We start from the raw sequence: 57,671 nt of genomic DNA, 5'->3' as shown, positions 1-57,671 counted from the left end.
AAGTTGCAGTTGTTTCTTTGACACCATTTCTAGTTACTTCAATTGTGTGATTTGTAGTACCTAAATCATCTGAAGTAAAATCACGCATACCAGAACTGTGCATTGCTTGGTTTAGAATTTCCAAATAAACTGCACCAGAAGTATTTTGAGAGAATGTATAAGTAAGCTCAATACCACCATCTTCTAGCTTCTTTTCACTTGAAAGTGAAATTGCAGGTGGTAAGGCTGCACGATCTGTTTGGATTTCTGTACCAACCGCTCTATGGGCAGTAATGACAACCTTGTCTCCCTGCTTACCTGTCATAGTAACTTTGACAAAAACATCGTTATGAGAATTATTTTTAAATTCTTGTGAACCTGCAGTGTTCTTACCAATAGAAGTATCAAGCAAAACAGGACCAGACATAACCTGGGTACCCTTATCATCGTTAGTGAATTCAACAGATGAAGTTTGAATACCTTGATCATTAGTGGTAGTTGCACTTTCAGTAGCAGTTAAAGCGTTTGAGCCGTTTTGAGCTTGTTGCTGATTTTGATCAGTACCAGTAGCTTGATTACTATCTGTATTTGCATCGGTAGCTGTCAAACTTACAAATGGATTAATCTTGCCAGATCTATCACCATTATTAGCCACTTCTAATTTGGTTACTTCAGCACCAGAATTGTCAACGACCTTCATTTCACCAGTTGTTGAAACTAAGGTAGTTGGCTTTGCAACTTTAGTGCCAGTATCAGCAACTGAGATGCTAGTAGTTTGAGCTTGAGTTGCTTGCTTAGCACTATTTTCAGTGTTAGTAGCTCCTGCTTCACTAGCCTTAGTTGCTTGTTCTTGCTTCTTTGCATTATCGCTCAAAGCCTTGACATAAGCTTGCTTTAAGTTAGCTAAAGCAGTATCAACTTCCGCTTGTGAAGCGCTATCATTTTCAAGAATAGATTTTACCGAAGTTAATTGTGAAGCCAATTGATCTTTTACTTCACTCTTAATGATTTCATCATAAAGCTTTTGTAAATCTGTCTTGTCAGCTTTTTCATTAATAATTTTCTTGCTCAGTTCGGCTCGAGCCGAATCTGTGCTAGAACTTGATGTTACTTCAGAAGATTGCTCCCCTTCAGTTACACCATTTTGGGTTGTAGTAGCTTGAGCAGCTCCTGAACCCATACCAAAATATAAGGAAGTAGACAAAACAACAGAGGTCAACCCAATTGAGAACTTACGGAACCCAAAGTGTTGAACCTGTCGTGATGACTGTTCCATTTTATTTCTAAAATTATTTTTGGATACCCCCATATTTAAACCTCCTAAGATCAAAACCTATATAAGGATAATGATATCCATACAATATTATTGTAATACTTTTAATATGAATATGTTTAATAAAAACTATAAATAACAAAATATATTCAAAAAAATTTTTTTAATTTTATGGGCAAATTACTAATTCAAGAAAATGTTATTTTATTCATAATTGCACAAAAAAATATGTAACATTTTCTGACCATCCAAAAGTGTTGAGATAACAAGGTTTAATATTTTAACTTGTATTCTTTTTTATCTAATCGCGCTTGCTTTTTCGAACATTTTATGAATTTTCGAGTTTTATTAAATAACACCTTCTAAAAAATTATCTAATTTAATCATCCAAATATTTTTTTATTTTTTTGAAAAATATCCAAGAAAAAAAGGCTCGAATTTCTTCGAGTCTTTTTCATTTGAATATTTAATTAGTCATCCTTACGCTTCTTAGCACCAAACATTAACAAGCCAGCTAATGCTAAACCAGCTAGCCCTAAACCGGTAAGTGCTTCGGCCTTATTACCTGTTTGAGGTAATTTATCTTGGTTAGCTAACTTTCTACTTCCGCTATTTGCGTTAGTCTTCTTAGTAACCTTTACGTCTGACTTACCAGAGTTGTTAGGAACAACTTGTTTGTTATTTGTCTGATGTTTATTTGACTTGTCCTTATCAGTTGGCTTATTTGGCTTAACTGGGTTAACCGGCTTAACTGGGTTAACTGGACTAGCATTCTTAGTGTAAGTGATGGTAATAGTTTCATCCTTGTCATCAACAGCTGGAGTCTTTTCATCAACCTTACTTTGGCTAGGTGTGTAGCCAGGAATAGTTGGTGTGGTGAAACTACTCCACTTATCAGTTGTTGACCAGTTAGTTGTAGTTGATTGACCAGTTACATTATCAGTAGTTACTGTTCTGGTATAAGTTACAGTTTGTTTTGTTTCTGTAGTCTTGCCATCTGGAGTAACAACCTTAATGGTTCTAGTGACAGTCTTACTTTCAGTTGAAGATGAGTAAGTGTGATCCACGCTAATGTTAATTACTTGAGGGTGATCGTCAGTCTTTGAGTCCTTGTTTTGACTGTGGTCAAAAGTAGATGGAATATCAATCTTGTCTGGGACTGAGTAACCCTTCTTTTTCAAGTAATCCTTAATCTTTTCAACACCGTCAGTAACATCTTTACCAGTCTTGCTATCACTTGTGCCGTCGAAAGTAGTTGGTACATCAACAGTAACTTCCTTACCAGTAGTCTTGTCAGTTACAACTACCTTGATAGTTTGAACGTTGCCAGTGTATGTTACGTCAACAGTTGAATCATTGTCAGAAGCTTTTGGTGTTACCTTTTCAACTGTAGTTTGACTTGGAGTGTAGCCGTCAACAGCCGGTACAGTGTATTCTGGGTAATCTGGGTTAGTTGAAGTCCAGTCGGTAGTCTTAACAACCTTGCCAGTTACTTCATCAACAGTCACAGTTCTAGTGAAAGTTACTGTTTGTTTAGTAGTTTCAGTAGTGCCGTCTGGCTTGTGAACGTTGATTGTTCTAGTAACTGTCTTAGTAGTTTCAACACCATCTGGGTATGTCTTATCTGGGTTATCAGGTAACTTGTCACCAGGTTTGGCAGGCTTGTCTGGTGTTACATCCACAGTCTTGTGTTGAAGTGGAATTGGCAACTTATAAGTACCATCTGAAGTCTTTTCTAGACTAGCCGGATCAGTTGGAATTGTCTTGCCAGGAATAAGTTCATAACCCTTTGGAATCATGGTCTTAATCTTGTCAGTATCAATTACAACCTTACCATCAACAACCTTAACTGGAATCTTACCGCTGATGATTGGCTTTTCACTAGAATCTCCACCATCGTAGAAGAAGAAGTTAAAGCTTGGATCACCATCTGGGTTCAAGGTGTAAGTGATAGTTACAGTAGTATCTGTACCAGTTACTGGAACTTCTTGACTAGATACCTTTTCTTGAGACGGAGTGAAGAAAGTCTTCTTACTTGCAGTGTATTCTGGCCAAGTGTTGTCAGTTGTAGCCCAGTCAGTGTAAATTACCTTGCCGTTTACTTCATCAACTGTTGCAGTTCTAGTGTACTTAACAGTTTGAGTTGCTACAGTCTTATGTTCACCAGTTAATGGATCAACCTCGACAATTGTTCTAGTGATTGTCTTGTTAAGGTCTGTTTCAGATACACCTGATGGATACTTCTTGTCAGGGTTGTCTGGTAAGGTGTCGTTGGTAGTCTTAGGACTGTCTGGAGTTACTGTTGTAGTCTTGTGCTTCAAGTGAACAGTCGTACTTGGTGTTTGACTACCATCATTATTGAACTTAATTTCAGTTGGTACGGTGTTACCTGGAACTAATTCATAACCATCTGGAATCTTTTGTTCATCATCTGAAAGTGGTGTAGTTCCACCAGTTGTACCGTTAACTGTAACTGTCTTAACAGTCTTACCACCATCATTATCATCAACGAAGACAACAGTAGTATTGGTTGGGTTTGCACTGTAAGTAATAGTTACGGTTTGGTCTGAATCATCAACTGATGGTGTTGATTCGTCAACCTTGTCTTGACTTGGTGTGTAACCAGGCTTGTTAGTTGGAGTGTATGCATCCCACTTATCAGTTGTAGCCCAGTCAGTGTAAATTACCTTGCCAGTTACTTCGTCAACTGTTGCAGTTCTAGTGTAGTGTACTGGTTGAGTGGCAACTGTCTTCTTTTCACCAGTTACAGGATCTACTTCGACAATAGTTCTAGTGATTGTCTTGTTAAGGTCAGTTTCAGTTACGCCTGATGGGTACTTAGTATCAGGGTTATCTGGCAAGTTATCAGTAGTTGTCTTTGGCTTGTCAGGTGTTACATCCACAGTCTTGTGCTTTACAGTGATTGAGATATTTTGTGGAGTTTGATCACTATCTTTACCAGTGTTATCAGTATCATCAAAGTTCTTTGGTGTTTCTGATTGCTTAGTTACTTCATAACCGTGCTGAGTTAAGTAAGTAGTGATGTTAGTTACACCATCAGTTACATCAGTACCAACCTCACTGTTAGTAGTTCCGTTAAAGATTGTTGGAATATCAGTTGGAATTACAACAGGATTTCCATCTTGATCAGTTACAGTAACAGTAATAGTTTGCTTTTCAGGAACGAAGTATACATCAACGGTTCCACCTTCAACTGGAGTGGTCTTACCATCAGTTGTAATGCTTGCGTCGGCCTTAGCAACAGTACCATTACCAGCTTGAGCCTTGTCTTCAGTAGTGTTGTAAGCAACCTTGCTAGTGTAACCAGATGGAGTTGTGTAGTTGTATGCTTCAAATTCTGAAGGCTTGCTATCACTAGTATCAACAGTCCAATCGCTGTAGTTAGTTACTTCACCTGTTACTTCATCAACTGTTGCAGTTCTAGTGAACTTAACTTGTTGAGGTTCAGTAGTTACAGAGCCATCAGTGTTGTGAACGTTGATTGTTCTAGTAACTGTCTTAGTTAAAACTTCAGTAGTTGGATAATTCTTCTTTGGATTATCTGGCAAAGTCTTAGTGGTATCAGTATCTGGTGTAACTGTTGTTGTCTTGTGCTTGAGGTAAACAACTGTATCTGGAGTTGTTTCATTTCCACCAGCAAAAGTAATAGTAGGTGGAACAGTATTGCCAGGAACTAATTCGTAACCATCAGGAATAGTGGTCTTAGTTCCATCAACATTAACAGTTTCTGAAGTATGACCATCTACTGGAACAGTCTTAACCACTTCATTGTTATTGTCTTGATCCTTGAAGACAATGTTAGTGGTCTTAGGATTTGCAGTGTAAGTTACCTTAGTATCTTCACCTGGGTTAGTGATTTCACTACCAGGAACAGTAGTCTTACTTGCTGTGTAACCTGGAACTGTCGGTGTAGTTGTATCACCAGCCTTTGTTGGATCATCACTGTTGTTGCTATAAGTTGGAGTATCTGCTCCTGGGATTGGGTTACCCTTTTCGTCAACTGGAATGATCTTACCAAGCTTTTTGTAAACTACGTTTACATTTACATTGTCGGAATCAAAACTTACAGTTGAATCACTAGTTGCTCCTTCTTGAACTGTTGCTGCAAAGTAACCTGCCTTTGAAGGTAAGCTTTGTGAACCTAAAGTAGTAGTACCATTTTCAAGAGTCTTGCCATCGACTGAGTAAGTTGAAGTGCCAGTTGCATCATCAGTGTCCTTATGAATAGTTACTGATTGAGTGTAGTTATCTGCAACACTATCACCTTCATCAGTCTTGTAAGTAATGGTCTTAGTGATAGTCTTGTCAGTTGCTGTGTGGTTATGACCAACAGTGATGTTAATTACTTGAGGGTTATTGTCAGAATCTGCACTTTCATTTTGACTGTGGTCAAAACTAGTTGGAGTTTCACCTTGATTAGTGATTGTGTAACCAAGCTTCTTCAAAGTATTAACAACATTTTGGACACCATCAGTAACATCTGTACCGACCTTTTCGTCACTCTTGCCGTTAAAGCTAGTTGGAACATCGACAGTAATTGTCTTGCCAGTAGTTGAATCAGTTACAACCACCTTAATAGTTTGAGTATTTGGTGTGTAAGTTACCGGTGTATTGTCACCAGGGTTAGTGATATCACTACTTGGAACAGTTGTCTTACTTGCGGTGTAACCCGGTACTGTTGGTGTGGTAGTATCACCAGGCTTAGTTGGATCATCACTGTTGTTGTAAGTTGGAGTGTCTGCTCCTGGGATTGGGTTGCCACTTTCGTCAACTGGGATAATCTTACCAAGCTTTTTGTAAACTACGTTTACATTCACATTGTCGGAATCAAAACTTACAGTTGAGTCACTAGTTGCGCCTTCTGGAACATTTGCAGCGTAGTAGCCATCTTTGGAAGGCAAGCTTTGTGAACCTAAAGTAGTTTGACCATTTTCAAGAGTCTTACCATCGACAGTGTAAGTTGGCTTGCCAGTTACGTCATCAGTGTCCTTATGAATAGTTACTGATTGAGTGTAATCTGGTGCAACACTATCACCTTCATCTGTCTTGTAAGTGATGGTCTTAGTGATTTTCTTGTCAGCTGTAGTGTGATGGTGCTTCAAGTGAACGGTAATAACAGTATTATCGTCAGCAGTCATAGTGTGACTATCAACTTTACCAGATACGTAATCGTAGCCTTCTGGAATAGTGTAAGTTGGAGTTACTGTTTCACCAGTCTTACCAGGTACTGATTGGTCAGTGCCTACTTGCGCGCCCTTGTTGTCATCATCAACGTACTTGATAGTGATAGTTTGAGGATTTGCAGTATAAGTTACCTTAGTATCTTCACCCGGGTTAGTGATTTCACTACCAGGAACAGTAGTCTTACTTGCTGTGTAACCTGGAACTGTCGGTGTAGTTGTATCACCAGCCTTTGTTGGATCATCACTGTTGTTGCTATAAGTTGGAGTATCTGCTCCTGGGATTGGGTTACCCTTTTCGTCAACTGGAATGATCTTACCAAGCTTTTTGTAAACTACGTTTACATTTACATTGTCGGAATCAAAACTTACAGTTGAATCACTAGTTGCTCCTTCTGGAACTGTTGAAGCGTAGTAACCAGGTTTTGAAGGCAAGCTTTGTGAACCTAAAGTAGTTTTACCATTTTCAAGAGTCTTGCCATCAACAGTGTAAGTTGAATTACCAGTTACATCATCAGTGTCCTTATGAATAGTTACTGATTGAGTGTAGTTATCTGCAACACTATCACCTTCATCAGTCTTGTAAGTAATGGTCTTAGTGATAGTCTTGTCAGTTGCTGTGTGGTTATGACCAACTTCGATAGTAATTGTTTGCGGGTTAGCATCAGTCTCTGAAGTGCCATTTGGAGTACTGTCAAAGGTAGTAGGAATTGTGATAGTTTCAGGAACTGTGTAGCCCTTAGACTTCAAGTATTCCTTAACCTTGTCAACATTAGTAGTTACGTTAGATGGAACATCACTATTAGAGTCACCAGTAAATGTGGTAGTTGCAACGTCAGTTGGAATTGACACATTAACCTTTTCACCAGTTGAACTGTCAGTAACAACAATGGTGATTTGTTGCTTATCTGGAGCGTAAGTATAAACAACGTCATCGTTAGTAGTGGTGAAAGTTCCAGTGGCATTTGATGGAGTATTAGTTAAGTGGTAACCGTCAATAGTCTTCGCACTGGTAGTGTAAGTGGTACCGTAGTCACCGCTCTTACTGTCTGATAATGCTATTTCCTTGCCGTTTGCATCTACGTACTTAACATTTACTGTTTCAGTATCTGGTGCGTAAATGTAAACAACATCATCATTCTTTGTGCTGTAAGTGCCAGTAGCATTAGCTGGAGTTGTCTTTAAAGTATAACCTTTAACTGGCTTTGCACTGGTGGTGTAGTTAGTTCCGTAATCACCAGTTAAGGTATCTGAGTCAGCTAATGTCTTACCATCAGCAGTTTCATATCTAACATTTACACTTTCCTTATTTGGTGTAAAAGTGACATCAACAGTTTCATCAGTTGGCACTTTGTTAACCAAAGCTGATTCACTCTTAACTGCAGTAACACCATCTTCAGTTGACTTCAAGTTGGTGTAGGTAACGTGACTTGTGTAACCTGCTGGTGTATCAAAGCTTTGTTCACTATATTGACCATTGTTGTCATCAAAGCTTGAGTAGTCACTGTAGCCAGTAATCTTACCAGTTACGGCATCAATGTGGGCAGTTCTCTTGAACTTAACATCTTGCTTAATGGTATTAACAATAGTCTTGCCATCTTTATCGTAGATATTAATCGTACGAGTAACAGTCTTAGTTAAGTCCTGGTTAGTAACACCATCAGGATAGTTCTTTTCTGAATTTGGAATCTTGTCAGTTGAAGATTTACCATCGTTTGGTGTTACATCAACTGTATTGTGTTCTAATTTGTAAACTACAGTATCACCATCGAAGTAGTACTTAACTTGACTACCCCAAGCTGCACTGCCATCTGGATTATTAGTCGAATCAGATTGCCAAGTTTTACCACCGTTATCCAAGATAGTGTTATTAGTATCACTTAATGGAACAAACTTGTAGCCCTTAGCAATTAAAGCATTGATAGTAGCTTGGTCTTCACTACTGAAACCAGAAATTGCACTTGGGAAATCGCTATAACTCATAGTTGATGAATTATCTTGGTATTGCTTAGTGTAGTTCAAGTTTACAGTATGAGTTTGACCATCAGCATCAGTATATTTAAGTGCAGTCTTGATAGTTGAAGTGCCTGAAATAGTAATTGCAGGAGCAAATGAATCTGCGCCCTTTTGAACAACAGATGGTACATCATCATTTCCGTGATAACTTTCAAATTCAAGGTATGCGGTCTTACCTGCATCAGCAGCTAAGTTAGAATCAATACCAGTAACTTTATACAAACCACTGTTACTATTAGCACTAATCTTAGGAATCTTGATTGCAAAAGCTTTAATTGTTGACCAATCAGTCACTTGATCAGCTGTTAGCCAATTACTTGTATCTGGCTGAGTAGAAGTTCCCAAAGTAACTGCAGTAGTACTGTAGAGAATAGTTTCACCATTGTTGTTACTACTAATAGGACCAGTTAACTTAAAGTTGACTTCGGTTGGCAAGTTGACATAAAGGTTGACATCTGTTGCTGTTGCAGATTGGGCATCCTTAGTACCATTGACTACTTCAACTTCGTAATTTAATTCAGTACTTCCCTTATCATCAGAAGTACCAGTACTTGAATAGTTAGTATCCTTATTTCCTTTAGCAAGACCAGCAGGATAAATTTCACTAGCTAAGTTAATTGTCCAAGTTTGCTTACCAATTTGGTAAGTATTGTCAACATTACCTTCAGTAAAGGCACTATTGAAGCCTTGGATAGTAGATACAGCTGGATTACTTGTTGAATTCATCCCTGTGCTGGTAGTCATATATGCAACAATTGGATAAGTACCACTAGTTACAGTAGGTAAGATTGAAAGGTAAGCCCAGTTAGTGGTCTGAGTAGTATCGTACTTAAAGTTAGTTCCAGTATAGTCAAATTTAATGACTTGCTGGTTTCCTACCCAAAAAGTAGAGAATTTTGGATTACCCTGAACATTCTTAAGAGTCCCATTAAATATGGTCCCTTCTGGCAAGACATAATAAATAATAGGGTTTTTGGCATAGTTAACAGTCTTGGAAGCACCAGAATTATAAGTTGCTACAAAACCAGCATTTGATGAAGCTTTTTGGTTATTCTGATATAAATAGAAGTTGTTACTTGTAGTTAAACCAGATTGATCAATTAAAACGTTAGTAGCAGCACTTGTATTAAAAACTTGGGCATTATCTTTATTCTTGATTTCTGGACTAGTAACAGTAATAGATGAAACTAACTTATCTCCTGCCTTAGTTACTGTTCCGTTTTTATATTTTGTGCTCACAGTACCATAAGCGACAAACTGAAGCTTATTAGTATCATAATATGATGCCTGAGCATTTGCACCTGCAGGAACATAATTAGGATTAAAGACAATTTGACTGATATATTTGCCATTTTCAGCTGTAACTGTACCACCTGCGTCTACACTACCAGTTGAAGTAGTGCCATCAGTGTAGGTTGCGGTATAAGTGTAGCTAGTTAAGCCTTCTAAATCAGCTGACTTAGCTGGAGTTGCAATTGACGTAGTCAAAAGGCCATCAGCCATCTTAATAGTAAATTCAGCTTTACTTAAGGCAATGGCAGTATTATTGGTAAAGCCAAAGCTAGCGATTCTTCCTGGATCACCATCAATTAACAATTCCCCAGAAGTTGAATTAGAAGCTGCTGAAGAGCCAAAGTCACCATATACACTTGTATTCTTAGCACCACGAATAGTTTCTGTCCATGCTGGTAAGCTTGAAGTAAGTAAAGTACCATTAGCATCAACTTTTTGAGTAATAGTAATATCTCCTGATGCCTTGATGGTAGTATCTTCTTCAGGTTGATCCACATTATAGTAACCTACAATGGCATATCCATCCGGATTTGTACTTTGGAAATGTTGATTACCTGCACCCTTTGGTACTGTAATTGTAATCACATTACCACTTTGAGTGATAGTTGTGCCATCAGCAAAGTTATTCTTATCATTAGTAGCAGTTTGATCTAAGACAAATCCCTCTGGAACTGGAATTGTAATGGTTGCCCCATAGTTAACGGCTGAATTAATTAACGTAGATTGAGCAGTAGTACTATCTTGAAGCCCGTTAACTTCACCAACTTTTAAGTAGTAAGTGTAATTTGTCTTTGGCAAAACTGATGGTACTCCAGTAGAAGTAGGCTTACGAGAAAATGATGGATGCATTTGTGGACTAATGATGGATTGGTAGTTAATAGTCTTTGATCCAATTTGAACCCCATTTTTATCCACAATTGTCAATGAAGCTTGTAACTCTTTAGTACCAACATCAGTAATTGGATTTATTGCTTTGTTACCATTCAATGGTTGTCCAGTAAAGTTACTTAATGGTGACAAATTAATTCGTTGCGTAAATTGTGCTCCATCTTGAGTGATTTTATCAGTAATTATATAGTAGCCGGAATCACTGCTATCATCAAAAGTGGTGGTACCGGTACCATTTAAGGATTCAAAGTCGTCAGTACCTATTTTGTAAGCACTACTTTTTGGAATCTTGATTGTAATTACATCTCCGGCTTTAGCAGTAAGATTTAAGCTTAAAGTAATACCCTTGCTTGTTCCATCATTACCAATGGTAGTTTTATCAGCTGTAAAAGCCGCATCATTTGATTCTAATGCATTAGTATTTGCAACCTTGCTATCAGCTAAAGTTGAAGCTGAATTAGTAGTGTTTTTTGAGCTTGATACGTCTAAAGTAGATGTAGTTGCACTTGCATTTGACTTTTCAGTAGTCTTTTCGTTTGCGCTTTGAGTGGCACTATCTGTACTTACCTTTTCAGCACTATCTGAATTAGTTGCTACTTGTGAACTTGTAGTAGCCACTGCCTTATCACTTGAACTCACTTCGGTAGATGATGCGTTTGTATCTTGGGTATCAGAAGTAGTTGAACTACCTGAGCCACTTTGTTCTGTTGAAGATTCAGAAGTAGTATCTGCTTTTACCATATGACCACTATTAACTCCCAAATATAGTGATGTTGATAATAAAACAGAAGCTGCTCCTATACTTAATTTTCTAATACTAAAATGTTGAACACGATTAGCTTCTTGATCTAACCGGTGTTTCAAATTATTTTTAGAAACTCTCATTTAAGTTAACTATCCTTTCAATCTAAGTAAAACGTTAAGCATACGCTAGTAACTGTAGTATTATAACACAAAAAAATAACTCCACATATAGGAATTACATCTATATTATGTGGAGTTATAGTTGCTCTCGCAATTCTACCATTTCTTCATCTGTTGGATTAATAGCGAGATATTTGTCTAATAAATCCTTGAGGACATCATTTTCTCCCTGAGCAATAAAGAGATAAATCATATCTTTCAAAAAGTCAGGGTTAGTTTGGAAGTTAGGGTAAGCCAATAAGAATTCTTGACGTGACTTGTCATAGTCTTCTAAGCGATAAAGTGAGACTGCAATATTCCATCTTGCTTGTGGTTCAAGATTTTCATCGTCAGTATCCGCAAACAAGTCCAAGTTTTCCTGATCTTTTTTGAGGTAAAGGTAAAGGTTAGATAACTGAATACGTAAATCATTGTTATCTGGAGCGTATTTCAAGCCCTTAACGAGCATTTCTTCAGCTAAGTCATACTTACCTAGCTTGCTGGCAACGCGACCCAAAAGTGCATATAAGGTTTCATCATATTCATTATAAGTCAATCCTTTTTGTGCAGTTTCAAGTGCTAATTCATCGTCACCATTTTCTTCGTATGCTTGGGCTAATAATGGATAAGCATTGACATAATCTGGTGCCTGTTCAAGTACGCCTTGCAAGTATTCAATTGCTTTTTTGAATTTGCCAGTACTTAATAACACAAGTCCTGCTTGATAGCGGGCATCAATATCGATTAAGCTATCTCCTTTAGCAAGAATCATGTCACTAGCTTCTTCATAACGTCCAAGTTTAGCTAAGCAGGCAATAATTCTTTCATTTAAGTTAACTTCGCCAAAATAATCTTGTCGCTTAATCAAGTCTTGGTAATGTGCTAAGGCAAGTTCATTTTTACCAGCTGAGTATGCTAATTCAGCTAGGCCAAAGATAATTGCGTCTTCATCTGGTGCTAATTCGTGGGCAGCCTTTAATTTAGCTTCCGCAGTCTCAATTAAGCCCATTGATTGGTAGTAATCAGCTTGTACCAATAAGCTATCTAGGTAAGCATCGCTATCAGGACTAATATCATAGAGCAAGCTTAAGGCATCGTCTTCACTACCATCATTTAATAAGATTTCAGCCAAGTAAACCTTAAACAAATCTTCTTCGGGATATTTAGCAATTAAGGCGCGATAGACATCCTTACTGTAGTCAGTAAAGCCCATATCAGTTAAGTTATCAGCAAGTGAAGCTAAAATTTCAGGCTCATCCTGATCTAATGCTTGTTTTAATAAAATATTTGTTTGTGAAAAATCATGATTTTCTATTGCATCAAGTAATTTTTCTGAATAAGACATCTGCTCTCCTCTTAATTTCTTGAGTTATAAAAAAAGCCCAGGTACAGAACCTGGAACTTCTTTTAGTAAGATTACTTAACAGCATCCTTAAGAGCCTTACCTGGCTTAAATGCTGGAACCTTGCTTGCAGGGATTTCGATTTCAACACCAGTTTGTGGGTTACGACCCTTACGAGCTGCACGGTTACGTACTTCGAAAGTACCAAAGCCGATTAATTGAACCTTTTCACCCTTAGCAAGTTCTTCTTGGATTGATGCGAAAACTGCGTCAACAGTTGCTGCAACATCCTTCTTAGTAAGCTTAGTCTTTGAAGCAACTTCTGCTACTAATTCTGCTTTGTTTGCCATAATTTTCACCTCCTAAGCTTAAACTCAAAAGAGTTCAGACTTAATTCCTCAAAAAAAGAAATTAGAAAGAATGATTTACTACTAATCATTGTTCCTGAAATTAAAAATAGCACAAAAACCTTATCATAACAAGGTTTTTTATAAAAATTGTCAAAATATGTCTACTTGCTAGATACAAATAGAAACCACAAAAAACTAACTTGTTATTTTCGCTTTCTAGGCAGAATCTTGATTGGCGTTCCAGTGAAATTGAAGTTATCACGTAGTTGGTTAATCAAGAAACGTTTATATGAAAAGTGCATCAATTCTGGATCATTGACAAAGACCACAAAAGTAGGTGGTGTGGTTGCCACTTGTGTCATGTAGTATACCCGTAGCCGTTTTCCCTTAATTAATGGAGCTGGAACTAATTTTGAAGCTTCTAAAAGCATATCATTCAAGACACTAGATTGAATTCTTTGGCTTTGATTGTAGTTAACTTCTTTGATTAATTTTGGCAATTGATTCAAGTTCTGATGCGTTTTAGCAGAAACAAAAATTACCGGTGCATAATCAAGGTATTGGAATTCATTTCTAATAACAGCAGTAAAGTCCTTAGCTGAATTAGAGTCCTTTTTAGGCAAATCCCACTTGTTAACAACAATAATGACACCCTTACCTTCATCATGGGCATAACCAGCAACGTGCTTATCTTGCTCACGAATTCCAGTACTTGCATCAAGAACTAGTAAAACGACATCACTTCGCTGAATAGCGCTCAAAGCCCGCAAAACAGAGTATTTTTCAGTCTTTTCATACACCTTACCCCGGCGTCTAATTCCGGCAGTATCAATCATCTTAAAGTGGGTACCATCTTCTGTAGAAAATGGCGTATCAATGGCATCCCTAGTAGTACCTTCTTCATTAGCAACAATTACCCGGTTTTCACCAAGTAAGGCGTTAATAATTGAAGACTTACCAACATTAGGACGACCAATTACACTAAAAGCAATCTCATCGCTATCTTTGTTATCACTTTCTGGGGGGAAGTTTTCGACAACAGCATCTAACAAATCACCAATCCCAGTACCATGAGATGAAGAAATTGGAATTGGATCTCCCAAGCCTAAACTATAAAATTCATAAATATCAGCTCTTTGTTCCGGATTATCTGCCTTATTAACTGCTAATAAAACTGGTTTGTCAGCACGATAAAGCATTTGGGCAATCCGCTCATCCAAATCAGTTAAATGCAAAGCCACGCTAGTAACCATAACAATAACGTCACTTTCTTCCATAGCAATATCAGCTTGTGCCCGGATTTCGTCTTCGATTCGGCCACCTTCCCATGTGATACCACCAGTGTCAATCACGTTAAAGTCGTGTCCTAACCAACTTGCTTTAGCATAATTTCGGTCACGCGTCACACCTGGACGGTCTTCAACAATAGCTAGCCTTTGATTAATAATACGGTTAAATAAAGTTGACTTTCCAACATTAGGTTGTCCGACAATCGCAACAGTTGGTAAAACCATCTAATCACCCTTTCTAAATCTGGATATAAAAAAAACCGACATAGTCGGCTTTTTTCATCATTATTGACGGTCTTTCAATTGGTCACCAATGATGTCGCCAAGAGCAAAACCATTATCGTTGTTGTCGCTCATGTACTTCTTAGCTGCTGAGTCGTTGCGTGAAGCATTACGACGTGGACGACTTTCTTCGCCTTCAGCTGCTGGGTTGGCTTGCTTGATTGAAAGAGAAATTCTTCTTTCGTCGTTGTTAATGTTCAATACCTTAACCTTAACCTTGTCGCCAACCTTTAATACATCGCTAGGCTTTTCAACACGCTTGTTTGAAATTTCTGAAACGTGAACCAAACCTTGGATTCCGTCAGCAACTTCAACAAAAGCACCGAATGAAGTTAATGACTTAACTTCACCTTCAACAACATCACCTTCAGCTAATTCACTAGTAGCTTGTTCAAATGGTGATGGTTCAGTTTGCTTGATTGAAAGGGAGATGCGGTGTCTATCATCATCGATACCGATGACCTTAACCTTAACATCTTGACCAGCCTTCAATACATCGCTTGGCTTGTCAATATGCTTGTATGAAATTTCTGAAATGTGAACTAAACCGTCAACACCACCAACATCAACAAAGGCACCAAAGTTAGTCAAACGAGAAACCTTACCTTCAACGATGTCACCAGCAACAAGTTGTGAAGCAACAGTTTCGAATGCTTCTTCACGTTCTTCTTCGATTAATTCCTTGTGTGAAAGGATTAAGCGGTTCTTGTTAGGATCAATTTCAGTGATCTTAACCTTAATGCTCTTACCAATGTAAGGCTTAAGATCTGAAACAAAGTGGTTAGAAATAAGTGAAGCTGGTAAGAAACCTCTAGTACCAACATCAACGATTAAACCACCACGAACTGCATTAGTTACAGTACCTTCGATAGCATTGCCTGCTTCAAAGTCTTTTTGTAACTTGTCGAATGCTTCTCTTTCCTTAAGGCGAGTTACGGAGAAGAAGAATTCACCGTTTTCCTTATCGCCACCGGCTCTTCTCAATACTAAAGCCTTGAAAGTATCACCTGGTTTAACCAAGTCGTGGAGATCTGCGTTACGATCATTAGTAAATTCACGACGAGTGATTACACCTTCAACACCTGCATTTTGAACACCAACTGCAATTTGGCCGTCTTCAACACTTAAAACTTCAACGTCTACAATGTTTCCAACTTCAACGCCTTGCATTTCTTTTAAAGCATCTAAAAATTGATTACTGTTATCTGACATAAATACCTCCCAATATCATGTATAATTTTAAATGAAACCATGATATTTTTCCACCTTTTCGGCTCTTTTTTTCAAAATTTATCTAAAAAGTTTTCTATTTGGCTCTTTTTTCTAATATTTTAGCCATAATAGCTGCCGTAACTTCTTCAATTGTCATATTGGTAGTATCCAATTCAATCGCATCGGCAGCCTTTTTAAGTGGTGAAATCTTCCGGTGCGAATCCTTATAGTCACGGACTTCAATATCATGCTCAATTTTAGCTAAATCTTCATGAATGCCCTTTTCAGCATAATCAAGTAACCGTCTTTGCGCCCTTGAATGGGCACTAGCAACTAAGAAAATCTTAACTTCTGCATTTGGCAAGACAGTTGTACCGATATCACGTCCATCCATAATAACATCAGTCTTACCCGCCATATGACGTTGCAGACTAACCATTTTTTCACGTACACCAGGCAAGGCACTAACTTGTGAGACGTTAGCAGTAATTTCCGGTGTTCTAATTGCTAAAGATACATCTTTATCAGCCACAAAAACTTTTTGAGCACCATCAACTGACTTCAATTCAATTGGATTTTGATCAATTGCGGTTAAAATTTTGCTTTCATCCCCATAATCAATACCATTTTCTTTAGCAATTAAGGTACAAGCTCGATACATTGCACCAGTATCAATATAAATAAAGTTAAGTTTATTAGCGACTATTTTCGCTACGGTACTTTTTCCAGCTGAGGCTGGTCCATCAATTGCAACTTGCATATTATCACAACAAAAAAGAGACTCAGGTCTCTATTTTCCTTTCCAATTATTTTAACTTCAAGACTTGTCCAGCTTGAATTGAATCTGAAGAAGTCAAATTATTCAACTCTTGTAATTGGGAAACTGTCATATTATGTGAATTTGCAATTTCTGAGAGAGTATCACCAGATTTAACAGTATAACTTGAGCTTGACTTCGTAGATGCTGAACTAGTAGTGGCATTATTTGTGGTGTTATTAGTAGTGTTAGTAGTATTAGTCTTGCTACTTTGACTAACATTATTTACTTGACTAGATTGACTAACTTGAGTCTTTTTACTACTTGTGCTGGCTTTTTTAACTGATTTTGAACTACTACTTGAACTTGACTCAGTAGATGAAGTTACTTTTTCTGGAGTGGCTAAAGAAGCATCCTGTTTACTTTGATTATTTAAAAATAAGTAGACAGGTACACAAGCAATTAAAACCACAATCAAAATAATTGCTAATTTATGATAATTAAAACTAATGAGACTAGGCTTCTTACCTGCTCTTGGTGCGTTTGGGCGTTTAAAATGTTCGTATGGCCCTTTAGGTTCTGAATTCTTCATAGAGTCCCCTTCCAATTGCTTTCGTCTACTCATTTTATCATAAGCTAGAAATTTTAAAAGACGAAAAAAGAGCCTTCTTAAAAAGAAAGCTCTTAAAATCTTGAAATATCAAAATCTCTTTGAAACAAAATTTTCTAATTGTGGTAAGACCAACTTAATCACAACTACTGCTAAAATTCCGTTAATGATTCCCTTTAAGATGTTAAATGGAACTACTCCATAGAGAATATAAGTTGGTGGGAAGTTAAAGTTAGCAAACTTAGCATACATTGGCATTAAAAGTGCAACATTTGCGATTGACATAATTACAGTTAATGAAATAGTTGCCACTACCACTGCCAAAACTTGGGTTAAAAACTTTTCAGGATCTTTTTTAGTAATAAAGTAAATTGGCAAAACATAAAATACACTGGCAACAAAAGCCGCAATTTGACCAACTAAGGAAATAATGTTGAAGCCACTCATGGCTAAACTGATAAAAACCTTGATGAAAGCCATAGCAACACCAGCAATCGGTCCAAATAAGACAGTCCCAATTAACAAAACAGCATCTGAAAAGTCCATCTTTAAAAATGGAAATGCTGGAATTAATGGAAATTCAAACTTCATAACGATAAACGCAATTACCGCAATCATCACTGATGCCAGTGTCTTACCTAAACTACTTCTTGCATGTGTCATAAAAATTCCTCCAAATAAAAAGGTCTGCGCCCCAAGCGGCAGACCTAATAGAGAAATATCTGAATGTAGTATCTTTACTAAATCTGTCTTCTTTCATCTAGACTATAACTATCGGTACCTTTAGGTTCAGCCACATAAGTGGGTTGCTGACTCAAACAGCCGGTCGGGATTTTCACCCTGCCTTGAAGACGTTTTCCTTATTAATAATTTCAAATTTAATATACTACATACTTTTTAATTTTGCAACTTCTTCACGCGTTAATTCGCGATACTGTCCAGATGTAAGGGATTGCAAGGTTAAGAAGGCATAACGTTCACGAGATAACTTATCAACTAGGTGTCCAACAGCCTTGAACATGCGCTTTACTTGGTGGTAATGCCCTTCATGGATGGTTAATTGCACAATTGAAGTATTCTTTTCACGGTTAGTGCTAATAATCTTAACCTTCGCAGGAGCTGACTTACGACCATCAATTCTTACTCCATGCTTTAAACTATGAATTTCTTCTGGTGTCAGCATCCCTTTAATTTTGGCAACGTATACCTTATCAACCATATGTCGTGGGTGCATCAACTTATTAGCCAGCTCTCCATCATTAGTAATTAAGATTAATCCACTAGTATCGTAGTCCAGCCGACCAACTGGGTAAAGTCGGTAAGGCAATTCTTCAAAAAAGTCGACAACGGTCTTTCTGCCCTTGTCATCTTTCACACTGGAAATAACGCCCCGTGGTTTATAAAGCAAGTAAGTGTGCTTTCTTTCTTTTTGAATTGGCACACCATCAACTTCGATACTAGTTCCGCGTTCAACCTTGGTCCCTAATTCAGTGACTAAACGGCCATTAACACTAACGTGGCCAGCTGTAATTAAGCCCTCGGCCTTTCTTCTTGAAGCAATCCCTGCTTCTGCGATTAACTTTTGTAAGCGTTCTGCCATTACTGCTCCTCCTTAGAAATCATTTCTTGATATTGGTCTTCACTACCGCGACTTTCAAACAGATCAACTTGACCATTTTGATCAATATTATCAGCTTCAAAGTCTTCAATCACTGGTAAATCTGCCAAACTGGTATAACCAAAATATTGCAAGAAGTAATCAGTTGTTACATATAAATTAGGATGTCCCGCAACATCTTTTTTACCCTTACTTTCAACTAGGCCGCGCCAAATTAAGGTTTGCAAGGCTCCTGATGAATTTACTCCGCGTATATCGTCAATTTCAACCCTCGTAATTGGCTGCTTATAAGCAATAATTGCCAAAATCTCAAGTGCCGATTGACTTAGACTCTTACTAATATCTTTTTGAAAATAACGTTCCACTGTCTTAGCTACACGGTAAGAAGTTGTTAACTTATAGCAATCCTTCAAAAAAGTCAATTGCAAGCCACTATCTTCGTCTTCTGCTAACTTAGCAGTTAATTTTTTAGCTAATTCTCTGAGGGCTGCCGGTTCAATTTCAAGCATTTGACACAAATCTTGGGATAAAATCCCATTGTCTCCTGCAACGTATAACAGTCCTTGTAATTCGGCAAGTTTAGTTGCCAACTTAATCAACTCTTTCTAACTCTAAATCGCCAAAACTACGTCCTTGGCGCACCTTTAATTTTTTATTTTTAGCTAGCTCTAAGACTGCCAAAAACAAAGAAATCACATCATCTAAGAGCTTGATTTCTTTCATACATTCAAAAAAGCTTACCTGCTTTTGGGCAGTAAATTTATTTTCTAAAAAGCTTGTCATTTCTTTAACCGTTGAATATTTGACGTTAACTGTTGCTGCTTGTGGTCGACGCAACTTAAAACGCCTAATAAGCAAAGAAAAAGTATTGGCAAGTTCAGTTGCACTAATTTCGCCATAAGGCAAGGGGGAGACCTTTTTATCATTAGCAACGCTCGGCTCTTTTGCTAGTGTAATCGGTACTTGGTCATTACGCTCTTTGAAATAAGCCGAGACTTTTTTAAAGACTGAGTATTGCACTAACTGATCAACCAGCTCTTGCCGTGGGTCTTCTGCTACTTCTTCGACTGGAACAAAATCATTTTTAGGAAGTAAGTACTGTGACTTAATTCTGAGCAAGGTTGAGGCCATGACGAAATATTCACCAGCAAGTTTCAAATTTAACTCTTTCATTTTTTGCAAGTAATCCAGATATTGCTGCGTAATTTGGGCAATCGGAATATCATAAATATCAATTTTTTGTGAACGAATTAAGTGTAATAACAAGTCTAATGGGCCTTCAAAGTTAGGCAACTCAACTTTTAAGTTTTCAGTCACTAGTTCTCATCCTTTTTAAATAAATAATTGTATTTAGGTAGAGCCGTCAGCTTTTTATCTGGGTATTCTTCTTGCAGATTTTGTAAAACTTGCTCTTGCGTTTTTTGTGATCTAAAACCTGGTGCCAGTGACAAATAGCGAATCATAATGAAATCAGGTAAAACTTGAATCCCAACAACTCCAATAAAATCAGAACTATTTTCTCGATAAAGATAGAGTTTAAACTCACAATCTTCATCATAAAGCCGCATTTCTTCTTTTAAGTTATCTAGATTTTTTAAATCGGGCAAAAATGATAACAAGCCCATTGCAATTTTTTCGTAATCTTTTTTATATGTAACTAACATCTTAAACCCGTGGATGACTCTTCTTATATACGTCAAAAATATGTTTTTGTGATAAATTGGTATAAATTTGCGTTGTAGAAATATCGCTATGGCCTAACAGTTCTTGCACTACTCGTAAGTCAGCTCCGTTTTCAAGTAAATGCGTCGCAAAAGTATGACGTAAAGTGTGCGGGGTAATATCTTTATCAATTTTAGCCTTTCGAGCATAAATTTTTATCATTTGCCAAACTGCTTGTCTAGTCATAGGCTTAGCTCGAGCATTTAAAAACAAGGCTTCACTATTTTGACCAGCTTTTAATATTTGTGGATTGCGAACCGAACTCTGATATTGCTTAATCCATTTTAAAGCATAACTAGTAATTGGAACTAAGCGCTCTTTGTTCCCCTTACCCAAAACGCGGATAATTTGTAAATCTTCATGTAAGTCACTTTCTTTTAGCTTGATTAACTCGCTAACTCTCATTCCAGTTGCATATAATGTTTCAAGCATTGCACGGTCCCGCACTCCTAATGGCTTATCAGTATCAGGCATTTGTAACAAGGTAGTTACTTCTGCTTGACTTAAAGCAATTGGCAGATGTTTTTCTTTTTTTGGTGGGTCAATTTGAACCATCGGATCTTTTTCAAGCAAATCATGACGCACCAAATATTGATAAAACTTTCGTAAACTTGAAATCATACGACTGAGTGAGCTAGCCTTTTTGCCTAAATCACGTTGCTGTGCTAAAAATGAATCAATTATCACTGCATCTGTTGGCCAGGTGCTAATCTTTTCGTGATCAAGATAGTCGCAAAATTGTTTTAAGTCGATGCGATATGAACTGATTGAATTTTGACTAAGTCCTTTTTCAAGTTCACAAAAACGCAGATAGTCCGCTAATTGATCTAAATTATTCTGCTTCATCATTTTCAACCAAGGAGATGGTTCCAGCATCTTTATCTTCAATAATCAATTTTTGCTTTAACAAACGACCTAGAGCTCGCTTAAAAGCAGACTTAGAAATGCCAAAGTGATTCTTGATATCGATTGCATCACTTTTATCGTAAAATGGCAAAGTCTTGCTGGCTTCACGTCTTAATGAGACTAAAATCATTTGACTATCATCATCAATTTCTTCAAAAGCCCTTGGTGTGACACTTAAATTTAAGTGGCCATACTTACTTTGCCCGATAACTCTGGCCTTAACTTGCTCACCCAAGCGTAGTGGGGTCATCATCTCAGAATGGTGAATAAAACCTAAATAAAAGTCGCTAGTAATGACAAAGGCTCCCACTTGGCGGACAGCATAAACTGTCGCAAAGACGTTTTGGTTTTTCATTCCTGCTGGGAAAGTTGAAGCTAGCTGTACAAAAACATTTTCGTCAGCCATCTTAGCCCAAATCCGTTCCTTGTGATCAGTTTCTAATTGTACTAATAAACGGTCACCAATCTTAGGCCATAAATTCTTATCAAGCGGTAAATCATCAAGTGAAATTACAACATCTTTATCAGGTAAGCCAATATCAACAAAGACCCCTAAATCACGCCGAACTTCGGTAACCTTGCTCCAACCAAATTGATCTGGCATGGCAAAAGGATAAAACTGGGTCATTTCTTTTTTGTGGTGTTGATTTTCGTAAATAAAGCCCTGTACTTGCTCTCCCAGCTTAGGGAAAGTATCTTGGGTAACTTCAAGTTTCTTTAATTCATAAGTTACACCATCAATTTGAACAAAATAAGCTTCATCATTCATATCAATTACTTTTCCACGTTGAACTGTTCCTAGCATCAAAGGCCTCCTTCCATAAATGTCTATCTCCTATAGTATAAGGAATTTTAAGCAAAAATAAAAGTGGCCTGTCTAAACAGACCACTTTTATAGTGCTAAAAGATTTTAAATTTTAATCTTATAAGTTAGCAGCTTCGCCTTGGTATACAGCACCACGACGTGCATCTACAGTAATAGTAGTGTTGTCAGCAATCTTGTCAGTTGCGTCAGTAGCACCAACAACAACTGGAATACCTAATGAAAGACCAACAACTGCAGCGTGTGAAGTTAAACCTGAAGCTTCAACAACTAAACCACTTGCCTTCTTGATTGCAGGTAAGTAATCCTTGTCAGTTACCTTAGCAACTAAGATGTCACCATCTTGAACTTTGTTGTTTGCTTCTTCAGCGCTGTTTGCAACAACAGCCTTACCGATAACTGATTGTGAACCTACACCAAGACCCTTAACAAGCTTTGAGCCGATAAGTTCAAGCTTCATCAAGTTAGTAGTACCTGATTCACCAACTGGAACACCAGCAACGATAATTACTAAGTCGCCATCCTTAACAAAGCCGTTTTCTTTAGCAAGCTTAGCTGCCTTTTCAAACATGTCATCAGTTGACTTAGGCTTTTCAGTTAAGAGTGGTTGTACACCCCAAACGATACCAAGTGAGTGTTGGATCTTTTCATCGAAAGTCAAAGCAACGATATCTGCGTTTGGACGGTACTTAGAAATCATTCTTGCAGTGTAACCTGATTGGGTTGCAGTAATGATAGTCTTAACACCTAATTCTTCAGCAGTTCTTACAACTGATTCACCAATAGCTTCAGTTACGTTTGAGCCTTGGTATTCTTCAAATCTTTGAAGTGCTAAAGTGTTACGTTCAGCAATTTGCTTTTCAGTACGTACGTCAATGTCGTGCATTGCTTGTACAGATTGTACTGGGTATAAACCGTTTGCTGATTCACCTGAAAGCATAGTTGCGTCAGTACCATCTAAAACAGCGTTAGCAACGTCAGTTACTTCGGCACGAGTTGGACGTGGGTTTTCTTGCATTGAGTCAAGCATTTGAGTAGCAGTAATAACTGGCTTACCTAATGCGTTTGCCTTCTTGATCAAAGTCTTTTGTACGAATGGTACGTTCATGAATGGGATTTCAACACCCATGTCACCACGAGCAACCATTAAACCGTCAGAAACTTGAAGGATTGAGTCAATGTTGTCGATACCTTCTTGTGATTCAATCTTAGGGAAGATCTTAACGTGGTCTTGACCAGCGTTTTCACATAATTGACGAATGTCTAATACGTCTTGTGCCTTACGTACAAATGAAGCAGAAATGAAGTTAATACCGTGTTGTAAACCGAAGTTAATGTCGTCAGTATCCTTTTCAGTAATACCTGGAAGACGAATTTCAACACCTGGTGCGTTAACACCCTTCTTAGAACCAATTAAACCAGTGTTTTGAGCCTTGGTTACTAATTCCTTGTTAGCTTCATCTTTTTCAGTAATTAATAAGTCAACCTTACCATCATCAATTAATACGTGACCACCAACGTGAGTATCATCGTAAAGACCTGGGTAAGTTACGTAAATCTTGTCCTTGTTACCCTTCTTGGTAGCATCCATAGAAATACGCATAGTTTCACCAGTGTGAATAGTGAACTTGCCTTCTTCTTGTTCAGTAGTTCTGATTTCAGCACCCTTAGTGTCAAGCATAATACCAACTAACTTGCCGGTCTTCTTTTCAGCTTCTCTAACTAACTTCATACGTGAAAGGTGTTCTTCGTGATCACCGTGTGAGAAGTTAAAACGGAAAACGTTCGCACCAGCTTCAATTAACTTAATGATAGTTTCCAAATCGTTTGAAGCAGGACCTAAAGTACTAACAATCTTAGTTTTCTTCATTTAAAAAACTCTCCTATTTACAAAAACAAAATTTACCGTGACAAATCATCATTCATTGCAAGCAATGAGTAATCACCGACGTGGTGGGAATCAAATAAATCAACAATATCGTGGGTACACAAGTGGTTATCTTCAATACCTACAGCTAATCCACCCTTACCTTCCATTAAGAGCTTAACAGCGTAGGCACCCATCTTGCTGGCCAAGACACGATCGCTAACTGTTGGTTCACCACCACGTTGCATGTGACCTAAAACTTCAGTACGAGCATCAAAGTCACCATACTTAAGTAGTTCCTTCAAGAACTCATCTGAAGTCATAACACCTTCTGCAACGATTACAATACCGTGGTCTTTACCATTGGCAAAGCTCTTCTTAAGCTTATCAGCAATTGCTTCAATGCTATAAGGCTTTTCCGGAATAACGATTGCATCAGCGCCACTTGCCACACCGACACGCATGGCAATGTCACCACAATTACGTCCCATAACGTTAATTACGAAGACACGTTGGTGACTACTTGCAGTATCTCTGATTTTATCAATTGCATCAGCAGCAGTTGTGCAAGCTGTATCAAAACCGATAGTTAAATCAGTGAATGGAATATCATTATCAATAGTACCTGGAAGACCGATTGAGTTAAATCCTCTCTTAGTCAAGGCCAAGGCACCATGATATGAACCGTCACCACCAATAACAACTAAGGCTTCGATTCCATGCTTCTTCAATTGTTCAATACCGCGAAGTTGACCTTCTTCTTGTGCAAACTCAGGATAACGAGCTGTGTACAGGAAAGTACCACCACGGGTTAAAACATTGGCAACTGAATCAGATGTCAATGGGAAAATGTCGCCTGCCACAAGACCTGCGAATCCGTAACGAATACCAAAAACTTCAATGCCATTTGCCATTGCAGTTCTTGCTACAGCACGGACAGCAGCATTCATACCAGGTGCATCCCCACCACTAGTTAAAATACCAATCCGTTTCATGAATTCACCCCATCATGATTATTATGTGTAATTTCTCACATCACTTAAATACTACCATTTTTTTGCCTCAAAGTCTTTAAAAAAGTGGCCTAAAATCAATTTCTTTTACATTTTACACATTGTTAGCGTTACCATTCCTTGTTATATTGTGATTTTATTAATTTGATTTTATTCTTTGAAATTCACTTGTTTTAAATTGGTAAGGAAATATTGAACCTTGCTAGCATCATAACGGTCATTTGTAGTCCGCAAACCTAACAAATAAATCTGTCCTTCTTTTAAAATTTCCGCAAACTTTTTATATACTCCAGGGAATATTGTTACTTCAATAGTTGATATTGCATCAGTAAATTGTGCAAAGGCCATAGTATCGCCTTTTTTGGTACGAATTTGCTTTAGTTTAATTAATCTACCGACGCTTATCCCAGTTTCATTAACTTGATAACTCGTTAAGTCCCTAGTATTAAACCGTTTAGCATATTTTTGAACTGCAACTAAAGCTGTTTGCGTTGTTGAAAAGCCCAAAACCTCTTCTTCCATTTCTGCTTTTTGGCTCTTGGTTGGCGCTTCTTTTTCAACCATCCGAATGCCACCTAAGCCTTCAGAAAGTGTAATATTTTGGCCAGTGAATTTCACATTTTCAACGATATCTTCACAATTATAGAGTAGTTCACTTCGGTTAGCATCGATTTTATCAAAACAGCCTCCCTTGATTAAGGCACAAATAGCCTGTGCGTTCAAAAACTTAGTATCAATTTTTCTTAAAAAATCGACTAATGATTTATATGGTCTATTTGCAACAATATTTCTTAAAAAGTCGATTCTGACGCCTTTAATTGCCTTAAGTCCCGTCCATAATTCACCTTTTTGTAAGGTAAAATCAACTTGACTCTGGTTAATATCAGGATGATGGACTTTAACACCATATTTTTGAGCTTGGCGAATATATTCAGCTAATTTTTCACGGTTAGCGAGGTTGGAATTTAATAAAGCCGTGTAAAAAGCAGCAGGAAAATGCACTTTCAAATAGGCTAGCCAAAAGGCTACCTTTGAGTAGGCAACGGCATGAGAACGGTTAAAGCCATAATTTGCAAACTGTTCAATATAGTTATAAATAATTTCAGCCTGCTGCTTACTATGGCCCTTTTCAATTGCCCCACTGATAAACTTACTCCGTTCTTTTTCAATAACTGCCTGATCTTTTTTGCTCATCGCCCGACGCAAGTTATCGGCTTCACCTAGACTAAAACCAGCTAAAATTTGGGCTGTTTGCATAACTTGTTCTTGGTAAACCAAAATCCCATAAGTAGGTTTTAAAATTGCTTCAAGACTTGAATCAGGATAAGTAACTGGTTCTTTCCCCAGCTTACGATTAATAAAGTGGTCAATATTTTTAATTGGACCTGGACGATACAAGGCGTTGACTGCAACTACGTCTTCAAAATCATCTGGATGTAGTCGACGTAAAACACCTTGAATGCCGGCAGATTCAAATTGAAAAATTGCGTCAGTTTCGCCTGCTTGGAATAAAGCCAAAGTTTTAGTATCTTGCAAATTGATTAACTTAGGATCTAGCTTTATTCCGTCTTGGGATAAAATCTTTAAAGTATTACCTAAAATTGTTAAATTACGCAAACCCAAAAAGTCAATCTTTAATAATCCTAATTCTTCAACATGCTTTTTTGTTTGTTGAGTAACTGGAATTTCATTGACACCAGCTTGTAAACCAGAAATTTTAGCAATTGATTTATCAGAAATAACTAAACCAGCGGCGTGAATTGAATAGTGGCGTGGCAAATCTTCTAAAGCTAAAGCCGTCTTAAACATCAACTTATTAACTTCCGTAGCATTGACTAAGAGTCGCATCTTTTCTGATTCTTGGTAAGCTTCTTGCAAGGTGATTTTTGTCTTCTTAAATGGAATGGCCCTAGTCCACTTATCGATTTGGGTCTTAGCTAGGCCAAAGACTCGACCACAGTCTCGAATTGCTTGTTTTGCTGCTAAAGTACCAAAAGTTAGAATTTGCGCAGCGTGATCCATCCCATACTTTGTAAACATATACTTAATCACTTCATCACGCCGATTATCTGGAATATCCAAGTCAATATCGGGCATTTGCTTTCTTGATGGATTTAGAAATCTTTCAAAGAGCAAATGATATCTTAGTGGGTCAACTTCAGTAATACGCAAACTATAAGCAACAAGTGATCCAGCGGCCGACCCTCTCCCTGGACCCGTAGTAATATCAACTGAATGTGCATAATTAATAACATCCCAGACAATTAAGAAGTAATCATCAAAGCCCATTTCGTTAATAACCTTTAACTCGTAATCAAGGCGCTCTTGATACGGCTGGGGGATTTTTCCAGACTTAAAACGACTAGCTAGGCCAATTTCAGCTAGATGACGCAAGTAAGCTTGAGAACTTGCAAATTTATCCTGATGATACTTGGGTAACTGAGGTTGAACAAATTCGACTTCACTATTGGCTTCAGTAGCAATTTTAGCTGCATTAAACAAGGCAGTTTCTAAATTTAAATTGCGGTATGACACACTTAATTCGGTACTTGAACGTAAATAGTGCGACCCTCTTTCTTGAGCTAATTCAACTAATGGATGCAATTTGACATTATTAGCAATTGCTCCTAATGTCTTCGTCAAAAATTGATCTTGCGGATTAAGATAACGCACATCTTCAGTTGCAACTAATGGTAAGTTAAATTGTTTAGCCATACTTGACACGAAATCAAGATAAGTCTGCCCTTTGGCACCATAAACTCCCAAATACAAACTACTAGTTGAAGGAATCAGGTTACTTATTTCTCGTACAAAGTCGCTAGCTAAATTGGGACTTGTTTCAGATAATGACCGCAATTCGCTTCGGTCATTGGCCGGAACAATAAAGAACTGATGACTCAAATATTTATCAAGCTGTTTTAAAGTTAAGACTTTATCATTTTGACCATTTTCTGTGATTAAGTTAATGGCGCTTGATAAGCGCAAAATATTTTGATAGCCCTGCTGATTTTTAGCAATGGTAAGTAAATCGTATTTTTTTGCCGGATCAATTAAGCCGTTAATCCGAATTGTCATACCGAGCAAGGGCTTAATTCCCTGCTTTTTGGCTGCTAAATAAAAATCTACCAAGCCATACGTGACATTAATATCAGTTAAAGCTATGCTGTCATAACCTTTTTCTTGAGCATCTTTGACTAATTGGTTGATTTTAATCGGGCTTTGCAATAATGAATATGAACTAAGAGTTTGTAAACCAGCTACTTGCATCTTTTTTATCCTCCATTTATTTCTAGTATAACAAAAGCCAGTCAGTCTTTTCTTGTAAGAGGAGCCAAAATTTGTTAAAATTCAAAACGAAAGAAGGAGAAGCTATGAGATATATTATTACTGCTTTTTGGAGCACAATTTTCATGTTAATCACCGGCTTTATTGCGGCTGCATTAACGCAAACAGCGTTTAATCCCGTTCAATCAATTAGAGTTGGCGTTGCCTTTGGTTTATTATTTGCAGTGATTATTCCTTTCATTACTGCAAAAAGTCATAAAGATAAGAGTAAATACAGTAAATTATTTTAATTAATTTAAATAAAAATCGCATAAGAAAAAGCCACTATTGAAGTGGCTTTTTTCTTTACTAATAAAACTTATAATTTGGCTTGGTATCAACCTTAACCGTACCGCTACTGAGGTATTCAGTAAACATTTGTACATAATCTTTATCAAGCATCATTTCAATTTTATCCATTGAATATGCTGGGTAAAAACCACCGCCCATTGCCCGATAGTTATTAACAGCTAAATGATAAATCTTATCATCTTCAATTGGCTTACCATTTAATTCTAGCTTCACAACGCGATGACCATGTGGCTTTGAAACATCAACTTCATAGTGTAATGGATAGAAGACATCAAAATGGTAAAGTTGTGGCTTAGGCTTAATGTAGCGATCAATAAAGTGTAAGTTGCCTTCAGCATCTTTTTCTAAGAAAGTAGCAGTATGCTCTAGAATTTCCTTCAAATCCTTACCTGTTAATTTAACCTTACATAACTGGTTAGCATATGGATAATTTAAAATTACTTGTCTCAAAGTTACTGTCTTGCTGGTAAACCCACGTGCCTTTTCACTCATTACAGCAGTAGCTGAAATATCTGCTCCAGTAAAGTAAATTTGCATTTGTTGCAAAAGGTTAATAAATGGCGCTCCTTTAATTCGCCCTTCAAAGGCATTATTGATTGGAGCAGGTTCAGATAAGTTGGCAATTGGTTGATCAAGCCATTTTTGTGTTCCTTCATCAACTTCCTTGATATGGTCAATAATGGCTTGATCAGGTTCATAGTCAGCCGTATCAATCAAAGCAGTTTTGATATCTTTTACCTTAACTTGATTGCCATCTTTATCAAGGTCCATGACAATTTCTGCCACACATTCACCGCGATAACCTGGTTGCACAATTGGCTTATTATCAACAATTGTATTCAAGCGGCGATGCTGGTGTCCGGTCAAGAAAATATCAACTTCTGGAATTTCTTTTAAAATCTTGTAGCCTTCATTTTCACCAGTATGTGGTTCTGTTGGTTCTCCAGTTTCAAGGTCACTTTCAAAACCACCATGATACATGACTGCTAACAAATCAACTTGCTTTTTAAGTTTAGGCGCAAGTTTTTTTATTTGATCAAAAGCTGAAACAAATTTCAAGCCCTTAATGTGTTCCTGGGGTTCCCAATGAGGAACATATTGCGTGGTAATTCCTAATAAACCTACTTTTACGCCTTCACGTTCAACAATCTTAAATTCCTGTCCAAAAGCAGGCTTTTCGGTACTCTCATCTAAAATATTATCATTAACAAAATCTGCCTTATTACCTGCAATATAATGTTTAAGATAGTCAAGACCGAAATTAAAATCATGATTTCCTAAACAACGACCATCATAACCTATTTCGTTATAGCAGGCAGTAAAACTATCTAAACGACTAAAATCTTGTCCAGCATGACAATAACTAGCCAATGGTGACCCTTGTAAACAGTCACCTGCATCCGTTACAATCACACGCTCATTGCCCCATTCTTTTCTTTTAGCCTTAATGACAGTTGAAACGCGACTTAAACTTATTGGTGCAGAATAATCACCCTTATCTTGATAATCGGTTGGAAGCATAAAACCGTGGGTATCACTAGTATGCAAAAAAACAAGTTTCATTATGTAATCCCTCATTGAATAGATTTTTTGTAAAAAAAAAGACACCGAAAAACAGGTGTCTTTCAAATAGATTAGTCGTTGTTGCTCTTCTTAACAACTTGACGACCCTTGTAGTAGCCGTTTGGTGAAACACGGTGGCTTAAGCGGTATTCACCTGTAGTTGCATCATAGTGCATTGCAGGTACAGTTAACTTAATATGACCACGACGTGAACGTTTCTTTTGTTTTGAAGTTTTTCTTGCAGGAACTGCCATTCGTTAAATCTCCTTTTTTGTAGTTTGAGACTGAAAAAGTCTAATTAGAATCAGACTTCGTTACTCACGTATTACAATCATACTATTAGATGAGTTATAAATCAAGTTTATTCGCCGAGTTTCTTGTCAGATTTTTTATTAAAAAAAGGAAACTTCTTGCGTGCTTCTCTATCATTAAAGACCCCTAATAGCCATGAAATTAAGGCTCCTAAAAAAGCCATTAAAACTAAGACTACAATTAGTGGTAATTTAGGTTTAAAAATTAAAAAATTAATCGTAACTGGTTCTGTATTTAATAAGACAAAAACAATTACTAATATACTAATTGCTAAACCTAAAACTAAGTTTTTCTGTTTATTCATTCCTCAATCCTACCTTCCGCTACTTTTTATTTCTTTGAACCAAAAATTAGTGAAAGATAATCTCCAATTGTTGGACAAAGATTATATAACTTAGCAAAAATTGCTAAGCTGATTGGCAAGTTTAATTCGCGCTTATTACTGCCGAAGTAGTGTACAATTTGCCAGGCAACATCATCAGGGTCAAGCATGAAGGCTTGAACATTTTGAACATAATTCCCCGTCTTATCTGCTCGATTGAAGAAGTTAGTATAAACAGGACCTGGATTAACTGTCATCACTTTAACATTAAATGGACTAAGTTCTAAACGTAAAACGTTTGAAAATTGAATTACAGCTGCTTTACTTGCACTATAAGCGGCAGACTTAGTTGTTGGAATCTTACCGGCAATTGAACCAATGTTAATTACTTGCCCGTGATTTTGGTCAATCATGATTCTGGCAATCAAACGGGTGAAGTACATCAAGCCTAAAACATTTACTTGGAACATATTGGTCACAAGTTGAGGATTTTGATCCAAGAAGTTTTCAAAATCGCCAAAACCTGCAGCATTTACTAAAAAGTCAATATGTTTAACTTTTTGAATAATTTGTTTAAAACTAGCTTCAATTTGATCAGCTCTACCCATATCTGTTGGTAAAACTATAACTTCACTGCCGGATAATTCTTTAGCTTCAGCAGCTACTTCAAGCAACTTTTCTTCTCTGCGAGCAAGCAAAATTAAATTTGCACCCCGTTCTGCTGCTTGTAAAGCAACCGACCGGCCAATTCCACTTGATGCACCAGTTACAACAACAACCTTATCACGTAATGAATCACTCATAATTTAACCTCTCAACGGAATATCAAAATCATCAAAATCATTAACTAAAAAAGTATTTGGGAAAATTTTACGAGCTTGTTTTTGCATTTCAAAAGCTTTAGCTCCTAAATAACGAGCAGAAACATGAGTTAGATATAAAGTCTTTACCCCACAATCCTTTGCAACTCTGGCAGCTTGATCGGCAGTTGAATGATAATATGCTCTTGCCATCTTACTTTCATTACCATTAAAAGTTGCTTCATGAATCAGAACATCAGCATTTTGGGCTAATTTTCTAATTGCATCAGTTGCACGAGTATCGTAAATAATTGTGACGATTCGTCCCTTCTTTTCCGGTCCTAAAAAATCTTTTCCATTTAGTTCCGTTCCATCTTCTAACTTTACCACTTTTCCAGCCTTAAGCTCACCCAAAATTGGGCCATTAGGTAAATGATACGGAGCTAGCTTATCCATTAATAACTCACCAGGACGTGATTTTTCTTCTACCCGGTAGCCAAAGCAAGGAACACGGTGATCAAGTTTATCACAAGTTACTTTAAATTCCTTATTTTCAAAAACTACACCAGATTCTGTTAACTCAATAAAGTGAATCGGATAACTAATCTTAGTTTTTGAAATTCTAAGACTGGTGCGTACAAATTGTTCTAAACCTGCTGGGCCATAAATTGTTAATGGGCCAACATCGCCTTGAAAAGAACGGGTTGAAAGTAAACCTGGTAAACCAAAAATATGATCCCCATGATTGTGTGAAATGAAAATTTTGGTAATTTTTCGAGGGCGAATATTGGTTTTTAATATTTGATGTTGTGTAGCTTCTCCAACATCAAATAGCCAGACTTCATTTAATTCATCCAGTAGCTTCAATGCCAAACTTGAGACATTGCGCTGCTTTGATGGCTGGCCAGCCCCTGTACCTAAAAATTGAATTTCCATTAATATTTCACACCTATCTTAAAACTTACTATTTTTAACTATTTGTTTGGTTACATATGCACTATAATACTTAGCTCCTGATAAAGTTGGGTGGGTTTGATCCTTGTAAAACCAGCTATCATGGTCCTTACTATAATCATACCAGTTGATAATCGTTAAATTTGAATATTTATCAGCAGCTTGTTTCAACAAATCATTAACTTGATTTTGCCATGGACGTGGTACCTTAACGCTAATCCAGAAGACATGACGCTTTTTGCCAATAATGCTCATTAATCGATCAACATCGCCCATTGAAAATGGACCATTAGTTCCTAACCCCACTAACACATTATCAGCTAAAGCTCCCTGATTAGTATAATTTTGAAAAATACCTATTGTTGGCACCATTTGTCTTGAAACAGCAGCATCAATTAAGGCATGTGGCATTAATTGCTTTAAGGCATCACTTGCACCTGCCATAACTGAATCACCAACTGCAGTTACACGCACTTTTTGGGCTAATTGCAAGTCAACTTGACTAATATCGTATTTTTCAAATTCACGGTTTACTGGTTTAGTCTTAGCTGCCTTTTTAGCTTCTGCTTCTGCCTTAGCAGTTGATTCTGAAGTTTTCCCTTTCTTAAATTCAGCTGCCAATTTTTTATTATCACGCACTTGCTTTTGACGATTTTTCTTAATTGTTTGTGCCAATTGTGACTTGTTAGGGTCTGGTGCCTTTATCTGTGGAGACTTAATAAAGGCAATCACACTTAAAATTAAAATCAAAGTCATAACTGCACTAATAATCTTTAGAGCAAAGCTATTTTCTTTCATCAATTTTTCCTTAAAATCATAAACCTTTTCGAGATTAATTTTGGCAAATGGCCGCTCAACTAGTCGATAAGTCAATTCAGCAATTAGCAGAATAATAATTACTTCAATCAAATGATATAAAGCAGCATGGTTAGCCATGTCAGTAAACTTATTTTCAAAGAAAATCATTACTGGAAATTGGTACAGATAAATTCCGTAACTACGACTACCAATCCAATCAAAAACTCGATTAGTGAAGATTTGATTCCAGTGACTGCCAGGATGAGCAATAATGGCAACTAATATAGCTGTAAAAACGGAGAAAAAGAGCATCCCACCACGGTATGGAAATGACGTCTGTGGATCCATCCACTTAGTAAAGAAGAGGAAAATCATTCCCAAAAAAGCCAAAGCTCCCACTGCATCAAGCAAATGCCCATCATGCTTACTGATATCAACCTTTAAATGTTTAATTGGCCAGCAACAAGCCAACATTGCACCAATTCCTAATGAGAAAAAGCGAGTATCAGTTCCATAATAAATGCGACTTGTATCAACACCTGGCTGATATAAAAGTGCCATTTCTAATGCAGACAAAAGAGTCAAGACAGTGAAAAACCAAAAAATTCCTTTTCTACGTCTAAATAATTTTACTAAAAAGTACATCAAAAGCGGCCAGACAATATAAAATTGGCCTTCAATTGACATAGTCCACAAATGCGTAAATGGCGACTCATTTCCAGCGAAGCGTTCAAAATAGCTTTGCCCATTACTAATCTGCCAAAAGTTATAAAAATTAAGTAAGTTAGCTATCACAATTTGATTAAACTTAGCTAACAAATTTTGCTGAAATAGCAACATATAGGCGCCGCTACCAGCTAAAACGGTAATCAACTGAGGGTATAACTTTTTAAGTCTCCCTAGGTAGAAACGTTGATTATCATAAAATCCCAATTCATCGTAACTTGCCAAAATATGGTCAGTTACTAAATATCCGGAAAGGACTAAAAAGATGGGAACTCCCAAATACCCACCGATATATGTATTAGGGTCTAAGTGATACAAAATAACCCCTAATACCGCTAAAGCTCTTAATCCGGAATATCCCTTAATAAAACGATTCCCCGTTTTCATGGCAAAATCTACACCCTTTATTGTACAAATTCAAATGAGAAGTTACCGATGGTTACATCATCACCATCAACAGCCCCCTTAGCTCTTAAGGCATCATCCACTCCAAGGTTCTTAAGCTTTCTAGCTAATAACATAATTCCATCATGGTGATCTAAGTTGATCATCTGAACGATTCTTTCAATCTTTTGACCACTAACAACAAATTCATGTTCACCAACGCGTTCTACTGTAAAGATTGGCTCTTCTTCAGGTTTAAATTCGTAATTCTTAGTTTCAGTTTGTGCTTCTTCAGCTACTTCTTGACTTGCTTCAACTTCAGCTACTAAGTCACAAGCCTTAACCATCAATGGTTCTAGCCCTTGATGAGTTACACTAGAAATTTCAAAAATTGGCTCATCAATGCCTAATTCAGCAAGGCCTGCCTTTAATTTAGCTAATTTTTCGTCACTACCAGGAATATCCATTTGAGAAGCAACGATAATTTCTTTCTTCTTAGTTAAGTCAGCTGTGTAATTAGCAAGTTCGTGCTTGATAATCTTATAGTCTTCAACTGGATCACGACCATTATTGGGATCCATTGAAATTAAATGCAAGATTACTTTAGTTCTTTCAACATGACGTAAGAACTGAATTCCAAGTCCAACACCCTGACTAGCACCTTCAATTAGTCCTGGTAAGTCGGCCATTGAAAAGTCACGACCATCTTTTAAAACTACCATCCCTAAGTTGGGTGTTAAAGTGGTAAATTCATAAGCTGCAATCTTAGGCTTCGCCTTAGTAACAACAGAAAGCAAAGTCGACTTACCTACTGATGGAAAACCTACTAAACCGACATCTGCTAAGACCTTTAATTCCAGCTTCAAAGTTCTAAATTCTCCAGGTTCACCATTTTCAGCAATTTCAGGAGCAGTATTCACACTATTAGCAAAGTGAATATTACCGCGACCGCCACGGCCACCTTTAGCAACAACTAATTCTTGGCCTTTTTCGGTCATATCACCTAAAACTTCCCCAGTAAAAAAGTCTGAAACAACCGTCCCAACTGGAACTTTTAAATATAAATCTTTAGCAGCTTTACCATATTGAGACTTAATTCGACCATTTTCACCAGATTGAGCTTTAAACTTTCTACGATATCTAAAATCCATTAAAGTTCTCAAGCCGGCATCAGCAACAAAGATGATACTACCGCCACGGCCGCCATCACCACCAGCAGGTCCACCATTTGGCACATACTTTTCATGACGAAAAGCAACCATGCCGTCTCCGCCCTTACCAGCCTGGACTTCAATTTTAGTTTGGTCAACAAAAGTTGGCATAATTTATCTCCTTCTATCTCATTAACTGTTTAATTTTATCATACAAAAACTAACTTTTTATCTATAAAATCAAGATATTTATTATAAGGTAAGTTTTACCGCCTGAGCTTGGGGTAAAGTCAAACCAGCTGCTTGTAATTGTTCAACTGAAGCTTCTTTAATCTTCTTTAAAGAACCAAATTCTTTCAAGAGCTTATTGCGACTCTTAGGACCAATTCCCTTAATTCCATCAAGTTTACTTGCTAGAGAATTTTTAGCATGAGTCTTGCGGTGAAAGGTAATTGCAAAGCGGTGAACTTCGTCTTGAATTCGCGTCATCAAATAAAAGCCTTCAGATTTTGGATCCATTGGAATTAATCTTAACGGCTCACCATTAGGTGGATCACCAAAAATCAAGTGATTAGTATGGTGATGATTATCTTTAACCATCCCAGCAACGGGAATATCGCAATTTAATTCATTTCTCAAAACATCTAAACATGCGTCAACTTGAATTTGTCCACCATCCATTAAAATCAAATCAGGTAACCGGCTATGCTCTTTGAGCATACGACTATAACGCCGACGAACTACTTCACGAGTATTGCCAACTTCATCAGCCCCATTTTGATGCTCTACTTCACCTTTTAATTTATATTTGCGGTAAGCAGTTTTAAAGGCTTCTCCATCTTTAAAGACTACACAGGCAGATACGGGATCCGTCCCTTGAATGTGAGAGTGGTCAAAGCTTTCAATAATTGAGCCATACGGCAAACCGAGTGCTTTAAAGATTTCAGCTTGGGCTCCTTTAGTCTTACGATTACCGAGTTCAAGCAAACGGAATTTTTCATCCAGTTTCAACTTGGCATTATCTTTTGCCATTTTTAATAAGTCACGCTTAGTCCCGCGTAACGGCGTTTTAACCTTGGTTTTTAAAACTTCACTCAAGCTTTCTGCATCAACACCTGCTGGTACTAAGACTTCCTTAGGCAGAATGCGATTTTTTTGGTTATAAAATTGCACAATAAAAGATATGAATTCGTTTATTGGGTCCCCCATATCAGTCAAAGGGAACATCTTAGTTTCCCGCCGCAAAAGCTTAGCTTGGCGTAAGAAAAATATTTGGATACTAATCCAAGATTTATCAACATAAAAATTAAAAATATCTCTTTGCGTATGATCGTTTGAAATAATTCTTTGTTTTTCGACGGTCTGTTCTATATAACGCAGTTGATCACGAAGTTCTGCTGCTCGTTCAAATTCAAGCGCTTGACTAGCTGCTTGCATTTTTTCTGTTAATTCCGCCTTAGCCATCGCAATATCACCATTTAAAAAGCGCTTAATCTTTTCAATCTGGGATAGGTATTCACTTCGTGGCACCTCTTTAAAACAGGCACCTAAACATTGCCCCATATGATAATAAAGGCAGGGGCGTCCTTGATGTCCATTGCAACGTCTTAAAGGCCATACTTTTTGAATAAATTTCAAAGTGGCCTGTGCCGCATAAACATTGGGATATGGGCCAAAATAGTAGCCCTTATCTTTACGCACAATTGAGGTTAATTTAGTTTGTGGATCTTTCTCATTGGTAATTTCAATATATGGATAGCCTGTACCTTGTTTTAGTTGCACATTGTAATAAGGCTGATATTTTTTGATTAGAGTGATTTCAAGTAAAAATGATTCTTTATCTGAACCAACAGTAATAATATCGAAATCTGCAATTTCTTTGACTAATTCAGCCCGCCGTCCTACTTGCTTACTTTTAAAATAAGAACGAACCCGATTTTTTAAGTTTTTAGACTTACCAACATAGATTACAGTTCCATTAATATTTTTCATCAAGTAACAGCCTGGTTTTTCTGGTAATAGCCTTAACTTATTTTCAATTAACTCATTAGCCAAATAATCACTTCCACTTCTATCCATTTTACCGCTTACTATCTTAGCATGAAAAAGTAAATTATTGGTAAGACTTGATCAATTCTCTTATAATTAAAATAAATAATTTAATTATAATTTAGGAGGCACTATGATAGATTGGATGCTAAGTATCATTAACCAATATGGCTTTTGGGCAATCTTGTTCCTAATTGCCTTTGAAAACATCTTTCCACCCATTCCATCAGAAGTAATTTTATCTTTTGCGGGCTTTTTAACTCTGCACTCAAAGCTAACGCTTTTTCAAGTGGTTCTAGCAGCAAGTATTGGAAGTGTTTTGGGTGCATATGTTCTATATTATATTGGCTACTTACTTGATGAAAATCGCTTAAAAAAATTAGTACAAACAAGACTATTTCGATTTTTAGGTTTTAAAGCTGACGATGTTAGCAAAACAATTACTTGGTTTCAAAAACGTGGTCAAGGAGCTGTCTTTTATGGTCGTTTCGTACCGATTATTCGAAGCTTAGTTTCAATCCCTGCTGGTATCAGTAAAATTAACTTCCTTCGATTCAGTATTTTTACCTTCTTAGGTTCACTAATTTGGAATTTAATTTTAACTGCATGTGGTGCTTATCTAGGAAAAAAATGGCACCTTTTGGTGACTATCGTAGATGACTACGCTATGATTTGCGCAGGGGTAATTATAATTGCTTTTCTTTATTTTGCGATTCTTTGGTATAAAAAGAGAATTAAGAAAGAAAATTAAAAAGCAGAGATTAACTTTTATAGCTCTAGCTTAAAAAGTTATTAAATGCTATAATGGTCCAAATATATTTTTTGAGGTGAAAAATATGAGTTTAGATTTACTCAGAAAGGAAAGTATCGAAAAATATTTGGCTAATGATAATTCGTTTAAGAAGACACTAACTGCTAAAGACTTAATTTCTATGGGTGTTGGTGCAGTAATCGGTACTGGTATTTTTATTTTACCGGGAACTGTGGCTGCAAATTATGCTGGCCCTGCAGTTACTTTGTCTTTCTTAATTGCAGCTTTAGTCTGTGTACTTTCTGCTATGGCCTACGCTGAATTTAGTTCTACTTTACCTGTTGCTGGTAGTGCTTATTCATATGGAAATATTATCTATGGTGAATTAGTTGGGTGGATTTTAGGTTGGGCCCTAATTTTGGAATATATGTTATCAGTTGCTGCTGTGGCTGCTGGCTGGTCAAGTTATTTCCAATCATTTTTAGCACCTTTTAACATCACTTTGCCTAAATATCTAGTTAGCTCATTCAACCCTGCTAAAGGAACTTATGTTGATATTATTGCTATCTTGGTTGTCTTATTGATTACCTTCCTTCTTTCACGGGGAATGAAAGATTCAGTTAAAGTTAATAACTTTGCCGTTGTGCTTAAAATTGCAATTATTTTGGCATTTATTATTATGGGATTAAATTTCATCAAACCTGAAAATTATCACCCATTTATTCCATATAAATTTAACGGTGTCATTAAAGGAGCGACAACCGTTTTCTTTGCCTTTTTAGGTTTCGACTGCGTTTCTAGTTCGGCTGCTGAAGTTAAAAATCCACAACGTAATATGCCATTAGGGATTATCGGTACCCTTTTAATTGCCAGTGTCTTCTACATGGGGGTTTCAATTGTTTTAACTGGAATGGTTCATTATACTAAGCTTGATGTAGCCAATCCAGTAGCCTTTGCTTTAGAATTTGTGCACCAAAATTGGCTAGCACAACTTTTATCATTAGGTGCCCTAGTTGGAATGGCCACAATGATGTTAACAATGATTTACGCTAGTTCACGATTGGTATATGCAATGGCTAGAGATGGGCTATTACCTAACTCACTAGCAAAATTATCAGGAAAAAATAAAATTCCACAAATCAGCCTTTGGTTTGTAGCCATAATTATCAGTCTTGGAGCTGGTGTTTTCTCTGTTGATCAATTAACTAGTTTAGTTAATTTCGGTACCTTATTAGCCTTCACTTTGACTTCATTTGGAGTTCTTTTACTTAGAAAAAGAAAAGATTTACCAAATAATGGCTACAAGATGCCAGGTTATCCTGTTTTACCAATTATTTCTGGTTTGATTTGTTTATACTTATTAACCCAACTTAATTTAGATGTTTATATTATGGCTGTTGTTTGGTTCATTATTGGATTAATTCTCTACTTCACATATGGATATAAACACAGTCATTTAAACAGTAATTATTAAAAATTGTTCAGTTTTTAGCTATCTTTCGGTATAATTATTCCGTAGAGATAGCTTTTTTAATGAGAAAGGTCTAACAAATGAAGAATATTTATTTTAACCACGATGGTAATACTGACGATTTAGTATCCTTACTTTTGCTTTTACAAGCACCAGACATTAACTTGATTGGTGTTGGTGTAATTGATGGTGATGGTGCAATTGAAGGAAGTGGTGAAGCTAGCCGGAGAATTATTGACCGCTTTAACACACATAATCATGACTTAGAAGTGGCTTATTCAACCTCTAGAGCTCACCATCAATTCCCTGAAGCTTGGCGTGAAAGTGCCTTTACTTTTGCAAACTTTCCAATTTTAAATGAGCTTGGAGCAATGAAAACCAAAAAAGCAACTGTACCAGCTCATATTGATATGGCTAAGAAAATTATGGCCCAAGATGACAAAACTACTTTGATTATGACTGGTCCAATTACTGACTTAGCACGAGCTCTTGATTATGAACCTAAATTATCTGAGAAAATTGACAAATTATACTGGATGGGCGGTTCCCTTGATGGTCACGGCAATGTTTTCGTGCCTTACTATGATACGACCCAAGAATGGAATGCCTTTTGGGATCCTGAAGCTGTAGCCCGTGTTTGGGAAAGTGACCTCGATATTCAAATGGTTGGTCTTGAAAGTACCGAGGAGATTCCACTAAATGATGAATTGCGTCAACACTTTGCCAGCTTGAGACGCTATCCAGCATTTGACTTAATTGGACAAGGATACAGCTTAATTCTTTCATCCCAACCAGGAAATCAATACTACCTTTGGGACGTCTTAACCACTTTATCTGCCCTTTACCCTGAACTAGTTGAAAGTCGTAAGACCAAGAGTGTAGTGATTACTGAAGGTAAAGCTAGCGGACGATTGGTTGAAGATGAAGATGGTCATCCAATGACTTTAGTTACAAAGGCAGATAAAGACGCTTTCTTCAAAAAATTTGATGAATTAGCAAAATCAGCTGTTTTAAAATAAGATAGTAGATATAAAAATAAGAGTCACCTATTGGGTGACTCTTATTTTTATTGCTTAGGTTTTGCTTTTAAAACAAAAGCAATCGCACATAACATAACAAAAACAACAAAAGCAGAAACATAAACCAAATTCATACTGTGCTCCCCTTTACTTTACTCCCACTTTCAGAATATATGAAAGCGATTTCTTTGTCAAAAGATAAGCACTTCTGATTATTAATTTAAGCAACTGGACCCTTCCACCCTGCATTTAGTTGATGAGCACGGTCTTTTTGTTCAAACCAATCTCTGGCAAAACTGACAATATCACGTAAATTAAAGACTAAAATTTGTCCTGCTGGCAAGTTGGCAATATTTACTGGATATGCCTGTAAAAAATGGGTTCCTAAATCTTCAAAATCATCATATTTGTCAAATTCTACATTATTGAACTTAATCCAGCGTTTTTCTGTCCCGACCATAATTGGTGCTGACTCTTGCACTAATTCACGACCAATTTCTGACTCTGCAAAATGAATAGCAACACAAGTTTCAAAATTGGTACCCAATAAAACCACTTTGCTATTTAAGTCATATAGCCGTCCTAAAACTCCTGTTTGACCAAATGGTAAGTCATAACTATGATCAGTACAAATTTTTTCTTTATCTTTTCCCCATGCGGCAAACGAATACAAGGGATGGTTATCACGACTAGTATTAGGCTGACTTCTAAAATATTCACTAAAGGCAGATGCCCCTCCAGCTGGAGTTAACTGTGGATCATACGCTGGCATCTGGGCTTTAATTTTATCAGCCAGACCGGCTTCATAATGTTCACTTGGATCCTGCAATTGCAAAGAAAATGCGGGTGACACAATATTTCCTTGAGCTACAACCTTTTTTAAAGCTGTCACGATTGACTGCTCTTTGCCTGGTATAATCCCAAATGCTTGAATATCAGCCTGAATCAAGATGCTGTCTGTAGTCTGAATTCCAATTTCAGTTAAAGCCTGATATAAATCATTTGCACTATAAATCAGCTCATTCTCATCCATTATTTGATAATATCCTCACTCTGTTTTCTCAATTTTATAAAAACACTATATCTTTTATTTTACCAGTGTCAGAAAAAATGTCCTAATTTATCTCATAAAGTTTACAATTCACTAAAGCGATTACATTATTGATATATAGGTGTTTTTGTAAATTGGTATAATCTTTAAGTTTTGCTATATAGTCAAATTATATGTCACTTTTCAAAAAATTGGTTTATTTTTAAAATCAAAAGTATATAATCAAATCTAGATGTATTTTGGAGATGAAAATATGCAAAACCTATTATTAATTAGTCATGGTAACTATGCCAAGGCTACTTTAGAAAGTTGCCAAATGATTTTGGGACCACTAAAGCAGGTCAAGGCAGTTGAATTCAAACAGACGATGAACCAAGACGATCTTTTAGCGGAAATTGAAACCGCATATGCTAGTTTTGATAGTGCACCAATAATCTTGGTTGATTTTAAAGGCGGCACTCCTGGTAATTGTGCCATTCGCTTTCAGGCAAAACATCCAGAAATTAGAATTTATGCAGGTTTATCCTTTGCCCTTGTTTTAGCTCTTGCCACTGGAACACCAGTTGACGAAGCTTTTAATCAAGTTCAAGCAAGTTCTGGAGCGCTCGGGTCAACGCCTAATCTAGACAAAAATACCTCTACACCAAGTAGTAATAAAAAAATAGAAACAAACAATAACAATCCAGCCAAATTCTTTGTCAGAATTGATGAACGTTTAATTCACGGTCAGGTTGCCACAATGTGGACCAACGCCTTGAAATTAACCCGTTTGATGGTTGTTGATGATGATATAGTTAAATCTAACATTCAAAAAACAGCTCTCAAAACCGCGTGTCCTCATGGTATTCATTTAAGTATTTTAACCAGTAAGGGTGCTGCTAAAAGAATTAAAGCTAATAACTACCATGGCCAAACGGTCTTAATTTTAGTAAAAAATCCATTAGTTTTACAAAGACTAGTTGAAAACGGCGTTGCTTTGCCCGCAATTAATGTTGGTAATATGTCAACTAAAGACTCATCACGTCAAGTCGCTAAAAGTGTAGCAGTTACCGCTGAAGATATAGCTGCTTTTAAGTTCTTAGATCAACATGGTCTTAAACTCTATCACCAAATGGTACCAGCTGAAACTGCTGAAGACTTTATGCCATTACTAGACAAATAGGAGGATACATATGATAACTTGGTGGCAAATTATTTTACTAACTTTACTTGCTTTTTGGGCAATTTTAGATCAATTAACACTTTATACAATTAACTCTCCCCTTTTAATTGGAATGATTTCCGGAATTATTATGGGTGACATCAAAACAGGCTTAGTTGTTGGTTCTACTTTGCAATTAATGGTTTTAGGTGTCTCAACATATGGTGGCGCCAGTATGCCTGACTTTATGTCCGGAGCTATTGTTGGGACTGTTTATGCTGTTTTAACTGGTAAAGGTATTCAATTTGCAATTGGACTAGCTGTTCCAGTTGGTTTATTAATGGTGCAACTTGATGTTCTAGCACGTTTTTGTAACACTATTTTTCAACACAAGATGGATCAAGCAATTCTTAAAAATGACACGCAAGGTGTTGCTCGGAATGGAATTTTAGGGTTCTTAAGTTGGGGCTTTTCACGTGCAATTCCTGTTTTCATTTTGTTAGTTATTGGTAACGATGTGGTTAAAACTATTTTGCGCATTGTTCCTAGTTGGCTAACTGATGGTTTAAAGGTATCAGGTGGCATTTTACCGGTTGTCGGAATTGCGATTTTACTTAGATATTTACCAACTAAAAAATTTATTTCATATTTAATTATTGGTTTTTTAGCAGCTGCCTACCTCAAGGTACCAATGCTTGGTGTCGCCCTACTTGGTGGTGCACTTGCAATCTTGCACTACCGCAGAGCCAGTGAAGTTAAGGTAAGCAATCAGCAAACTAGTTATGAAAATGCGGAGGGCGAATATGAAGACTAACGAAAATCAATTAAGTAAAAAAGATTTATTTAGAGCTAATTGGCGTTGGCTCTGGTCTAGTCAATTATCTTGGAATTATGAAAGAATGATGGCTCCAGGATATTTATATACTGTCTTGCCATTTTTGAAACGCTTCTATCAAAATGATGAATTAGTCGATATGATGAAGATGCATTCACAATTCTTCAATACTAATGCCTTTACTGGTCCATTCATTATTGGGATGGATTTAGCAATTGAAGCTCACCAAGGAAGCAAGGCAAAAGATACAGTTGCTGGTATTAAGACCGGTTTGATGGGACCATTGGCAGGCGTAGGTGATACTATTTTTGGCGTAATCATCCCTACTATTTGCGGTTCAATTGGTGCTTACATGGGACTTAAGGGTAATGCCTTAGGTGCAATCATTTGGCTTTTGGTTAACATTTTCGTCTTATTTGCCCGCTTTGCCATTTTGCCAATGGGTTACTACCAAGGTGAAAAGTTAATTGACTCTGCTCAAGGAAAGTTAAATGCCATCACTGATTCAGCTATCTTACTTGGGGTTACCGTTGTTGGTGCCTTAATCCCCACCGTTATCAAGGCTCACGTTCCATTTGTTTTCAAAGCAGGTAAAGTAACTCTAAAGTTACAAACTGTTTTAAATCAAATTATGCCTTCATTAATCCCAGTCTTATTAGTTGCCTTTGTTTACTGGTTATTAGGCCGTAAGAAAATGACATCAACCAAAGTAATTTTATTAGTTTTAGTTTTAGGAATTGTTTTAAGTTATTTCCATATTTTAGGTGCTTAAGTAAAAGCGATATGTCGAGCAAGACATATCGCTTTTGTTTTAGTCATTATAATGAAAGACCTCTACATTATTAACTTTAATATTGATTTCCGTACTATCTGCATCTTCAACATTAGTTAACGTATCCTTTAATTGCTTAGCTACTCTATCTTTCAGCTCTTCAGCTTCTTCGGCAGTTAATTCTTCACCATCTTTATTCGCTTCAATTTCAACTCTAACATCAGGTTCTTCGTCCCAGTAATATTTGCGGTACATTTCAAGCATAATGATTAAAATTAGCATAATGATTACCAAGGCATCGCAAATAAGATCAATGGTCCCGCTAATCCCTTGATAAGTCTTAACGCTTTGCATAAAGTTATCTAAAGCTAAAAGTATAACTCCTACTGAGCCAAGCACTAAAGTAAGTGCTTTATGAGCCTTATAGGTGTTAACAAACCACCAAAGAAAAACCAATAATGACAAGCCCAAGGCAACATCTTTAACTAACGGACTTTTAACAAAAAGCCATAAAAAATCTACCAAAATTGCCAAGTCAAAAACGAATGGGAAAAACTTCTTCCCCAGTTCTACTGGCTTACTAGTAAATTCTAAAACGGTTAAAAATAGCAAATAGAACTCAGGACTAACTGAAAATTTAGCAAGTGTTTGTAACATATCTTTTCCTCCAAAATAAATATTGCTAAATAATCTTAGCATATTAGAACAGATGTTTGCAATACCCTTTATAAAAAAAGAATCAAGCCTGAGCTTGATTCTTAATATCTACCATTTACTTGCTTTTTTGCCCTTGCGATAAGCCGCTTTAACTTGACCAAATGTAGTATCACGCCCATGTTGCACTAAAATCGCTCCAGCTTCGGCCACTCCATCAGCAATTGCAGACATCCAGCGAAAAATTGATAATTCTGCAAAGAACAAGACAATTAGCAAGAAGAGGGATCTTCCTGAAATCATTGTTAAGTTAAAGAAATTGTGGAAAAGCGCAATTGAAGCCAAAATACACAAGAATGAAATGACCATGACACCTAATCTGAAATTATTAAGTGGTGCTGAAATATGATGTAATACCATCAACCCCACTGCTACTAAAACCATGGTTGCAGTTGTAGCTAAATCTTGCTTATCAAGGTTTAAGACCATGTTAGCACCAATCACAATCCAGACTGCTAAAACATCAGTTAATCCGCCAGGAATTGACTTAGATAAGACGTTAGCAATAAAGTTGCCTCTAATTAAGTTATAGTTACTTTCCAATGCAAGTAAAAATGAAGGAATCCCAATCGTAAAGGCACTAATCAAAGTGATTTGCGATGGTCTAATCGGATAGTTAATTGTTAAAAGTAACGAAATAATTGCCATTAAGAAAGAGAAAATATTTTTAACTAAGAATAAACTGGCACTTCGTTCAATATTATTAACTACCCGCCGACCTTCATTAACCACTTCAGGCATTTTAGCAAAGTTTGAATCAAGTAATACCACTTGTGAAGCCTGAACCGCTGCCGCATTACCAGAAGCCATGGCAATTGAACAATCTGCTTCTTTCATTGCCAAAATATCGTTAACTCCATCCCCAGTCATGGCCACAGTCTTACCATGAGCTTTCAAAGCTAAGACTAGTTCCTTCTTCTGCTCTGGCTTAACACGTCCAAAAACAGTATATTTATCGACAATCTCACGAAAATCACCATTATATGTTGATAAATCAAGATATTTATCAGCATTTTTGATCTTTGCCTCACTGGCAACCTTGCTGACAGTAACTGGATTATCACCACTAATAACCTTAATTTCAACACCTTGATTAGCAAAATACTTAAAAGTATCAGGTGCTTCTTTTCTAATTGGATTATTAATTAATACATAGCCAATAACTTCTACTGGCTCAGTCAAAGGACTTTCTGTTTGAATGTTATCAGGATACTTCGCTAAAACTACCACCCGATAACCTTGTTCCGTAAATGCTTTAAACTCTGAAGTATAGTCTTTGAATTGAGTTCTTAAGACCATTTCAGGAGCACCGATAATTAAAGCATAGTCATTAAAATTAACTGCTGAAAATTTAGTCACTGAAGTGAAAGGCACAGTATTAACTGCTTTTTTATAAAGGGAGGTTTTGAACTTCTTACTAATCGCCTTCATTGTTTCATTTTCAGCTGGCATATTCCCACAAAAATCAGCTAAATCTTGATATAACTGTTCTTTACTAATTCCATGTGATGCAACAGCTTTTTGGGCTGACATTTCTGGCTCAGTAATAGTCCCCGTTTTATCAACACATAAAACATTTACTCGAGCTAGTGTTTCGACGCTCTTCATATTATGAAGCATAACTTCTTTTCTGGCTAAACGAGTAGCTGCCATTGCTAAAGCAATCGTAGTTAGTAAATATAACCCTTCGGGGATCATCCCAATAATTGCTGCTTCCATTGAAGTAACACTTTCAGTCAAACCATTTCCATTCCAAAAATAGCTCTGACCAAACAAGGCCAACCCTAATGGAATAATAATAATTCCAACCCATTTGATAATTCGGTTAATTGAACGGACCATTTCACTTTGTTCAACACTCTTCATCGCCTTAGCTTCAAGGGTTAGCTTAGCAATGTAAGAATCATCACCGACTTTTTCAAGTTGCGCATATACCTCACCAGCAACTAGAAAAGAACCAGACATGAGCTGTGAACCAGCTGATTTTTGAATTTCATCAGCTTCACCTGTTAACAATGCTTCATTAACTCGAGCAGCTCCAGATAAAACTCTTGCATCTGCTGGTACTTGATCGCCTGCCTTCAAAATTACAACATCGTCTTTAACTAAATCTTGAATAGCAATATCTTGAACCTGGCCATCACGGACGACACTGACATTAGTTTCATTCATTACAGTCAATTTACTCAAGACGTGTTTAGCCCTAATTTCTTGGACAATCCCGATAATTGTATTAGCAACAATCACCGGTAAAAAAGATAAATCTCGATAAGAATTAACCAAAACAAGCAATGCTGCCAAAATTGCAAAAATTAAATTGAAATAGGTAAAGGTATTTTCAGCAATTATTTGCCAATTTGACTTAAACTGGTTGTCATTAGTGATATTAACTTGGCCATCTTTTACTCGCTGACCAACTTCAGGAGTGGTTAAGCCGATATCATAATCTACATTTTGATCCATAAGATACTCCTTGCCATAATCTTTTCTTAATTATAGCAAAAAAGTAACTTAGAGTAAGGTAATACCACCTTCAGCACAAGCTTTTTCTACTTCTTCTGGCCATTGACTTGCTTGAACCTCACCGATATGAGCTTTTTTAAGTAAAAGCATGCATAATCTAGATTGACCAATACCACCACCAATTGTATATGGCAATTCACCTTTCATTAACATTTCATGGAAAGGTAATTTTACTCGGTCTGTTGTCCCTGTAAGTTCAAGTTGTTTCTTCAAGGCAACTTCATCAACCCTAATTCCCATTGAAGATACTTCAAAAGCACACTTCAAAACTGGGTTCCAGAAAAGCAAATCACCGTTTAAAGTCCAATCATCATAGTCAGGTGCACGTAAGTCATGTGGCTTTTTCGTAATTGGTAATTTTCCACCAATGTGTTTAATAAAGACTGCACCAAATTCTTCACAAATTTTGTCTTCTCGTTCTTTAGGAGTTAAATCTGGCCAGCGCTTTTCTAATTCCTCACTCGTCACAAAATGTACTTGAGCAGGGAATTCATATAAGTTATCATATTTTTCTGCTAATTTTGCTCTCATTGCTAAAATTGCACTATAAACTTCCTTAACTACTTTTTCTAAAGTAGCATCGTTGCGTTCATCCTTAGCAATAATTTTTTCCCAGTCCCATTGATCAACATAAATTGAATGCAAGTTATCAACATCTTCATCACGGCGAATAGCATTCATGTTGGTAAAGAGACCTTCATGCATTTTAAAACCATATCGTTTCAAAGCAAATCTTTTCCATTTTGCTAATGAATGAACAATTTGAATTTCAGTATCAGGTTCAAGTTTAGTTTCAAAACTAACTGGGCGTTCAACCCCGTTTAAGTTATCATTAAATCCTGAATCTTTTTTAACAAATAAAGGTGCACTAACTCGTAATAAATTTAATTTTTCTGCAAGTTCAACTTGAAAAATATCACGTAAGTCACGAATTGCAGTTTCAGTTTCCCGAATAGAGCGCTTAGGTAAGTAGCCTGCTGGAATAATTGTCTTCATAAGAATACTCCTTAAATTTAAAAATTTGGAACAGAAAAAGAGCCCTCCATCCCTTTTTTCTAAGGGACGAAAGGCTCTTTCCGCGGTACCACCCAACTTGTCATTACTGACCACTCAAACTCAGATGCAATCACATCTGTCCCGAGATAACGTTGGGGATTACGGCACAGCCTACTTGATTCGACCTGCAGCATTAAAAAGTGTTTTTCAAAACTATCAGGGTCTATCGACTTTCCACTAATTGCCGACTCACTGCTAGAATGATTGTTTTTACTCGTCTTTTTGCTTTTAAGATTTACTTATTATTAATTTAAGTTTATTAAAGCAAAATTTCAGATAAAGTGCAAGTAAAAAATCATTTTTTTATTAATTTAGTCGTGATATACGCCTTGAGCCCACTTCTCATTTTCACAATCAAAGAAGTGTTGGTTATCTTTTTGATCAGGATTTGGTTGGGCAATTTGATCAATCTTAGCAATTAATTTCTTATTATCTTCACTTGGTTCATACTTAGCATTTAAGAAGGAATCAACGATGTCAAAAATGAAATCACGACCTAAGACAATACCACCAAAGCCTAAGATATTAGCATTTAATTCTCTTCTAGCATATTCTGCTTGAGTTGCATCACCAACCATGGCAGCACGAACACCTTCATTTTTATCGGCAGCAGTTGAAATACCAATCCCAGTACCACATAACACAATACCTAAATCAGCACGGCCATCAGCTACATCTTCAGCAACGCGCTTACCATACATTGGATAATGAGTCCGAGTAAAGTCGTGAGTACCTTCATCAATTACTTGATAACCTTCTGCCTTTAAGTGGTCACTAATCTTCATCTTAACATCAGTTACGATATGGTCATTACCCAAAGCAATAACAGTATGTTTATCAATCTTAGGATCTACAAATTCTGGTTGTGGACGATCATTTGCAAACATTTCAAAGCTTCCTTCCTAAATCATCTTTTCAAGCATATCTAAGCGAATTTGGTGTCTACCACCGGCATAATCAGTATCCAAATAGTGTTGCACAATTGAATAAGCAAGTTGCTCACCAACAATTCCACTACCTAAACTAATTGCTTTGGCACCATTATGCATTGCAGTCATATGAGCAGTTCTTTCTTCGTTAACATTCGCTGTTACCATACCCTTGACTTTATTGGAAGCCATTGCACTACCAACACCATATTCATCAAACATAATGGCTTTCTTAACGCCATTTTCAAGTACTTCTTTAGTAACCTTTAAACTTGATTCAACAAAATCCTCTGCAGGAGTTGGGGTAACATCCACGACTTCATAATTATGATTTTGCAAATATTTCTTGACTAACTCTTTGAGAGCAAAGCCCTTCTCGTCGCTACCAATCACAACTTTCATTTGAATAATCCTTCCTAAATATTTAACTTGGTATATTGACTATATTTATCAATTTCAGCTTGTGAAATATCCTTATTTGTAATCAATTGATCTACATCACGCAAACTATAAAAATCATAAAAGTCAGACTTGTTTAATTTAAATCTATCTGTTACAACAAACCGTTTCTTTGATCGATTCATAGCTTCAGCCTGCGTTAAGCCTTCTTCCATATTGGCAGTCATCATACTGCTATTGATTAAGCCATTAACTCCAACAAAAGAGCAATCATAAGTTAAAGCTCTAATATCTTTATTAGCTATGGCACCAATAAAAGCTCCACTCTTACGTCGATAAACTCCTCCAATGAGAATTAAATCATAATTATTAACATTAGCTCTTGCTGCATTAAAAACAGGCAATGAATTTGTTACAATACGCAAATGACTTTGTTTTAAATTAGTTACCATAAATTCTAATGTTGTTCCTGGTCCAACATAAACCGTTGAACCATCTTCAATCAGTGCCCCAGCTTTTTTGGCTACTTCTTTTTTCTCAGCAATATGAATTTCTCGTTTTTCTTCATAATTAATTTCAATTGCAGAAGCATCATTAACATAGCGAGCTCCACCATGAACCCGGATTATCTGATTTGCGGCGCTTAGTTCATCTAAATCACGTCTAATCGTCATCTTCGAAACACGCATATCTCTAGCAAGTTCACCAACAGTTGCTAGTTGCTTATGTTTCAAGATTTGAATAATTGTTTCTAAGCGTTCACGTTTAATCATTATCTTCAGCTTCCGTTCATTGTTAGTTTTTGTTTGTTAAAACATTTTATTACACCTAACCACCAATATGCAAATTAACTTTAATTCAATACTGCTTCAACCTTTAACTTGTCTTTCCAAGACTTAGCTCCAGTTAAAGCTCGGTTCAATCTTTCAATATTCTCACGGCCATGTTCTTCTAACCACTTCTTGCCGACTGCTTCACCTTCTGCCGCAAATGGCTCAATGCTTGGCTTCCAAGTTGCTCGACCACAAAGAACGCCGTTATACTTAGCACCAACTTCATTAGCCATTTCAATTTCAGCGATAAATTCATCACTAGTTACACCTGCTGAAAGGAAGATGTATGGCAAGTTAGTTGCTTCAGATTGTTCTTTCAAAAGCATCTTAGCTTCATCTTGGGTGTAAACCACTTCATCGCCAAAGCCTTCGACAAATTTAATATTGAATGGCATTTCAACTTTCAAAACTGAAACATTATATCTTGGTTTTGAAAATTCACGCATGGTTTCAATTACCTTGTGTGGCTTTACCTTGGCATATTCCTTGCTCTTGACGTCACTCATATTTGCATCATAAGTTAAAACTTCTAAGAACAAAGGTAAGTCATTAGCCTTAGCTTCAGCACCGACTCTTTCTACGAAGGCGTGCTTTTTTTCAAGCACTTTTTGATCTTCATCTGGGTCATAGTAAACTAAAAACTTAATTCCATCAGCGCCCTCTTCTTTGAGCCGTAAGCCTGATTGGTTTTCAATTAAGTCTGGCATTCTACCAGGTTCAGTAGTATCATAACCTGTCTTTTCATAAGCTAAGAGTAAGCCACAATTTGAGTCACGCAACTTAGTTGCTGGCAAGCCATATTCAGGATCAGTTAAAATCCCTGAAGCATAAGGTGTCAAAATTGAACTAATTGCTTTTTTGAAATCAACAATCGTAGTTTCATCAGCCGGCTTATTTGCAGCTTCGGCAAGCATCCGCTTAAGTGAGCCACGTTGGTCAATTGCTAGAGCTGAGATAACCCCATTTTCATTTGATAAATTGTCTAAATGTTTTGCAATTTCTGGATTGATTGTAACCATTTTAAGTTTTTATCTCCTTTAGTGATTATTTGCCTTATGACGACTAAGTGGTTGGCCAGCCCAATCGTAGTATTTACTTGAAAAGCGATTATTGACATTTTCAACAACTACCATCCGATATAAAGCATAGACTGTACCAATCATGGCAAAAACCTGGATTAGCCATATTCTAAAGATAAGTTGTAAAGCGTTAATAACAATTACAAAAACTGCCCATCTAAATAACCGTTTACGTCTAATCTTTTCTTCAGCTGCAGCCTTTTCAGTTTGCTCTTTATCTATAATTTTTTTAGCCATCATAATTCACCTATTTCCAACTAATTATTTGCAGCTTGTTTTGCATATTCAGCGTTACGCTTCTTCATTTCTTTTGCGTACCACATAAAGATTAAAAGATATGCAGCTAATGCTAAGACAGCATAGAGAATGAACATGCCTTGTTGCTTCCAAGCGTTACCAACTAAGTAACCTAAGAACTTTTCAACAGGACCTTCCATAGTTGAGTGAGAAACTAAAGTGTGTGCTGGAATGTTAGCACCAACTTGGTGAGCAACACTGGTTACGAATGGGGCAACCAAAGTACCTGCCCAAAGGAATAAAGGTAATTCAATCGTACCAATAATAATCATTCTGATAATCTTACCGCGAGTAACAACTAGTAAAGCTGGAGTTACACCCATGGCGATAATCCCACCTAATGGCATAATTCTGTTACCTGGTAAGAACATAGCCTCAATCATCATAATAGGAGCTAAAATGTTAGCTGCTGCCCAAATTTCTGAACGACCTGCAATGAATGGCCAGTCAAGTCCAACATTGAAAGTACGTCCCTTAAACTTGCTAGTAGCAAAGTTTGAAATACCTTGTGATAATGGTTCAACTGAAGCGATAAACCATGAACCAATTACTGAGAACAATTCAATACATGATCCAGCTACAAATGATAGGGTGAACATATCTTTCCAACCATCTTCAGTAGCAAAGTTAGTACCAGCTAGCAATGAAACAAAGACCCCAAGGTAAACACCAATCGCAAATCTACTGCCCCAGAAACCAATCTTTTCATTTAACTTAGCTGAGTCAAAGTCATACTTATCAAGACCACTTAAGAACTTATCAAAGAACTTGTTGAAGACCATGATAATTGGGTTCATCATGTAGTTCATGTGAGTAGTAGTCATAGGGTTTGATGAAGAAGTTTGAAGCAAATCATCAAAGGTAGGCTTCATTAAGTCTGAGTTGATAATCTTCAAAGTACCAATGAACAAAACTAACAAAGTAGCTAACCAAAGAGGAGCACCACAGAATTGAGCGAATAATCCGACAAAAGCTAAGTGCCAAACATCGAAGATATCAACGTCCAAAGTGTTAGTCTTCTTCATCACTAACATTACAACGTTCAAAATAATTAAAACTAATAAGAAGAACAAGGTATATGGAGAACCCCAAGTAATAGTAGCTAATGGTGCCCAGCCCATATCTTGAACATCCATGTGAATTCCAGTGTGGAGTACGAATTGCTTCATTGGTACTTGAAAGGCACTGGTTAACATGTTCATAACATTACCAATCGCCGTTAAGGCAATGGCTAATTTCATACCACCTTCAACAGCCTTTGAAAACTTAACTCTAAAGACCAAGGCAATTAAGGTTAAGACAACCAACATAATGGTTGGAGCTCCCATATCAATTAATGGTTTAAAGACGCTGTTGGCAAAATCTATAACAACATTCATTTTCCTAACCTCCTAACTCGGTAGGACTACTTTGATTCCACTTCTTTAACAACCTTTTCAATATTGTCATATACTGGCTGTGCCATTGCTGGAATCCGATAAAGAATTGGTCCAGCTTCAATTAAAGGAATCTTAGGAGTGAATGCTAAGTCAGTTTTGGCAATTGTCAAATATGCATCATACTTATTAAGCATGTCTTCGTTAACATCCTTAATCATCACGGCATCGCAGTGAACATTGTGACCACGCTTTTTCATTTCTTCCTCGACCGCATCTTTAATTTGGTGAGATGAGTTAACACCGGCACCACATGCAGCTAACAAACGAACTTCTTTTGGCATAATAACTACCTCCTAAAAATAATTACACCGTTTGTAACTTTTGTTTAAAGTTCTCACTGAGGAAGTCATAAATAGCTCGTGGGTCAGTGAGATTAAACAACTTATTTAATGTTGCAACTGGAGTTGAAGATAAGAAGTCCATGATTTGAGCTAAAATATTAGCTTGCCCTTCAGGATCATTATTTAAAATCATGAACAGGAATTTTACCTCCAGTTCTTGGGAAGGATCTATCATATTATGAAACTTAATCGGATGAACTAATGCAACAGGCACAATCAAGCGGGTATTAACAAACTCGCCTTCAGTATGTGGAATTGCAACGTTTGGCAACTCGCTTGAAATTGGTGAAGTATCAATTCCAGTCGGATAATTTGCTTCACGTTCTAGCACATTCTTTAAGAAATCACCTTTAACATAGCCACTTGCTAATAGCTTGTCATAGACTTCTTGCAAGACTTCTTTTTGAGAAGTCTTATCACTAATAAAAATCGCATCTGATGCAAATAAAGTCATCGTCTAGCAGCTCCTTTCCGTACGAATCAAGTTGTTTATTTATGTTACTTTTTGTTCACTTGATTCACCTTAATTATATATAAGCGCTTTCATTTTTGCAAGCACATATTTGCTATTCTTTTTATTCTCAGGTTATTATTGCTTATATATCAATGATTTGATAGCTATAATTACTTTTCATAAACATTTTGTTTGTTTTTGTTATCTAAAAAAGTGCAAAAAAAAGAAAAGGCTAGTTTAACTAGTCTTTTCTTCTAATTCTTGTCGACGCTCATGAATAAGATTTTCTAGCTCAATTAAGTCATCAATGTTAGCATATCTTTTAACAAAGCGCTTAGCAGTTGATCGATGATTATAGAGTTGCTGTTTCTCCTTATTCTTAGAGCGCCATTTACGATTTGCGCGTTTTTGCGCTTCACTAGTAGCCATAATACTCCCCCAGATTCTGAAACCTTAATCTATACTCCCAATAGTTTCAGAATCGTCATACTTCATTCATTGTATGAGATAAGCGAAACAACATACGCTTTATATGTAGTAGCTAATATGCATAAAAATTATCAGTGATAATTTTTATGAAAATAGGTTCCACACAAGCATATTATATAAATTATTACTTGCAAAAACAAGAACATTTCTTGTAAGGATGCTTAATTTTTTGCTGATATATCAAGGATTTTTGAGTTAAATATAATTTTGGTACCTCCTATAGCTTTATAGGTATATTGGCGTTAACTATTTTATAGATATATAGATATTATTAAGTTATTTGTATGCTTTTTTCAGAGAATTAACTACAAAATCTAAAGCTTTGGGGTATTAAAAAATCATATTTCAAAAAATCGAAATATGATTTTAAATACTATTTTTCCTAATTAGATTTTTGAAAACATAACGATACCCTAAGGGAGTCGCCACTAAGTCTAATATTTTGCCTATAATATGCTACCTGTTACTTCTTTCTTTTGTTTTTCATGTGAATATATATGTAAGCCACAATAAATAAGATTACATAAAAAGGCCCTTCCCACTTTTTCATATTCTAACTCCTATTCATTATCGGATGTGAAATTATTTTGGCATGATGAACTTATTTTTCCTTCTTTAAGAGCGCTTCTCGATCAAGAATTGCCTGCCGAAGTATTGATAGCTCTTCTTCAGTTGCCTTAGTCTTAATATAACTCTTCGCCTTATAAAAACCTGTCTTTTCTTTACTTTTTTGGATTTGACGAGTTGCAGCCATATCTCCAGTTTCTGCCTTTTTCTTAAGACGTTCTCTATATTCTCTTTGTTTTCTTCTATAATACTCTCTTTTTTCTTCGCTCAACTTATAATCTGTCATTTTTTGTTCACCTCTATATTTTTATTATAAATTCTACTATATTTAAAACTACATTTTTAAGTTAATAGAAGGAAATAAAAAAGCGCTATTTTTTGCGCTTGTCTTTAATATAAAAATATCCATTTACTAGAATTGTAGCGATAAATAAACTGATTAAGTATCTTACTAATTCCATACTTTCACCTTTATTCTTATTTGATAATTTATAAATCTTATAAATCCACGTTATTAAATCAAACAAGTGCTACTTATGATGTTCATCTGATGAAAAAACATAAGCAATCATCGAAACTAATAACGCTACAATAATTATATTCATTTTATTTTCTCACCCCCAAAAATCGCAGTAATAGCACCATCCAAATTCTGCCTTATCTTTATTAGCAATCTTTTTTTCGCTTACTGATTAAAAAAACAACTCTTTCTATAAGCTTTTTCTTTACCTTGTAACCACTTAATAGTCTACTTTTGTATTTTTTAGCTCTCTTTCGCGCTCTAACGTTAACTCCCTAATTTCCCGTGCTTGTGCTATAGTTGCATGATTTTTAATGAAGCTTTTTGCATTTCTAAAAAGTTGATTTTTTCTATTTTTTTCAAGTTGTTCTATTGCTTGTTTATCACCAGCAGCCGCACGGATTTTCAAATTACTTCTATATCTTTTACTTGCTTCAGAATTTGATTGAACCATTACCATTTATTTCCCTATTTATTGTTTTCTTTCAAATATTTTTCACGATTCAAAATTATCTCACGCAAAACAGTTAACTGTTCCAAAGTCGCATGGTTTTTAATAAAACTTTTTGCACTTCTGAAATATTGTGCTTTTTTGTCCTGCCTAATTAATTCTACTGCTTTTATATCACCTTTAGCAGCCTTGGCCTTAAGCCTTTCGCGGTAGCGCCGCTGCTTTTCTGCATTAGTTAATACCATTGCACACCTCATTTTTAATCTTTATACCAACCATCTATAGGTTAAACCTTTTAATGAATTTAACAACCCTTTATAAATCAAAATACATTATTTTAACAATAAAAAATGCTATTTTTTACGCTTGTCTTTAATATAATAATATAGCGTTACACCTATATAGCTAAGTCCTAAAATCAATAGATATCTTATTAACTCCATATTGTTTTCTCCTTTAAATTTTTGAACTTACTGATTTAACAACCTTCTAAAACTCACG

General features: G+C 36.5%; 49 protein-coding genes, 1 riboswitch and 1 other annotated feature (1 of these 51 cut by a window edge). Of the genes, 7 read left to right on the top strand and 42 right to left on the bottom strand.

What is annotated here, in order from left to right:
• The 18 genes from H628_RS07995 to H628_RS0105410 all read right to left on the bottom strand — a co-directional run.
• Nucleotides 1–1,288: the 5' portion of a mucin-binding protein gene (locus tag H628_RS07995; protein WP_034538340.1), read on the bottom strand. 36,026 nt of this gene lie to the left of the window's left edge; only the first 1,288 of its 37,314 coding nucleotides appear in the window; it begins with the start codon at nt 1,286–1,288; the stop codon falls past the left edge of the window.
• Nucleotides 1,289–1,722: 434 nt separating this feature from the next.
• Nucleotides 1,723–11,535: a mucin-binding protein gene (locus H628_RS0105490; protein WP_081662457.1), complete on the bottom strand. Its 9,813-nt coding sequence runs from the start codon at nt 11,533–11,535 to the stop codon at nt 1,723–1,725.
• A 115-nt stretch (nt 11,536–11,650) separates the two neighbouring features.
• Nucleotides 11,651–12,898, bottom strand: coding sequence for a tetratricopeptide repeat protein (locus tag H628_RS0105485; protein ID WP_027825548.1), 1,248 nt, complete (start codon nt 12,896–12,898; stop codon nt 11,651–11,653).
• 71 nt (nt 12,899–12,969) lie between these two features.
• Nucleotides 12,970–13,245, bottom strand: a complete 276-nt coding sequence (locus tag H628_RS0105480; RefSeq protein WP_027825547.1) for an HU family DNA-binding protein — start codon at nt 13,243–13,245, stop codon at nt 12,970–12,972.
• A 203-nt stretch (nt 13,246–13,448) separates the two neighbouring features.
• A complete protein-coding gene (gene der, locus H628_RS0105475; protein WP_027825546.1) occupies nt 13,449–14,759 on the bottom strand; it encodes a ribosome biogenesis GTPase Der in 1,311 nt (436 codons plus the stop codon).
• 60 nt (nt 14,760–14,819) lie between these two features.
• On the bottom strand, nt 14,820–16,028 hold the full coding sequence (gene rpsA / locus H628_RS0105470) for a 30S ribosomal protein S1 (protein WP_027825545.1): 1,209 nt from the start codon (nt 16,026–16,028) through the stop codon (nt 14,820–14,822).
• Nucleotides 16,029–16,122: 94 nt separating this feature from the next.
• A complete protein-coding gene (gene cmk, locus H628_RS0105465; RefSeq protein WP_027825544.1) occupies nt 16,123–16,788 on the bottom strand; it encodes a (d)CMP kinase in 666 nt (221 codons plus the stop codon).
• A gap of 46 nt (nt 16,789–16,834) precedes the next feature.
• Complete coding sequence (locus tag H628_RS0105460) at nt 16,835–17,377, bottom strand: LysM peptidoglycan-binding domain-containing protein (protein WP_027825543.1); 543 nt, start codon at nt 17,375–17,377, stop codon at nt 16,835–16,837.
• A gap of 108 nt (nt 17,378–17,485) precedes the next feature.
• Nucleotides 17,486–18,058 carry an ECF transporter S component gene (locus H628_RS0105455; protein ID WP_027825542.1) on the bottom strand — a complete coding sequence of 191 codons (573 nt, stop codon included), beginning with the start codon at nt 18,056–18,058 and terminating at the stop codon, nt 17,486–17,488.
• 81 nt (nt 18,059–18,139) lie between these two features.
• Nucleotides 18,140–18,252: riboswitch (FMN riboswitch) on the bottom strand.
• A gap of 29 nt (nt 18,253–18,281) precedes the next feature.
• Nucleotides 18,282–18,995 carry a pseudouridine synthase gene (locus tag H628_RS0105450; RefSeq protein WP_027825541.1) on the bottom strand — a complete coding sequence of 238 codons (714 nt, stop codon included), beginning with the start codon at nt 18,993–18,995 and terminating at the stop codon, nt 18,282–18,284.
• Nucleotides 18,995–19,603 (bottom strand): SMC-Scp complex subunit ScpB, encoded by a 609-nt coding sequence (gene scpB, locus H628_RS0105445; RefSeq protein ID WP_027825540.1) that lies wholly within the window; start codon nt 19,601–19,603, stop codon nt 18,995–18,997. Before scpB ends, H628_RS0105450 begins: the two co-directional genes overlap by 1 nt.
• 1 nt (nt 19,604) lies before the next feature.
• Entirely contained in the window at nt 19,605–20,330 is a 726-nt protein-coding gene (locus tag H628_RS0105440) for a segregation and condensation protein A (RefSeq protein WP_027825539.1), read from the bottom strand.
• Nucleotides 20,330–20,677, bottom strand: a complete 348-nt coding sequence (locus H628_RS0105435) for a hypothetical protein (protein ID WP_027825538.1) — start codon at nt 20,675–20,677, stop codon at nt 20,330–20,332. The genes H628_RS0105440 and H628_RS0105435 overlap by 1 nt, the downstream gene beginning before the upstream one ends.
• A 1-nt stretch (nt 20,678) precedes the next feature.
• Nucleotides 20,679–21,584, bottom strand: coding sequence for a site-specific tyrosine recombinase XerD (gene xerD / locus H628_RS0105430; protein ID WP_027825537.1), 906 nt, complete (start codon nt 21,582–21,584; stop codon nt 20,679–20,681).
• Nucleotides 21,568–22,446: a CvfB family protein gene (locus H628_RS0105425; protein ID WP_027825536.1), complete on the bottom strand. Its 879-nt coding sequence runs from the start codon at nt 22,444–22,446 to the stop codon at nt 21,568–21,570. The genes xerD and H628_RS0105425 overlap by 17 nt, the downstream gene beginning before the upstream one ends.
• 118 nt (nt 22,447–22,564) lie before the next feature.
• Nucleotides 22,565–24,334 carry a pyruvate kinase gene (pyk, locus tag H628_RS0105420; RefSeq protein WP_027825535.1) on the bottom strand — a complete coding sequence of 590 codons (1,770 nt, stop codon included), beginning with the start codon at nt 24,332–24,334 and terminating at the stop codon, nt 22,565–22,567.
• Nucleotides 24,335–24,366: 32 nt separating this feature from the next.
• Entirely contained in the window at nt 24,367–25,326 is a 960-nt protein-coding gene (gene pfkA / locus H628_RS0105415) for a 6-phosphofructokinase (RefSeq protein ID WP_027825534.1), read from the bottom strand.
• Between the two features lie 168 nt (nt 25,327–25,494).
• The gene (locus H628_RS0105410; protein WP_027825533.1) at nt 25,495–28,611 is read right to left on the bottom strand and encodes a DNA polymerase III subunit alpha; all 3,117 of its coding nucleotides are present in this window, start codon (nt 28,609–28,611) and stop codon (nt 25,495–25,497) included.
• A gap of 104 nt (nt 28,612–28,715) precedes the next feature.
• Between H628_RS0105410 and H628_RS0105405 the strand changes: the two genes are divergently transcribed.
• A complete protein-coding gene (locus H628_RS0105405; protein WP_027825532.1) occupies nt 28,716–28,919 on the top strand; it encodes a YjzD family protein in 204 nt (67 codons plus the stop codon).
• 58 nt (nt 28,920–28,977) lie between these two features.
• Here the strand turns inward: H628_RS0105405 and H628_RS0105400 are convergent, their stop codons facing one another.
• The 8 genes from H628_RS0105400 to uvrC all read right to left on the bottom strand — a co-directional run bounded on the left by H628_RS0105400 (nt 28,978) and on the right by uvrC (nt 38,045).
• Nucleotides 28,978–30,543 carry a bifunctional metallophosphatase/5'-nucleotidase gene (locus H628_RS0105400; protein WP_027825531.1) on the bottom strand — a complete coding sequence of 522 codons (1,566 nt, stop codon included), beginning with the start codon at nt 30,541–30,543 and terminating at the stop codon, nt 28,978–28,980.
• 71 nt (nt 30,544–30,614) lie between these two features.
• Nucleotides 30,615–30,797: a 50S ribosomal protein L32 gene (gene rpmF / locus H628_RS0105395; protein WP_027825530.1), complete on the bottom strand. Its 183-nt coding sequence runs from the start codon at nt 30,795–30,797 to the stop codon at nt 30,615–30,617.
• Nucleotides 30,798–30,904: 107 nt separating this feature from the next.
• Nucleotides 30,905–31,159 carry a LapA family protein gene (locus H628_RS0105390; RefSeq protein WP_027825529.1) on the bottom strand — a complete coding sequence of 85 codons (255 nt, stop codon included), beginning with the start codon at nt 31,157–31,159 and terminating at the stop codon, nt 30,905–30,907.
• Between the two features lie 26 nt (nt 31,160–31,185).
• Nucleotides 31,186–31,980, bottom strand: coding sequence for an SDR family NAD(P)-dependent oxidoreductase (locus H628_RS0105385; protein ID WP_027825528.1), 795 nt, complete (start codon nt 31,978–31,980; stop codon nt 31,186–31,188).
• 3 nt (nt 31,981–31,983) lie between these two features.
• On the bottom strand, nt 31,984–32,913 hold the full coding sequence (gene rnz, locus H628_RS0105380) for a ribonuclease Z (RefSeq protein WP_027825527.1): 930 nt from the start codon (nt 32,911–32,913) through the stop codon (nt 31,984–31,986).
• 18 nt (nt 32,914–32,931) lie between these two features.
• The gene (locus tag H628_RS0105375) at nt 32,932–34,842 is read right to left on the bottom strand and encodes an acyltransferase family protein (protein ID WP_027825526.1); all 1,911 of its coding nucleotides are present in this window, start codon (nt 34,840–34,842) and stop codon (nt 32,932–32,934) included.
• A gap of 17 nt (nt 34,843–34,859) precedes the next feature.
• Nucleotides 34,860–36,161: a GTPase ObgE gene (obgE, locus tag H628_RS0105370; protein WP_027825525.1), complete on the bottom strand. Its 1,302-nt coding sequence runs from the start codon at nt 36,159–36,161 to the stop codon at nt 34,860–34,862.
• 81 nt (nt 36,162–36,242) lie between these two features.
• Nucleotides 36,243–38,045 (bottom strand): excinuclease ABC subunit UvrC, encoded by a 1,803-nt coding sequence (gene uvrC / locus H628_RS0105365; RefSeq protein ID WP_027825524.1) that lies wholly within the window; start codon nt 38,043–38,045, stop codon nt 36,243–36,245.
• 127 nt (nt 38,046–38,172) lie between these two features.
• Here uvrC and H628_RS0105360 point away from each other — a divergent pair, with 127 nt between their 5' ends.
• The 3 genes from H628_RS0105360 to H628_RS0105350 all read left to right on the top strand — a co-directional run bounded on the left by H628_RS0105360 (nt 38,173) and on the right by H628_RS0105350 (nt 41,280).
• Entirely contained in the window at nt 38,173–38,790 is a 618-nt protein-coding gene (locus H628_RS0105360; protein WP_027825523.1) for a DedA family protein, read from the top strand.
• A gap of 85 nt (nt 38,791–38,875) precedes the next feature.
• Nucleotides 38,876–40,264 carry an APC family permease gene (locus tag H628_RS0105355; protein ID WP_027825522.1) on the top strand — a complete coding sequence of 463 codons (1,389 nt, stop codon included), beginning with the start codon at nt 38,876–38,878 and terminating at the stop codon, nt 40,262–40,264.
• 77 nt (nt 40,265–40,341) lie between these two features.
• Nucleotides 40,342–41,280 carry a nucleoside hydrolase gene (locus H628_RS0105350; protein WP_027825521.1) on the top strand — a complete coding sequence of 313 codons (939 nt, stop codon included), beginning with the start codon at nt 40,342–40,344 and terminating at the stop codon, nt 41,278–41,280.
• Between the two features lie 220 nt (nt 41,281–41,500).
• Here the strand turns inward: H628_RS0105350 and H628_RS0105340 are convergent, their stop codons facing one another.
• A complete protein-coding gene (locus tag H628_RS0105340; RefSeq protein WP_236692241.1) occupies nt 41,501–42,313 on the bottom strand; it encodes an AAC(3) family N-acetyltransferase in 813 nt (270 codons plus the stop codon).
• 271 nt (nt 42,314–42,584) lie between these two features.
• Here H628_RS0105340 and H628_RS07565 point away from each other — a divergent pair, with 271 nt between their 5' ends.
• From H628_RS07565 to H628_RS0105325, 3 genes are read left to right on the top strand one after another with little or no spacing between them, the layout of a single operon-like run.
• Nucleotides 42,585–43,493 carry a PTS sugar transporter subunit IIAB gene (locus H628_RS07565; RefSeq protein ID WP_027825519.1) on the top strand — a complete coding sequence of 303 codons (909 nt, stop codon included), beginning with the start codon at nt 42,585–42,587 and terminating at the stop codon, nt 43,491–43,493.
• Between the two features lie 10 nt (nt 43,494–43,503).
• Nucleotides 43,504–44,286, top strand: coding sequence for a PTS mannose/fructose/sorbose/N-acetylgalactosamine transporter subunit IIC (locus H628_RS0105330; protein ID WP_027825518.1), 783 nt, complete (start codon nt 43,504–43,506; stop codon nt 44,284–44,286).
• Nucleotides 44,261–45,079 (top strand): PTS system mannose/fructose/sorbose family transporter subunit IID, encoded by an 819-nt coding sequence (locus tag H628_RS0105325; protein WP_027825517.1) that lies wholly within the window; start codon nt 44,261–44,263, stop codon nt 45,077–45,079. The genes H628_RS0105330 and H628_RS0105325 overlap by 26 nt, the downstream gene beginning before the upstream one ends.
• Before the next feature lie 39 nt (nt 45,080–45,118).
• Here H628_RS0105325 and H628_RS0105320 read toward each other — a convergent pair whose 3' ends face one another.
• From H628_RS0105320 to H628_RS0105250, 15 genes are all read right to left on the bottom strand, one after another.
• Nucleotides 45,119–45,736 (bottom strand): hypothetical protein, encoded by a 618-nt coding sequence (locus tag H628_RS0105320; protein ID WP_027825516.1) that lies wholly within the window; start codon nt 45,734–45,736, stop codon nt 45,119–45,121.
• 108 nt (nt 45,737–45,844) lie between these two features.
• The gene (locus tag H628_RS0105315; RefSeq protein WP_027825515.1) at nt 45,845–48,256 is read right to left on the bottom strand and encodes a cation-translocating P-type ATPase; all 2,412 of its coding nucleotides are present in this window, start codon (nt 48,254–48,256) and stop codon (nt 45,845–45,847) included.
• A gap of 48 nt (nt 48,257–48,304) precedes the next feature.
• Nucleotides 48,305–49,312 carry an aspartate--ammonia ligase gene (asnA, locus tag H628_RS0105310; protein ID WP_027825514.1) on the bottom strand — a complete coding sequence of 336 codons (1,008 nt, stop codon included), beginning with the start codon at nt 49,310–49,312 and terminating at the stop codon, nt 48,305–48,307.
• 59 nt (nt 49,313–49,371) lie between these two features.
• Nucleotides 49,372–49,604: a binding site (T-box leader), on the bottom strand.
• Between the two features lie 79 nt (nt 49,605–49,683).
• A complete protein-coding gene (gene lacB, locus H628_RS0105305) occupies nt 49,684–50,259 on the bottom strand; it encodes a galactose-6-phosphate isomerase subunit LacB (RefSeq protein ID WP_051237972.1) in 576 nt (191 codons plus the stop codon).
• A gap of 15 nt (nt 50,260–50,274) precedes the next feature.
• Nucleotides 50,275–50,703: a galactose-6-phosphate isomerase subunit LacA gene (gene lacA / locus H628_RS0105300; RefSeq protein WP_027825512.1), complete on the bottom strand. Its 429-nt coding sequence runs from the start codon at nt 50,701–50,703 to the stop codon at nt 50,275–50,277.
• Between the two features lie 14 nt (nt 50,704–50,717).
• Nucleotides 50,718–51,473, bottom strand: coding sequence for a DeoR/GlpR family DNA-binding transcription regulator (locus tag H628_RS0105295; RefSeq protein ID WP_027825511.1), 756 nt, complete (start codon nt 51,471–51,473; stop codon nt 50,718–50,720).
• An 80-nt stretch (nt 51,474–51,553) separates the two neighbouring features.
• Nucleotides 51,554–52,552, bottom strand: a complete 999-nt coding sequence (locus tag H628_RS0105290; protein WP_027825510.1) for a tagatose 1,6-diphosphate aldolase — start codon at nt 52,550–52,552, stop codon at nt 51,554–51,556.
• An 18-nt stretch (nt 52,553–52,570) separates the two neighbouring features.
• Nucleotides 52,571–52,849: a hypothetical protein gene (locus H628_RS0105285; protein WP_034538334.1), complete on the bottom strand. Its 279-nt coding sequence runs from the start codon at nt 52,847–52,849 to the stop codon at nt 52,571–52,573.
• Between the two features lie 20 nt (nt 52,850–52,869).
• Nucleotides 52,870–54,288, bottom strand: coding sequence for a PTS transporter subunit IIC (locus H628_RS0105280; protein ID WP_027825508.1), 1,419 nt, complete (start codon nt 54,286–54,288; stop codon nt 52,870–52,872).
• A gap of 26 nt (nt 54,289–54,314) precedes the next feature.
• Complete coding sequence (locus H628_RS0105275; protein ID WP_027825507.1) at nt 54,315–54,629, bottom strand: PTS sugar transporter subunit IIB; 315 nt, start codon at nt 54,627–54,629, stop codon at nt 54,315–54,317.
• A 22-nt stretch (nt 54,630–54,651) separates the two neighbouring features.
• Nucleotides 54,652–55,143 (bottom strand): PTS sugar transporter subunit IIA, encoded by a 492-nt coding sequence (locus tag H628_RS0105270; protein ID WP_027825506.1) that lies wholly within the window; start codon nt 55,141–55,143, stop codon nt 54,652–54,654.
• A gap of 237 nt (nt 55,144–55,380) precedes the next feature.
• Nucleotides 55,381–55,572 carry a hypothetical protein gene (locus H628_RS0105265; RefSeq protein WP_027825505.1) on the bottom strand — a complete coding sequence of 64 codons (192 nt, stop codon included), beginning with the start codon at nt 55,570–55,572 and terminating at the stop codon, nt 55,381–55,383.
• Between the two features lie 661 nt (nt 55,573–56,233).
• Nucleotides 56,234–56,485 (bottom strand): hypothetical protein, encoded by a 252-nt coding sequence (locus H628_RS0105260; protein WP_027825504.1) that lies wholly within the window; start codon nt 56,483–56,485, stop codon nt 56,234–56,236.
• 454 nt (nt 56,486–56,939) lie between these two features.
• Nucleotides 56,940–57,179, bottom strand: a complete 240-nt coding sequence (locus H628_RS0105255) for a hypothetical protein (protein WP_027825503.1) — start codon at nt 57,177–57,179, stop codon at nt 56,940–56,942.
• Nucleotides 57,180–57,187: 8 nt separating this feature from the next.
• Nucleotides 57,188–57,415, bottom strand: coding sequence for a hypothetical protein (locus H628_RS0105250; RefSeq protein WP_027825502.1), 228 nt, complete (start codon nt 57,413–57,415; stop codon nt 57,188–57,190).
• Nucleotides 57,416–57,671 lie beyond the last annotated feature (256 nt).

The sequence above is a fragment of the Lactobacillus psittaci DSM 15354 genome, from assembly GCF_000425905.1.
Lineage (GTDB): Bacteria > Bacillota > Bacilli > Lactobacillales > Lactobacillaceae > Lactobacillus > Lactobacillus psittaci.
Note: the sequence above shows the minus strand (reverse complement) of the source record. Positions and strands in the feature narration are given on the sequence as shown.

Coding starts and splice junctions, on each gene's coding strand:
- rnz (WP_027825527.1), bottom strand. CDS start 32,913: ATGGAAATTCAATTTTTAGGTACAGGGGCTGGCCAGCCATCAAAGCAG.
- H628_RS0105260 (WP_027825504.1), bottom strand. CDS start 56,485: ATGACAGATTATAAGTTGAGCGAAGAAAAAAGAGAGTATTATAGAAGA.
- H628_RS07565 (WP_027825519.1), top strand. CDS start 42,585: ATGCAAAACCTATTATTAATTAGTCATGGTAACTATGCCAAGGCTACT.
- H628_RS0105315 (WP_027825515.1), bottom strand. CDS start 48,256: ATGGATCAAAATGTAGATTATGATATCGGCTTAACCACTCCTGAAGTT.
- H628_RS0105425 (WP_027825536.1), bottom strand. CDS start 22,446: ATGCTAGGAACAGTTCAACGTGGAAAAGTAATTGATATGAATGATGAA.
- H628_RS0105320 (WP_027825516.1), bottom strand. CDS start 45,736: ATGTTACAAACACTTGCTAAATTTTCAGTTAGTCCTGAGTTCTATTTG.
- H628_RS0105280 (WP_027825508.1), bottom strand. CDS start 54,288: ATGAATGTTGTTATAGATTTTGCCAACAGCGTCTTTAAACCATTAATT.
- H628_RS0105295 (WP_027825511.1), bottom strand. CDS start 51,473: ATGATTAAACGTGAACGCTTAGAAACAATTATTCAAATCTTGAAACAT.
- H628_RS0105485 (WP_027825548.1), bottom strand. CDS start 12,898: ATGTCTTATTCAGAAAAATTACTTGATGCAATAGAAAATCATGATTTT.
- H628_RS0105480 (WP_027825547.1), bottom strand. CDS start 13,245: ATGGCAAACAAAGCAGAATTAGTAGCAGAAGTTGCTTCAAAGACTAAG.
- lacA (WP_027825512.1), bottom strand. CDS start 50,703: ATGAAAGTTGTGATTGGTAGCGACGAGAAGGGCTTTGCTCTCAAAGAG.
- H628_RS0105330 (WP_027825518.1), top strand. CDS start 43,504: ATGATAACTTGGTGGCAAATTATTTTACTAACTTTACTTGCTTTTTGG.
- rpsA (WP_027825545.1), bottom strand. CDS start 16,028: ATGTCAGATAACAGTAATCAATTTTTAGATGCTTTAAAAGAAATGCAA.
- H628_RS0105270 (WP_027825506.1), bottom strand. CDS start 55,143: ATGACTTTATTTGCATCAGATGCGATTTTTATTAGTGATAAGACTTCT.
- H628_RS0105400 (WP_027825531.1), bottom strand. CDS start 30,543: ATGAAACTTGTTTTTTTGCATACTAGTGATACCCACGGTTTTATGCTT.
- H628_RS0105250 (WP_027825502.1), bottom strand. CDS start 57,415: ATGGTATTAACTAATGCAGAAAAGCAGCGGCGCTACCGCGAAAGGCTT.
- H628_RS0105325 (WP_027825517.1), top strand. CDS start 44,261: ATGCGGAGGGCGAATATGAAGACTAACGAAAATCAATTAAGTAAAAAA.
- H628_RS0105450 (WP_027825541.1), bottom strand. CDS start 18,995: ATGGCAGAACGCTTACAAAAGTTAATCGCAGAAGCAGGGATTGCTTCA.
- obgE (WP_027825525.1), bottom strand. CDS start 36,161: ATGCCAACTTTTGTTGACCAAACTAAAATTGAAGTCCAGGCTGGTAAG.
- H628_RS0105460 (WP_027825543.1), bottom strand. CDS start 17,377: ATGAAGAATTCAGAACCTAAAGGGCCATACGAACATTTTAAACGCCCA.
- H628_RS0105405 (WP_027825532.1), top strand. CDS start 28,716: ATGAGATATATTATTACTGCTTTTTGGAGCACAATTTTCATGTTAATC.
- H628_RS0105350 (WP_027825521.1), top strand. CDS start 40,342: ATGAAGAATATTTATTTTAACCACGATGGTAATACTGACGATTTAGTA.
- H628_RS0105390 (WP_027825529.1), bottom strand. CDS start 31,159: ATGAATAAACAGAAAAACTTAGTTTTAGGTTTAGCAATTAGTATATTA.
- lacB (WP_051237972.1), bottom strand. CDS start 50,259: ATGTTTGCAAATGATCGTCCACAACCAGAATTTGTAGATCCTAAGATT.
- H628_RS0105265 (WP_027825505.1), bottom strand. CDS start 55,572: ATGGCTACTAGTGAAGCGCAAAAACGCGCAAATCGTAAATGGCGCTCT.
- H628_RS0105355 (WP_027825522.1), top strand. CDS start 38,876: ATGAGTTTAGATTTACTCAGAAAGGAAAGTATCGAAAAATATTTGGCT.
- H628_RS0105375 (WP_027825526.1), bottom strand. CDS start 34,842: ATGAAAACGGGGAATCGTTTTATTAAGGGATATTCCGGATTAAGAGCT.
- H628_RS0105255 (WP_027825503.1), bottom strand. CDS start 57,179: ATGGTAATGGTTCAATCAAATTCTGAAGCAAGTAAAAGATATAGAAGT.
- H628_RS0105490 (WP_081662457.1), bottom strand. CDS start 11,535: ATGAGAGTTTCTAAAAATAATTTGAAACACCGGTTAGATCAAGAAGCT.
- H628_RS0105360 (WP_027825523.1), top strand. CDS start 38,173: ATGATAGATTGGATGCTAAGTATCATTAACCAATATGGCTTTTGGGCA.
- asnA (WP_027825514.1), bottom strand. CDS start 49,312: ATGAAGACAATTATTCCAGCAGGCTACTTACCTAAGCGCTCTATTCGG.
- cmk (WP_027825544.1), bottom strand. CDS start 16,788: ATGCAAGTTGCAATTGATGGACCAGCCTCAGCTGGAAAAAGTACCGTA.
- H628_RS0105340 (WP_236692241.1), bottom strand. CDS start 42,313: ATGGATGAGAATGAGCTGATTTATAGTGCAAATGATTTATATCAGGCT.
- rpmF (WP_027825530.1), bottom strand. CDS start 30,797: ATGGCAGTTCCTGCAAGAAAAACTTCAAAACAAAAGAAACGTTCACGT.
- H628_RS0105385 (WP_027825528.1), bottom strand. CDS start 31,980: ATGAGTGATTCATTACGTGATAAGGTTGTTGTTGTAACTGGTGCATCA.
- H628_RS0105285 (WP_034538334.1), bottom strand. CDS start 52,849: ATGGCTAAAAAAATTATAGATAAAGAGCAAACTGAAAAGGCTGCAGCT.
- H628_RS0105290 (WP_027825510.1), bottom strand. CDS start 52,552: ATGGTTACAATCAATCCAGAAATTGCAAAACATTTAGACAATTTATCA.
- xerD (WP_027825537.1), bottom strand. CDS start 21,584: ATGATGAAGCAGAATAATTTAGATCAATTAGCGGACTATCTGCGTTTT.
- pfkA (WP_027825534.1), bottom strand. CDS start 25,326: ATGAAACGGATTGGTATTTTAACTAGTGGTGGGGATGCACCTGGTATG.
- H628_RS0105275 (WP_027825507.1), bottom strand. CDS start 54,629: ATGCCAAAAGAAGTTCGTTTGTTAGCTGCATGTGGTGCCGGTGTTAAC.
- H628_RS0105410 (WP_027825533.1), bottom strand. CDS start 28,611: ATGCAAGTAGCTGGTTTACAAACTCTTAGTTCATATTCATTATTGCAA.
- H628_RS0105435 (WP_027825538.1), bottom strand. CDS start 20,677: ATGTTAGTTACATATAAAAAAGATTACGAAAAAATTGCAATGGGCTTG.
- der (WP_027825546.1), bottom strand. CDS start 14,759: ATGGTTTTACCAACTGTTGCGATTGTCGGACAACCTAATGTTGGAAAG.
- pyk (WP_027825535.1), bottom strand. CDS start 24,334: ATGAAGAAAACTAAGATTGTTAGTACTTTAGGTCCTGCTTCAAACGAT.
- H628_RS0105455 (WP_027825542.1), bottom strand. CDS start 18,058: ATGACACATGCAAGAAGTAGTTTAGGTAAGACACTGGCATCAGTGATG.